General features: G+C 52.7%; 47 protein-coding genes, 1 pseudogene and 1 riboswitch (2 of these 49 only partly in view). Of the genes and pseudogenes, 20 read left to right on the forward strand and 28 right to left on the reverse strand.

From position 1 onward, the window contains the following. Window positions 1-457 carry the 3' end of a SusD/RagB family nutrient-binding outer membrane lipoprotein gene (locus B5D63_RS05365; RefSeq protein WP_078667697.1) on the forward strand. 956 nt of this gene lie to the left of the window's left edge, so the window shows 457 of its 1,413 coding nt (coding positions 957-1,413); the start codon falls outside the window, past its left edge; it ends in the stop codon at window positions 455-457. Between the two features lie 51 nt (window positions 458-508). Here B5D63_RS05365 and B5D63_RS05370 read toward each other — a convergent pair whose 3' ends face one another. Both B5D63_RS05370 and B5D63_RS05375 read right to left on the reverse strand, forming a co-directional pair. After that, a complete protein-coding gene (locus tag B5D63_RS05370) occupies window positions 509-3,196 on the reverse strand; it encodes a cation-translocating P-type ATPase (protein WP_143312769.1) in 2,688 nt (895 codons plus the stop codon). A 144-nt stretch (window positions 3,197-3,340) separates the two neighbouring features. Next, entirely contained in the window at window positions 3,341-3,724 is a 384-nt protein-coding gene (locus B5D63_RS05375; protein ID WP_078667699.1) for a 5-carboxymethyl-2-hydroxymuconate Delta-isomerase, read from the reverse strand. Between the two features lie 105 nt (window positions 3,725-3,829). On the opposite strand from B5D63_RS05375, the gene B5D63_RS05380 reads away from it, so the two are divergent. Further along, the gene (locus B5D63_RS05380) at window positions 3,830-5,104 is read left to right on the forward strand and encodes an outer membrane protein assembly factor BamB family protein (protein ID WP_143312770.1); all 1,275 of its coding nucleotides are present in this window, start codon (window positions 3,830-3,832) and stop codon (window positions 5,102-5,104) included. 33 nt (window positions 5,105-5,137) lie between these two features. On the opposite strand, the gene B5D63_RS05385 is transcribed toward B5D63_RS05380, so the two are convergent. Further along, window positions 5,138-6,616 (reverse strand): T9SS type A sorting domain-containing protein, encoded by a 1,479-nt coding sequence (locus tag B5D63_RS05385; protein ID WP_078667701.1) that lies wholly within the window; start codon window positions 6,614-6,616, stop codon window positions 5,138-5,140. 169 nt (window positions 6,617-6,785) lie between these two features. On the opposite strand from B5D63_RS05385, the gene B5D63_RS05390 reads away from it, so the two are divergent. The 5 genes and pseudogenes from B5D63_RS05390 to B5D63_RS35690 all read left to right on the forward strand — a co-directional run. Further along, complete coding sequence (locus tag B5D63_RS05390; protein WP_078667702.1) at window positions 6,786-8,996, forward strand: peptidase domain-containing ABC transporter; 2,211 nt, start codon at window positions 6,786-6,788, stop codon at window positions 8,994-8,996. 7 nt (window positions 8,997-9,003) lie between these two features. Then, window positions 9,004-11,532: a lantibiotic dehydratase gene (locus B5D63_RS05395; protein ID WP_078667703.1), complete on the forward strand. Its 2,529-nt coding sequence runs from the start codon at window positions 9,004-9,006 to the stop codon at window positions 11,530-11,532. A gap of 3 nt (window positions 11,533-11,535) precedes the next feature. Continuing rightward, window positions 11,536-12,393, forward strand: a complete 858-nt coding sequence (locus B5D63_RS05400) for a thiopeptide-type bacteriocin biosynthesis protein (RefSeq protein ID WP_078667704.1) — start codon at window positions 11,536-11,538, stop codon at window positions 12,391-12,393. Next, window positions 12,380-14,209 carry a lanthionine synthetase LanC family protein gene (locus B5D63_RS05405; RefSeq protein ID WP_159455900.1) on the forward strand — a complete coding sequence of 610 codons (1,830 nt, stop codon included), beginning with the start codon at window positions 12,380-12,382 and terminating at the stop codon, window positions 14,207-14,209. The genes B5D63_RS05400 and B5D63_RS05405 overlap by 14 nt, the downstream gene beginning before the upstream one ends. Window positions 14,210-14,248: 39 nt before the next feature. Next, window positions 14,249-14,449: pseudogene (locus B5D63_RS35690) on the forward strand (SusD/RagB family nutrient-binding outer membrane lipoprotein); the annotation flags it as partial. 76 nt (window positions 14,450-14,525) lie between these two features. Here B5D63_RS35690 and B5D63_RS05415 read toward each other — a convergent pair. The 7 genes from B5D63_RS05415 to B5D63_RS05445 all read right to left on the reverse strand — a co-directional run bounded on the left by B5D63_RS05415 (window position 14,526) and on the right by B5D63_RS05445 (window position 21,318). After that, window positions 14,526-14,708 (reverse strand): pinensin family lanthipeptide, encoded by a 183-nt coding sequence (locus B5D63_RS05415; RefSeq protein ID WP_078667707.1) that lies wholly within the window; start codon window positions 14,706-14,708, stop codon window positions 14,526-14,528. An 81-nt stretch (window positions 14,709-14,789) separates the two neighbouring features. Next, on the reverse strand, window positions 14,790-16,919 hold the full coding sequence (locus B5D63_RS05420) for a TonB-dependent siderophore receptor (RefSeq protein ID WP_159455901.1): 2,130 nt from the start codon (window positions 16,917-16,919) through the stop codon (window positions 14,790-14,792). 2 nt (window positions 16,920-16,921) lie between these two features. Continuing rightward, complete coding sequence (locus B5D63_RS05425; protein WP_078667709.1) at window positions 16,922-18,367, reverse strand: DUF3526 domain-containing protein; 1,446 nt, start codon at window positions 18,365-18,367, stop codon at window positions 16,922-16,924. After that, entirely contained in the window at window positions 18,354-19,730 is a 1,377-nt protein-coding gene (locus tag B5D63_RS05430; protein ID WP_078667710.1) for a DUF3526 domain-containing protein, read from the reverse strand. The genes B5D63_RS05425 and B5D63_RS05430 overlap by 14 nt, the downstream gene beginning before the upstream one ends. 13 nt (window positions 19,731-19,743) lie before the next feature. Then, on the reverse strand, window positions 19,744-20,454 hold the full coding sequence (locus B5D63_RS05435) for an ABC transporter ATP-binding protein (protein ID WP_078667711.1): 711 nt from the start codon (window positions 20,452-20,454) through the stop codon (window positions 19,744-19,746). A gap of 57 nt (window positions 20,455-20,511) precedes the next feature. After that, window positions 20,512-20,838 carry a hypothetical protein gene (locus tag B5D63_RS05440; protein ID WP_078667712.1) on the reverse strand — a complete coding sequence of 109 codons (327 nt, stop codon included), beginning with the start codon at window positions 20,836-20,838 and terminating at the stop codon, window positions 20,512-20,514. Between the two features lie 54 nt (window positions 20,839-20,892). Next, window positions 20,893-21,318: a hypothetical protein gene (locus tag B5D63_RS05445; RefSeq protein ID WP_143312771.1), complete on the reverse strand. Its 426-nt coding sequence runs from the start codon at window positions 21,316-21,318 to the stop codon at window positions 20,893-20,895. Between the two features lie 76 nt (window positions 21,319-21,394). Between B5D63_RS05445 and B5D63_RS05450 the strand changes: the two genes are divergently transcribed. Then, window positions 21,395-22,090, forward strand: a complete 696-nt coding sequence (locus tag B5D63_RS05450) for a DUF4304 domain-containing protein (protein ID WP_143312772.1) — start codon at window positions 21,395-21,397, stop codon at window positions 22,088-22,090. A gap of 2 nt (window positions 22,091-22,092) precedes the next feature. On the opposite strand, the gene B5D63_RS05455 is transcribed toward B5D63_RS05450, so the two are convergent. The 5 genes from B5D63_RS05455 to B5D63_RS05475 form a co-directional block, all read right to left on the reverse strand. Further along, window positions 22,093-22,929, reverse strand: a complete 837-nt coding sequence (locus B5D63_RS05455; RefSeq protein WP_078667715.1) for an SDR family oxidoreductase — start codon at window positions 22,927-22,929, stop codon at window positions 22,093-22,095. An 11-nt stretch (window positions 22,930-22,940) separates the two neighbouring features. Next, a complete protein-coding gene (locus tag B5D63_RS05460; protein ID WP_078667716.1) occupies window positions 22,941-24,035 on the reverse strand; it encodes an NAD(P)H-dependent flavin oxidoreductase in 1,095 nt (364 codons plus the stop codon). 10 nt (window positions 24,036-24,045) lie between these two features. Beyond that, window positions 24,046-24,498, reverse strand: coding sequence for a nuclear transport factor 2 family protein (locus B5D63_RS05465; RefSeq protein WP_078667717.1), 453 nt, complete (start codon window positions 24,496-24,498; stop codon window positions 24,046-24,048). Then, window positions 24,495-25,016: a YceI family protein gene (locus tag B5D63_RS05470; protein ID WP_078667718.1), complete on the reverse strand. Its 522-nt coding sequence runs from the start codon at window positions 25,014-25,016 to the stop codon at window positions 24,495-24,497. The genes B5D63_RS05465 and B5D63_RS05470 overlap by 4 nt, the downstream gene beginning before the upstream one ends. 64 nt (window positions 25,017-25,080) lie before the next feature. Then, entirely contained in the window at window positions 25,081-25,662 is a 582-nt protein-coding gene (locus B5D63_RS05475) for a Crp/Fnr family transcriptional regulator (protein ID WP_078667719.1), read from the reverse strand. An 88-nt stretch (window positions 25,663-25,750) separates the two neighbouring features. On the opposite strand from B5D63_RS05475, the gene B5D63_RS05480 reads away from it, so the two are divergent. Further along, window positions 25,751-27,085, forward strand: a complete 1,335-nt coding sequence (locus B5D63_RS05480) for a hypothetical protein (protein ID WP_078667720.1) — start codon at window positions 25,751-25,753, stop codon at window positions 27,083-27,085. Window positions 27,086-27,141: 56 nt separating this feature from the next. Continuing rightward, the gene (locus B5D63_RS05485) at window positions 27,142-28,662 is read left to right on the forward strand and encodes an FAD-dependent oxidoreductase (protein ID WP_078667721.1); all 1,521 of its coding nucleotides are present in this window, start codon (window positions 27,142-27,144) and stop codon (window positions 28,660-28,662) included. Here the strand turns inward: B5D63_RS05485 and B5D63_RS05490 are convergent. Continuing rightward, window positions 28,655-29,506 (reverse strand): alpha/beta fold hydrolase, encoded by an 852-nt coding sequence (locus B5D63_RS05490; protein ID WP_078667722.1) that lies wholly within the window; start codon window positions 29,504-29,506, stop codon window positions 28,655-28,657. The two genes, B5D63_RS05485 and B5D63_RS05490, sit on opposite strands and share 8 nt — an antisense overlap. 117 nt (window positions 29,507-29,623) lie before the next feature. On the opposite strand from B5D63_RS05490, the gene B5D63_RS05495 reads away from it, so the two are divergent. From B5D63_RS05495 to B5D63_RS05520, 6 genes are all read left to right on the forward strand, one after another. Then, the gene (locus B5D63_RS05495) at window positions 29,624-30,214 is read left to right on the forward strand and encodes an RNA polymerase sigma-70 factor (RefSeq protein WP_078667723.1); all 591 of its coding nucleotides are present in this window, start codon (window positions 29,624-29,626) and stop codon (window positions 30,212-30,214) included. A gap of 78 nt (window positions 30,215-30,292) precedes the next feature. After that, on the forward strand, window positions 30,293-31,435 hold the full coding sequence (locus B5D63_RS05500) for a FecR family protein (protein ID WP_078667724.1): 1,143 nt from the start codon (window positions 30,293-30,295) through the stop codon (window positions 31,433-31,435). Between the two features lie 93 nt (window positions 31,436-31,528). After that, window positions 31,529-34,861, forward strand: coding sequence for a TonB-dependent receptor (locus B5D63_RS05505; RefSeq protein ID WP_078667725.1), 3,333 nt, complete (start codon window positions 31,529-31,531; stop codon window positions 34,859-34,861). A gap of 12 nt (window positions 34,862-34,873) precedes the next feature. After that, a complete protein-coding gene (locus tag B5D63_RS05510; RefSeq protein ID WP_159455902.1) occupies window positions 34,874-36,307 on the forward strand; it encodes a RagB/SusD family nutrient uptake outer membrane protein in 1,434 nt (477 codons plus the stop codon). Window positions 36,308-36,328: 21 nt separating this feature from the next. Next, a complete protein-coding gene (locus B5D63_RS05515; protein WP_078667727.1) occupies window positions 36,329-37,789 on the forward strand; it encodes a redoxin domain-containing protein in 1,461 nt (486 codons plus the stop codon). 144 nt (window positions 37,790-37,933) lie between these two features. After that, window positions 37,934-38,368, forward strand: coding sequence for an SRPBCC family protein (locus B5D63_RS05520; RefSeq protein ID WP_200816919.1), 435 nt, complete (start codon window positions 37,934-37,936; stop codon window positions 38,366-38,368). A gap of 119 nt (window positions 38,369-38,487) precedes the next feature. Here B5D63_RS05520 and B5D63_RS05525 read toward each other — a convergent pair whose 3' ends face one another. The 5 genes from B5D63_RS05525 to B5D63_RS05545 all read right to left on the reverse strand — a co-directional run bounded on the left by B5D63_RS05525 (window position 38,488) and on the right by B5D63_RS05545 (window position 46,404). Next, on the reverse strand, window positions 38,488-39,720 hold the full coding sequence (locus tag B5D63_RS05525; RefSeq protein ID WP_078667728.1) for an alkaline phosphatase family protein: 1,233 nt from the start codon (window positions 39,718-39,720) through the stop codon (window positions 38,488-38,490). Between the two features lie 11 nt (window positions 39,721-39,731). Next, window positions 39,732-41,192 (reverse strand): SusD/RagB family nutrient-binding outer membrane lipoprotein, encoded by a 1,461-nt coding sequence (locus B5D63_RS05530; protein ID WP_078667729.1) that lies wholly within the window; start codon window positions 41,190-41,192, stop codon window positions 39,732-39,734. Window positions 41,193-41,202: 10 nt separating this feature from the next. Beyond that, on the reverse strand, window positions 41,203-44,625 hold the full coding sequence (locus B5D63_RS05535; protein WP_200816920.1) for a SusC/RagA family TonB-linked outer membrane protein: 3,423 nt from the start codon (window positions 44,623-44,625) through the stop codon (window positions 41,203-41,205). A 46-nt stretch (window positions 44,626-44,671) separates the two neighbouring features. Further along, window positions 44,672-45,649 carry a FecR family protein gene (locus tag B5D63_RS05540; RefSeq protein ID WP_078667730.1) on the reverse strand — a complete coding sequence of 326 codons (978 nt, stop codon included), beginning with the start codon at window positions 45,647-45,649 and terminating at the stop codon, window positions 44,672-44,674. Between the two features lie 185 nt (window positions 45,650-45,834). Continuing rightward, on the reverse strand, window positions 45,835-46,404 hold the full coding sequence (locus B5D63_RS05545; RefSeq protein ID WP_078667731.1) for an RNA polymerase sigma-70 factor: 570 nt from the start codon (window positions 46,402-46,404) through the stop codon (window positions 45,835-45,837). Between the two features lie 278 nt (window positions 46,405-46,682). Between B5D63_RS05545 and B5D63_RS05550 the strand changes: the two genes are divergently transcribed. Beyond that, window positions 46,683-47,582: a Nif3-like dinuclear metal center hexameric protein gene (locus tag B5D63_RS05550; RefSeq protein WP_235021464.1), complete on the forward strand. Its 900-nt coding sequence runs from the start codon at window positions 46,683-46,685 to the stop codon at window positions 47,580-47,582. A 67-nt stretch (window positions 47,583-47,649) separates the two neighbouring features. On the opposite strand, the gene B5D63_RS05555 is transcribed toward B5D63_RS05550, so the two are convergent. The 3 genes from B5D63_RS05555 to metE all read right to left on the reverse strand — a co-directional run bounded on the left by B5D63_RS05555 (window position 47,650) and on the right by metE (window position 52,834). Then, complete coding sequence (locus tag B5D63_RS05555) at window positions 47,650-50,103, reverse strand: TonB-dependent receptor (protein ID WP_078667733.1); 2,454 nt, start codon at window positions 50,101-50,103, stop codon at window positions 47,650-47,652. 82 nt (window positions 50,104-50,185) lie between these two features. Then, the gene (locus tag B5D63_RS35695; RefSeq protein ID WP_078667734.1) at window positions 50,186-50,461 is read right to left on the reverse strand and encodes a helix-turn-helix domain-containing protein; all 276 of its coding nucleotides are present in this window, start codon (window positions 50,459-50,461) and stop codon (window positions 50,186-50,188) included. Window positions 50,462-50,506: 45 nt separating this feature from the next. Next, the gene (gene metE / locus B5D63_RS05565) at window positions 50,507-52,834 is read right to left on the reverse strand and encodes a 5-methyltetrahydropteroyltriglutamate--homocysteine S-methyltransferase (RefSeq protein WP_078667735.1); all 2,328 of its coding nucleotides are present in this window, start codon (window positions 52,832-52,834) and stop codon (window positions 50,507-50,509) included. A 168-nt stretch (window positions 52,835-53,002) separates the two neighbouring features. Continuing rightward, window positions 53,003-53,183, reverse strand: a riboswitch (cobalamin riboswitch). Between the two features lie 120 nt (window positions 53,184-53,303). On the opposite strand from metE, the gene B5D63_RS05570 reads away from it, so the two are divergent. Both B5D63_RS05570 and B5D63_RS05575 read left to right on the forward strand, forming a co-directional pair. Further along, window positions 53,304-53,729: a BrxA/BrxB family bacilliredoxin gene (locus B5D63_RS05570; protein ID WP_078667736.1), complete on the forward strand. Its 426-nt coding sequence runs from the start codon at window positions 53,304-53,306 to the stop codon at window positions 53,727-53,729. 138 nt (window positions 53,730-53,867) lie between these two features. Further along, a complete protein-coding gene (locus B5D63_RS05575) occupies window positions 53,868-54,752 on the forward strand; it encodes an NAD(P)-dependent oxidoreductase (protein WP_078667737.1) in 885 nt (294 codons plus the stop codon). On the opposite strand, the gene B5D63_RS05580 is transcribed toward B5D63_RS05575, so the two are convergent. The 4 genes from B5D63_RS05580 to B5D63_RS05595 all read right to left on the reverse strand — a co-directional run bounded on the left by B5D63_RS05580 (window position 54,747) and on the right by B5D63_RS05595 (window position 57,046). Then, window positions 54,747-55,133 (reverse strand): winged helix-turn-helix transcriptional regulator, encoded by a 387-nt coding sequence (locus B5D63_RS05580; RefSeq protein WP_078667738.1) that lies wholly within the window; start codon window positions 55,131-55,133, stop codon window positions 54,747-54,749. The genes B5D63_RS05575 and B5D63_RS05580 overlap by 6 nt on opposite strands. 21 nt (window positions 55,134-55,154) lie before the next feature. Beyond that, window positions 55,155-55,568, reverse strand: a complete 414-nt coding sequence (locus tag B5D63_RS05585; protein ID WP_078667739.1) for a hypothetical protein — start codon at window positions 55,566-55,568, stop codon at window positions 55,155-55,157. 71 nt (window positions 55,569-55,639) lie between these two features. Continuing rightward, window positions 55,640-56,134, reverse strand: a complete 495-nt coding sequence (locus B5D63_RS05590; protein WP_078668555.1) for a YbhB/YbcL family Raf kinase inhibitor-like protein — start codon at window positions 56,132-56,134, stop codon at window positions 55,640-55,642. 93 nt (window positions 56,135-56,227) lie between these two features. Next, window positions 56,228-57,046, reverse strand: a complete 819-nt coding sequence (locus tag B5D63_RS05595) for a helix-turn-helix domain-containing protein (RefSeq protein ID WP_078667740.1) — start codon at window positions 57,044-57,046, stop codon at window positions 56,228-56,230. A 171-nt stretch (window positions 57,047-57,217) separates the two neighbouring features. On the opposite strand from B5D63_RS05595, the gene B5D63_RS05600 reads away from it, so the two are divergent. Continuing rightward, a protein-coding gene (locus tag B5D63_RS05600) for a WG repeat-containing protein (protein WP_078667741.1) crosses the window boundary here: on the forward strand, window positions 57,218-57,671 show its 5' end (the start). The gene runs 1,412 nt beyond the window's last position; 454 of the gene's 1,866 nt are visible here — the first part of the coding sequence; its start codon is at window positions 57,218-57,220; its stop codon lies off the right edge, out of view.

Raw genomic sequence — 57,671 nt, forward strand, 5'->3', positions numbered from 1 at the left:
GTTGTCTTTTGTAAACACTTTCTATGCGGGTGCAGGGTCCAAACTGTATCTGCTGACCTATAGTGAAGCTCTTTTCCTGAAGGCGGAAGCTACGTTTATCAAGCAGGGCGCTGCCGCAGCGGAACCCATCTACAAAGCGGCCATTGCCGCGCATATGTCGGTGCTGGGCGTTCTGCCGGGAGCGCAACAGGCGTACATCGCAGCACGGCCCGCCCTTACAGCGGCTAATGCCCTGGAGCAAATTATCAGCGAAAAGTACATCGCCAACTTCCTGTCGCCGGAGGCTTACAATGACTGGCGGCGTACCGGATATCCGCAGCTGAAGCCATACACCGGCAGTACGGCGAAGGGTATCCCCAGACGGTGGCTGTACCCCGCTACGGAAGAACTGACAAACCCACAGCCAGATCAAAAGGCAACCATCAACGATCGTGTCTGGTGGGATACGAATAACTAGAAGGAAAAATGACAAGGCTGGCTGTTTAGCCGGCCTTTTTTATGTAGATGACTATAATATCCAACGCATCCTTTTCGCCCATTGTATCAGCACCAAAGAACACAGCGCTGCAATAACAGCCACCGTCCAATATTTCCAGTCCATAAAAGAGATGTTCAATGCTTTTCTGAATATGGGCACCCACCAGGAAGCCAGTGTAAGCGAAATGCAGCAAATAATAGCATACCATACGTATTTGTTGGTGAACACTGAAGATTTAAAAAATCCGCTATGAAGGTCAAAAGACATATTCAGTACATGGACCACCTGAGAGAAGGCCAATGTGTAAAAAAGCATATTGTTGGCGTGCCCGGCTGGAGGAGTGATGTCTGAAGACAACAGGTAACAGGCGATATAGACAGCGCTGATAGTTGTCAGGGTCATAATAGATGCATACGTAAAAATGGCAATCCATCTTTTCCTGTCTACAATAGGTGTTTGGGAGGCATAAGGTTTGCGCTGCATAATAAATGGGGGGGCTTTTGTCATGCCGAGGGCAAGCGCAGGCAAAACATCTGTGATCAGGTTAATATAGAGTATTTGCAGTGGAAACAATTGGAACGGTAGATTTAAAAGGGAGGCGGTGGCAATGATCACCAGTTCACTCAGGTTGCCTGACAGCAAATAGACTACAAAGCGGCGAATGTTGGAGAAGATGGTCCTCCCTTGTTTTATGGCAGATACAATGGAAGAGAAAGCATCGTCCGTCAGGATCATATCTGCTACTTCCTGGGCGACCTGGGTGCCTCGCCGGCCCATAGCGATACCTATGTCAGCTTTTGTCAGTGCCGGGGCATCGTTGACGCCATCGCCGGTCATGCCGACGATCATTTTTTGTTCCTGATAGAGACGGACCAGGTCCAGTTTCTGCTCCGGCGTTACTCTGGCGAAGACAGTTGCAGACAACCATTTCTGTTTCTCGTCGATGGTGAGCCCGGCGTAGGGCTTCATAGCATCGCCATGGATGATGTCATGTTCGTGGCTGGGTAATCCCACTTGCCGTGCAATCTCACGCGCCGTGGCGGGGTGGTCGCCGGTAACCATCACCACCCTGATACCCGCAGACTGGCATTCGCCGATGGCGGAAATAACCTCCGGCCGTACCGGGTCTGAAAATCCGGCAATACCGGCTAAGGTCAGGCCAGAGAGTAGATCTGTAGAGGGATCGGGGCTTTCCTTAAACGCAAATGCCAATGTCCGCAGTCCGGAAGCGGCCATTTTTTCAGCTATCTTGAGCCAGTTGTTTTTTCTTCCGGGAATGAGTGCTTCGGTGGTCCCATTTTTCAGCACTGTGTCGCAACTATTGAGCAACGCTTCCATTGCTCCCTTCACAGCCACATAATAGCCGTTTTCTTTTTTGTGCAGCGTAGCCATCACCCGGAGATCGGAAGAAAAAGGGATTTCGTCGATTTTCGGATATTGATTGCGAAGTTTCCTGAAATCCGTAGTGAAGGAAGCCATTTTTAGTAAGCTGATCTCAAGCGGATCACCGGTTGGCGTTCCCGGAGAACTGCCATCGCCGGTATCCAGCGACGCCGTATTGCACAGTACAGCAATTTGTTGCAGATGCGCAAATGCCGGATCGGCGGACAGCAGGGAATGATGCTGAATACCGGCAGGGACCTCCATGCCCGGCAATTGCACACAGGCGACCTCCATTTGGTTCTCGGTGAGCGTCCCGGTCTTGTCGGTACAGATAATATTGGTGCTTCCCAATGTTTCTACCAGCGAAAGCCTTTTTGCCAGTATATGTTGCCTTGCCATACGCATCATCCCCAGTGCGAGTGCCATAGTAGCTACCACGGGCAAGCCCTCAGGGATGGCCGCAACAGATAACGCAATGGATGTTTGCAGGATGTTAAACAGCGGTTTTCCCTGAAGCCAGCCAGCCAAAAAAATAAAAGCCATCAATATCAGTGTTATCAGTACCAGTTTTTTGCTGAAAACCTGTAGTTTTTTTTCCAGGGGAGACGCTTCCGGTTGAACCTGGTGGATCATGCCTGCAATTTTACCTAGCTCAGTTGACATTCCGGTATAGACTGCCAGTCCATACCCGTTCCCCCTGGTTACAAAGCTGCCTTTAAAAAGCATATTGGTCCGATCGGGAACGATGGTATGGGACGGTAGCACAGCAGTATTTTTTTCTACCGGCAAAGACTCTCCGGTCAAGGACGATTCATCGCTCTGTAATTGAAAACAGCTGATCAGTCGTAAGTCTGCACTCACCAGGTCGCCTCCTTCTACAAACAGTATATCACCCGGCACTACCTGTTCTGCCGGGATGGAAATGAGGCTGCCATTTCTGAGAACGCGGGCGTGTATCGCAGTCATTTTTTTCAAAGCGTGTATGGCCCGTGCCGCCTGAAATTCCATGACAAATCCTACGGTGGTGTTGAGTACCAGTACCAGCAAAATGGCGATTCCGTCCAGCCATTCCTCAAAGAAAAAAGAAAAGGAGGCGGCCAGCATCAGCAGTAAAGCAAAAGGACTAACAAACTGCCGCAGGAAGATGGTCAGCGGACTGACGGATTGGCCGGTATGAATGGTGTTATACCCGCAGGAGGTAAGACGGCTGGCTGCTTCCGCAGAGGAAAGGCCGCTGTCAGCGTTGCTTTGTAACTGGTCAAGCAACTCTGCGGCCGAATATGCCCATGGTTTTTTTATGTCGTCGTTGGTCACCATCCGGACAAGGCTTTTCAAATAAACAGATAAGTGCTATACTATGTTTACAGGCACCAATGTCAGTTCATGGGACAGGCGTTTATACGCTGGTTGCAGCGGGGAGCTATTTCGGATACCGCTTTTCAGGCCCGGAGGCGACTTTAGAATAAAACAGGGGGATTGTTACTTCAGAAAGAACCGGTCACCCGTCGTATTACGGGGGTCTATCAGCGACCTGTTGGCGTAAGTGGCTTTCTCAAATTGATCAATGTTGATGGACAGGAAAGAAACATTTGGCAGGAGCGGTGCCAGTTGGCGGGTGATCACCTTCGCGAGATTGGCTTCTTCCGCGGTGGTACGTCCGCTCATAATGCTTCCAAAGATGTGAAGGAAGCTGTCTTTTCCTGTTCCCAGCCGGTACAGTTCGTAGGGGTGTAACCGTACCTTGATATCGTTTTCTGCGAAAAGGCCGGTCGACTCTGCCGCCCGGTAAACAGTCTCCATGATAACTTCCGCCGGTTGCATGTCCAGTACGTTTTTGGAACATTCTATCACAAAATGAGGCATATGCAGATGGGTTAAGTGGTCATCAAATTTAATGATAACCTATTAATTGCCGGATTTTATTATTTTAAGACCGATATCCTGTACTTACTACAATCTACTAACCTCATGAAATACTATTTAACAATCCTGCTGCCGGCGATGATCTGTCATACCCTGTGTGCCCAGCATCGGTTTGGCGATGCCCGCCAGCTCTCGCACAAAGAGGAGCAGGTTTTTTCCACACCGGTGATTTATAAAGACAATATCCTGTTTGCCGGGATGAGTGGCCGCGTATATGCGGTGGATAAAAAGACAGGCGCCGCCAAATGGTCTGGTGCCCTCTCCGGCGGTATTGCCACGCACCTCGTCATCTCCGGTGACCTGCTGTTGATGGGCAGTTACGACGGCCATTATTACGCCCTTGACGCGCGTAACGGAAAACAGCTTTGGAAATTCCGCACCGGCGGCGAAAAACGGATCGGCGCTAAAGGCTTATGGACCATGAAGCCGGATACGATGTATATGGAAGACCAGTATGATCTGTACCTGTCTTCTCCAGCAACAGACGGAGCCTCCGTATATTTTGGCAGCAGCGACAGCTGTATCTACGCGCTGGATAAGAACAACGGGAAGCTGCGCTGGAAATTTAATACCGGCGGACCGGTACACGCGGGGGTAACCTGTGCGCAGGGAATCGTGCTGGCCGGTAGCTGGGACACCTATGTATATGCCTTGGATGCCGCTACCGGCAAACAGTTATGGAAGTTCAAAACCAAAGAAGATACGGTATATCATCATGTGCTGGAAGGAATACAGGCGCAGCCGGTCGTAGCCGGCAACACGGTGTACATCGGCGCAAGGGATGCCCGCCTGTATGCCCTGGACCTCCATACCGGCAACAAACGATGGGAGTACAGCGCCGGTGACGCATGGATCGTGGGCGCCGCTGTGGTGACTAACGGACACGTATATGTGGGAACATCCGACAGTTACCTGATGCTGGATATCGATGCTGCCACCGGGAAGGAGCTGCATCGTCATAAAGGAGGAGGGTATGTCTTTGGAGCGCCGGCATTGTCTGGTACTGCACTCTGCTACGGAGATTTCACCGGCCGGCTTTACCTGTTGAACACCAATGACTGGAACCAGGTGGATACCTTCGATACGCCCGGGCGGAAACAGTTGGCAGCACAACTGCTCGACGGGGATGGGCGGATTAACTTTAAACACCTGGCCGCCGGTGCTGACGGCGCATTGTTCTCCACGACCTTGGCGGTGATGGAGAAACTATATCAGCTGGCGCCTTTTGCCACAACGCCGGTGACTGAAGAAAATACCGTATATGCAGTGACGGCCGCCGGAACGCTGTACAGGATTGCATTGACGGCAAACGGAAAATAAAACAGCAGGAGCCTCTTCGGAGGCTCTTGTTATCTATCTTGAAAGCACTATTTTATAAGTATGAACCTTGTGGTCCTTTGTTGTTAATGTAATCATATATATGCCGTTGGCCAACGATGACGGCAATTCGAACGTTTTCGTGCTGATCCGTGTCCGGTATACCTCCATGCCAGCAGCATTTTTAACGGCCATCTCAACATCGTTTACCGTCGCATCACCGCCAATAGTAACCCTGCCGGTAGTCGGATTGGGGTACAATCCGGGCGTGGCGGCCGATGGTTGCAGGCTGGCTTTATGTGTGGCCGCGAGCAGGGGGGACACCTGGCATTGCAGGCAATTATCCGTATACCAGCTCCTGATAGTACGGAACGACTGTACCTTCTTATAAACGATCATTTCATCAATTTGCGCCTGGTTGAGCGAGACTTTAAGATGACCATCCAGCGGGGGCGTGTTACGTGCTTCCAGGGGAACGGGCGCCTCTATTCCATTGATAAATAAGCGTATGGGGTTGGTGGCTGCCGGTATGGTGGTGACGACAAACAGGTTTAATCCACCGGGGTTGTCCACATGGGACGTTTTGCAGCCCAACCCTGTTTTACAGGCGGTGACGGAGTCAGCGGTGAGTGTAATCGACAATGGCGGCACCTCTACACGAAGCTTCGGTGTTTCATTGCAGAAAGCCTGGCGGTCAATACGTGCCCAGAACCCTACGGTGCCGGTGTCCCCCAGGCTCCAGGGAGCAAGTGTATGCTGCAGCGTATTTTCAAGGCAAGGTATAACGCTGAGGCCTTGTCGTCCGCAAAGCATATGATCCTGGTAGGTGGGTAGCAGTGTGCTGGTCAGATCCTTCCCGGAAATAAAGTCTTTGCTATCGCCGTCAAATGAGTAATAAAGTGTTTCGCCCGCAAAATGGGGCCCATAACAAAGGGAGAAGTCGCCGTAAGTCTGATCGGCAAAATACACCCGCAATTCATCATTGATGTCCGCCAGTCCCCCGTTCAACGTTATTCTGACACGGTCGTAAGGTTTTGAAGTAATAAACTCCAGCTCTCCTTTGGTGGAGTCTTCGTAGATTTTCAACATGCGGACATCTACCGGCCTGGAATCATTGTTGGACGTATCACCGGAAAAAGTTTCCACAGATACCTGGCCCAACAGCCGGACTGACAGGCGCGTATGCCCGGTGCCGATACCGATGCTCAGTTTGGTGAACCGGTCGATGGTCCTGTGTTTAAAAATCAGCGTTTGCCGGATGCTGCCTAATACTGCCAGGCCCATTTTGAAGACGGAACAATCCTGCGTGTTGTTGCCTACGGCTTTCTCCGGGCTTTCGACTGCGCAACCAAGGCAGATGCCCGATATCTCATGTGTTTCGCCAATCGCAAATTCCCTGTAGACGGGGATGGGCCGTTGTGCATATGCGTCATTTGCCGCAACATGGTTAAAGAGAAATATTAATACGGAAAGCCACGCCCATGAGCGCTGACGGGAGGGTGAAGGATTGTCCATGGTGCTTATTTTGAGGGTAAAGCAGATCGATTGTTCCCTGAATATACAAATTAACGGAGACACTATCCGGCAGCGACTTGCCGGACATTTCTGTATACGATCGGTACCTTTTTAATTTCTTTGTTTTTGAAACGTTGTTGCAATTATTAATTATCTTTAAATTGCAACAATGTTTCAAAAAGTGTTCAGGAAAAAAGTCTTCCCTTTTTACCGGCAGTCAGACGCCATGGACTGTGGCCCTACCTGCCTGAAAATGATAGCGGCGCATCATGGCCGCGTATATCCGTTGCAGCACCTACGCAACGCCTGCCGCATATCGCGGCAGGGCGTCACCTTTGCAGACATGATGGGGGCGGCGGAGCAGCTGGGGTTTAAGACATTGCCGGCGGAGCTGCCATTCACCGTACTGGCGAAAAAAGCGCCGTTGCCCTGTATACTTCACTGGAACAAACAACATTTTGTGGTGTTGTACCGTATCACAGAAACAGCAGCATACATCGCCGATCCGGCATTGGGGCGGCAAAGCCGGTATTCCCTGCCGGAATTTATGGCCGCCTGGCAGCTGGACCCTGCTTCGGGAGATGGCCGCGCGCTCTTCCTCGAGCCTACCCCAGCCTTTTATGCGGCACCGGAAGTTCCGGAGACAAAAGCCTCGCTGCACACGCTGTGGCCTTATCTGCGTACACACCGTAAAAGCCTCTCGCCCGTGCTGATGACACTGCTGCTGGCCAGCGGCTTCGCCCTGCTAACGCCGCTACTGACGCAGGCTATTGTCGATAAAGGCATTCAGAACAGGCAGCTCTCCTTGATACTGTTGATTGGCGCCGGCCAGCTGGCGCTGTTCCTCGGTCGCATGTTGTCGGAGTTTGTCCGCGCGCGGCTGCTGCTGCGCGTAGGCGCCCGCGTTAGCACGGCCATGCTGAAAGCTTTTCTTCATAAGCTCCTGCGGCTGCCGCTTTCTTTTTTCGATAACCGTCAGGCGGGGGATAATATGCAGCGGGTGACAGACAATCAGCGGGTGGAAGACTTCCTCACCGTTTCGCTGGTGAGCTTCGCGTTGTCTGTCGTTACCATACTGGTACTGGGTGTTCTGCTGCTGTATTACCACTGGCAGGTGTTTGCATTGTTTATGCTGGGTGGCGCTGCGGGCATATGGTGGAACCATGCTTTCCGGGAGCGGCGTGGCCGGCTGGACCAGAAACGTTTCGGCGTACTGTCAGCCAACCAGGACATGCTGCTGGAGATGTTCGGCGCCATGCAGGAAATAAAGCTGACCGGCAGCGAGGCCCGCAAGACACACCAGTGGGAAGATATACAGGAGCAGGCGATCTCGGTGAAGCTGGAAAGCCTCCGGCTGGACCAGCTGGTGCAGGGGGTATCGTCGTTCATCAACGAAACCCGTAACGTATTGGTGACCTGTTTTGCCGCCGTACTGGTGGTCAACGGTCAGCTGACGCTGGGCGCTATGCTGGCGGTGACTTACACCTGTGGCCAGTTGAGTGCGCCGGTGGCGCAGCTGTCGGATTTTATCCGCGCCATGCAAAATACCCGCTTCAGTCTGCGACGGATGGCGGAGGTGCACCAGGAGTCGGATGAAGATACGCCTCACCTGCGGCAACTCACAGCCGGCGCAGTCACCGGAAAGGATATACGCTTACAGAACGTCTCTTTCCGTTATGGCCACCGGCATTCTCCCCAGGTACTACGCAATGTCAACCTGCTGATCCCTGCCGGTAAAGTAACGGCCATCGTAGGGATGAGCGGTAGCGGCAAAACCACCCTGTTGAAATTACTGCTGAAGTTTTATCCGCCGCAGGAAGGGGAGATATTACTGGAAGATATGCCTCTGCAGGATTTTTCCGCCCAATCATGGCGCCGGTATTGCGGCGTGGTGATGCAGGATGGCTACGTGTTCCGCGATACGATCGCCGGCAATGTGTTTGCCGGTGATACCGCGAAGAACTACGATCGCCTCTATGAAGCCTGCAGGATGGCCTGCATACACGATTTTTTTATATCACTGCCTTTCGGCTATGAAACCCTGATCGGGAAAGACGGCTACGGCCTCAGCGAAGGCCAGGTGCAACGGCTGCTGCTGGCACGCCTTATTTACCGCAACCCTTCCATCGTGTTTCTCGATGAAGCTACTAATTCTCTCGACGCCCACAACGAACGCGCTATCCTCCGTAACCTTGAACAGTTTTTTACCGGCAAGACCGTCGTGGTGGTGGCGCATCGCCTGAGTACCGTGAAACATGCCGATCAGATACTGGTGATGGACAAAGGCGCTATCGTGGAAAGCGGTACCCATGACGGGTTGTCCGCCAGCAGGGGCGCTTACTATCAATTGGTAAAAAACCAGCTGGAGCTGGGTAAATAATCGCTACATGACATTGAAAGTTTTCCCTTATGCACTGGTCCGCTATGCGGCTATGCCTTTCCCGGCGCTTAAAGCGCTGGAGATAACAGAGACGGATGCATGCCTTGCCGCTGCGGACATAGCGGCGCAGGATTTCCGGCAACAACAGGAGCGGCTCTGTGAACTCTTGTTTCAGGCAATACAGTCCGCCGCTGATGACGATACCCGGCAACTGCTGCTGCGTTGGAAACGGGCGGTGTACAATGGCCGGAAACCGCCGGAAGAGACGGTGGAATATCTGTCAGGGCCAATGCTGCGTTACCGGGAATCGCTTATGCAGCAACAAAAGGACCGTGAGGCATGGCAGGTATTTTACAACCGGCAGCTGCAGCAGCACCGGCGCCAATTGCAGGCCTGGTCGGGAGAGGAAGCCCTGCGCAAAGGTATCCTGCTTTCCAGTCCTGTGCTCTACGGGCAATTGGACCATTTCGCGGAGGCAGATCCGGCCGCTTTCAAGGCGCGGGAGCTGAAAAATGAGTATAGCCTGCTCCGTTATATTACCCGGATGGCGGCGAAAACATCGCCTTTCAGCACATTTACCTATACGGGCGTCAGCACCATGCAAACGGCCACAGACACCGCACCGGCCATCATCAGTAACGTCCGGCTGAACAACAGTTTGTTTACTTATCTCCGCAGCCTGCTGGTCCACCATCCGGTGTTGAATGAACTGATGACGGTCACCCTGAATGATACCGTCACTATGGATGAAACGCACCTGCATTTTCTGGTCAACTATTTTAACGTAGAGGCGTTTCAGCGCCTGCCGGCGCGGAGCGTGGCGTTGTGGTTGTATCAGCGGCTGACGGCGCCGGGCACGCTGGCCGCTCTCATTGATACGCTGGCAGGAGAAATGCCGGGCGTTCCGCGGGAACAGATCAAGGCGTTTTTGCTGAAGTTGTCTGCCAGCGGCCTGCTGGAACTGGGTATCGGTTGCTCAGGTATTGACCCGGAATGGGACAGGGCGCTCACTGATTTTCTTTCCGGAAGCACGCAGCATATGGCGGCGAAGGCGCTGCGGGAGCTGCTGCTCGTGCTGCAGGTGAACCGCGGCTTTTATGCCGTCGCAGATGTGGCCACCCGTGCGCGACTGCTGGAAACATGCGCCGCGGCGCTCAATGCCGTGCTGCATCAGTTGAAAACAGAAGCGGCGTTGCCCGATAGTGTCACCACCTCTGCGGCGGATGCGGCCTTTGAGGTGCATCATTTTGCGCCGAGGAGCTTTCAGCCGGCTGATATTTTTTATGAAGATACCAGCACATCTACCGTAGATACGTTGCCGGAAGAGGTGCAGGCACTGACAGAAAAGGCGGAGCGCTTTTGCGCCTTGCTGGCAGGGTCCGATCTGTTGCAGGAAGAGCGTGACCGTATGCGCGACTTTTTCCTCCGGCAGTATGATGTTGCGCAACGGCCGGCAGTGACAGATTTTTATCACGCTTATTATCTCCACGTCAAAAAACAACAACACGATACAGGAGGGATAACGGTCATGGATATACCGGAAACGATACAGCTCGTCGTAAAGCCTGATGTGGTGGATGTCTTCGGTCAGGCTACCATGCCGGCAGCGCCGCTCTCCCGTGGTATGTTCGTGCAGCTTTTCTATCCGGAAACCACCGCGCCGCTCATGGGCGTCGTCAATGCTTTCCTGCCCGGTATGGGCAAAGTGGCCGGCAGGTTCCTGCATCTCTTCGATCCTGCGGTGACCGACACCTTCCGGTCGTGGAATACGGCGCTGCAGCCTGGGCACCTGATGATAGAACTGAACGACGGCTCTGTCTTTAACGCGAACATACACCCGCCGCTGCTGGCGCATGAAATTACCATACCAGGCGGCAGCAACAATTATCCCCCGGAAAAGCGTATATCCCTGAAGGATATTGTGGTGCAGTATGATCCGGTCTCCCGCCGGTTGGAGTTATGGCATACGGTGCGTGACAAGCCGGTGTATACCTTCGATCTTTGTCTCGAGTCTTTTTACAACCGTTCTCATTTTTACCGGCTGCTGGCGCATTTTAACCCGGAAACAAGAGTGCCGCTGCGGAGCTTTATTGCCGCTGCGGACCACCGGTACGCATTGCATTATGCTGCAGCCGGACCGGTACAACCGTTGCCCCGCATCGTTTTTGAAGACCGTCTTGTATTGAGAAGGAGGGGCTGGCTGGTCAGCACAGCAGCTGTTCCTGTACCAGCCGGTGCAGAAACTGATGCGGAATATTTTCTGCGGTTACAGCGATGGAGAATCGCGGAGAAGCTGCCGCAGCACGTGTTCGTTTTCCTGAAATCACCTTACCTGCAGGTAGCGGCAAAGAAAGGACAATTGCACCGGGATGACTATAAACCGCAGTATATCAGCTTTGTACAGCCGTTGTTGGTAGCCGTTTTCAGGAAGATGCTCAGCCGGGCGGGAGAACAGCTTTACCTTGAGGAGGTATTGCCGGACGTTTCGGAGCACGGCACCGTCACCGAACATATGCTTCACTGGTATCAATACTAACCTATGGAAAGTAACTGGTTATCTGTACACCTGTTTCATGCCGCTGATCTTAACCGGCTACTGCAACTACTGGTCGGCCCTGTGGTACAGCAGACGGGATGTCCGTATTTTTTTATCCGTTACCGGGAAGGCGGACAGCATATTCGTTTACGGTTACACGTAGCACCCGGCAGCCTGACCGAAATAAGACGGCTGCTGCAAGACGCAGCACAGGCCTATTTTACAGCTTATCCTTCCTGCCGGGAGAAAGCCTTTCCCACGCAGCAGCTGCAGCCCAACGACACGTTGCAATATATTCCGTACGTGCGGGAGACCAGTCGTTACGGTAACGAGCAAACGATGCCGCTGGCGGAGCAACAGTTTGGTTTTTCTTCTGCCTACGTGCTGAAGGAAATCAACCGGATTGATCCGTCCTCCGCCCTGATGCACGCCATCAGGTTGAATGTAATAACCCTGCAGGCATTGCGGGAAACGCCGGAACATACGCTGAACATCTGCCGCCGTTTTATACAAGGGTGGCTGCCGCGGCTGTATGCTCCGCAGGAGGACAGGGCCCAACAGGAGGCTTATTTCCTGCAACGCATGGAGGAGCGCTTTGCCTTCTATGCCCCGGCACTGACACGCGCAGCTACGGAGCTGTGGAACGGAAATGTGCCGGAGACGTTGCAGGCTTTTGCCGCCGGCAACAGCCACGTCTTTGCGCAGTACAAGCAGCTCGGTATTCAGCAGGAGCAGCTGGGCGTCATCGCCCGCAGTTTTCTGCATATGGGACACAATCGCCTCGGCGTAGCGAACCACGATGAAGCCTATATCATGTATTTCACTTGCAAATGCCTGGAACATATCTATGGAATCCGCTGACAAACTGATCATAGACACGGAAGTGAGGCGGATAGCCGCAGCGGTGCTGCCAGCCCTGCAGCCGGATGTCATTGCTGTAAAGACGGACCTGTTTAACGGCAGCGCCGGCGTCATCCTGTTTTATTTAAGATTGTATGAGCACTACGGCGGGCAGCATTACCTGGAGGTGTGTATAACGACCGCGGATACCCTGTTATACCATCCGGAGATCGTACAGCAGCAGTATTACACTTTCTGTACCGGCGCCACCGGTTTGTTGTACCTGTGTATTAAGCTGTACGAGGTTACCGGGCAGTCGCGTTACCTGGACCGCGCCGTTGTGCTGACGGCGCATTTCAAAGAGGGGATACAACAGCGGGTGGTACAGGACGATTGGTTAAGCGGTCATGCCGGGAATCTTTTTGTGCTGACTTACCTGTATGTACATACGCAGGAGGAGCATCTTCTGCCGCTGATCCGCTCGTTGACGGATACGTTGATAGAACAGGCGCGGGCGGCGCCGAAAGGCTTGCGATGGGGGCATGTGAAGATGAGCTACGACTGTCTGACAGGATTCTCCCACGGCGCTTCGGGCATGGCCTATGCCTGGATGCAGGTAGCTGCCTGCTTCCGCGATGAAGGGCTGCAATACCTGGCGGAGCAGGCGCTGGATTATGAAATGCAGTATTATGATCCGGCAGCGCGTAACTGGCTGGACCTGCGGTTGACCAACACCAGTATCGAACGGGAAAATTTTTTTCATTGGGATATCCGCCGTTTCCGGGAAGATGCCGCCGCTACTAATACATGGGCGCATGGCGCGGCTGGCGTGGGGATAGCCCGGTTGTTTGCCTATAGAAAGGAACCGCGTGCTGAATGGTTGGCACAGCTGCAAGACGCCGTTCAGCGTTCGCTGGACGATGCACAGCAGCTGAAGCGGGGCGACTTTACCCTGTGCAGTGGTTACGGCGGTATCGTTTTTTTTCTGCTGCAGGCGGCAGCAGCTTTGCGGCAACCAGCATTACGCCAAAAAGCAGAGACACTGGCGTTGCAGGCGGTCCGTTATTACGAGGAACAGGGGACGTATAACAGCTACGTACCTACGATGATGCAGGATGCTGGTTTGTTTTCCGGGTTGTCCGGTGTGGGATATATGCTGGTATCGGTGCTGATGCCCTTCCGGGAGGATACGGTATTACATCCGGTAATCCGTACAAACAGCCATGTGTCGCCTTTGTACGCCACCGGGGAAGTGAAGCACCGGTTGTTTTCAAAATATTATCCGCATACCCTCCGGCTGCTGATAGCCACCGGATGGGCATTGCCGGATGCGCAGGACATTGGTATGCTGGAGACGGTGCTCTGCAAGGCGGTGACCGCACTGCCGGAAGAAAGCCGGCCGCAGGTGGCGGACGCTTTTGCTTTTGAGCAGCAGTGTACCGCCCTCTGGAAAGAACACAGGGGATGGTTATACTATACCAGGAGAAAAGAAATTGCAGGACACCTCCCGGAGATGGCAACGGAAGTGCTGTTACAGTTGAAGTGGACTGTGACAGCGCAGGTGCGGTTGTGCCGCACGCATTGGCAGTGGGACCAACAGGAGGTGGATTCAACAGCAGGTGAATATTATTATTTATTACAAAACCACGAATACGGCGTGGCGGTTTTCCCCGTAGGAAAGCTAACAGCCGCGATCTTTGATCATTTGCAGGGCGGATATACCCTGGAAGAAACACTGGTGCGCTGCTTTAACGCGGCGGACCGGGAACAGGCCGTCACTACCCTTGTGGCGCAAACGCTTTCTCTGTCAAGGCAATATTTCATCCGACCGGCATGAAAGAGGCGCCCTTTTATTTAGGGGGCGGCCTGGTCCGAATTCAGGCGTACCGGTTATCCCAAAGTGTTTCCGGTGGTAGTGAACTACAGTAATGGATTAATCGATACCAAAAAAACAAATCAGACGGTTGCCTTTCTCATTGAGTATAATACCAACGCAACGGAAGTGCAAAAGGCCATAGTCCTGTTGGGCGGAGCAGACCATGGCGGCACGTGGTTATGGTGGGATAGAAAACCCTGATCCGTTACATCGCATTTAAACCAAGAGGCCGTCCCCAGGGGAGACGGCCTTTTGGTTGTTTTCCGTTCGTATACCATTAGCAGATGATGGTAGTGCACAGGTGGTGCTCATCGTCTGTCTGCAGGGTATGCGTAGGGTGGCTCTGGCCTGCCAGCCCGCCGGCGAGGCGCATGTTCATTTCGTTGTCGAGGCTGGTAACGAAGCTGTCAATTTTCAGATCGTCGATGCTCAGCTGGAGATTGTTGGATTGCTCTTTCATAAAATAGTGTTTTTGATAGTTAATGCCTACTGTTATGGGGTTTCGGCTTATCCCCTTCTTGCGCGCAAATAGTTTTCAGGGCTACAGTCTTATGCCGGCAAAAGCTTTGAATGAAAGCGGCGCTCCTTCTATGTAGTAGTAGCTTTTTACGCCCTCATGGATGGAGCCGACGAGAATGTCGCCACTGGAGAAATATCTTTTGTTGGTGAGATTATCTGCGATCACCCGCAGGTACCAGCGGCCGGCATCCCAGGCTACGCCGGCATCCAGTTTCGTATAGCCTTTCAGGTACACGTCGGGTGTATAGGTGGCGGTGCGGGTAACGGTACTTTGTCCTGCGCTGATACGCAGCCTGGCCTGTTTCACAGGGATGCTGTATTGCACCCAGGTATTGATCATCTGCTCGGGGGTGAAGGCGAGGCGGGTACCTTCGTTTTCCGGGCGACTGTCTTTGCTGGTGATGGCATACGTATAGGCGTAGTTGGCAGACACGGTAAAGCGGTCGGACAGTCTTCCGATGATGTCCGCTTCCACGCCTGTACTGGTGGCCTGTCCTATCTGCCGGCTGAAGCCGGGGTGCTGCAGATCAGACACCAGCAGGTTGTTTTTGATGATGTGATAACCGGCCAGTGTGGTGATCAGCTTACGCTGGAACCATTCGCGTTTGGCGCCTGCTTCGAAGCTGTTGCCCCGTAACGGTTTGAAGTTGTTGCCCGCAAAGTCGGCGCCCGACTGGGGAATGAATGACTGGTCGTAGATGGCGTATACGCTGGTGTTTTCGCCGAACAGGCGGGTAATGCCCAGCCGGGGAGAGAAAGCGGTTTCATTCCGTAACGGTGTCTTTGCATTGGTCGTAACGGGCATGTTAAACGTAAAACGGCCGCCATAGTTAAAGAGCCAGTTTTGATGTACGCGGGTAGTGTTGTATACAAAGGCAGACCACCAGTTGTTTTCGCGGAGAATCAGCCTTGGTTTGCCCAACGTTTTTACGCTGTCTGTCGGAAGACCATACTGCGGATGGTTGCGGTCAAAAGCAAAGGAATATTGTCCGTAAGCCACGGAGAATTCGTCTTTACTGTAGTTGTAATCGATGCCGGCTACCAGCTGATGGCTTACGGCGCGGCCTGTGTTAAAAGTGCCGTTGATGTATGCCTGCGCTGCCATCACGCGGCCGGTGATTTCGCTGTATTGGGGTAAGCGCCGGGTGACGTTGGTGCCGTCGAAATTGACGGGAGAGTAATTGTCCGACAGCAGCGACCACGCAACACTGGGCGTAACGGTATACTTCGACTGTACCGTCATTTTCCAGCGGTGGTTGAACCGGTGGGAAAACAGCAGCCTGGCGCTTTGCGACATGGTGTAAGACTGCGGTAAATTGGGATCGCCGGCGTAGTTGTTGCCGATGCGGTGTTTCAGTACATCTTCATCTGTGCCCACCTGGGTAACACTGCTGCCGCCATTAGCGGTCATGCGGATAAGATTATATTCTGCCAGCAGGAAAGTACCGGGCTTAAAATTATATTGTATAGATGGTGAAGCGATGTATTTACGCGTTTTGATGAAATCCTGAAAGCTTTGCTGCTGTTGATAGGCAGCATTGATCCGATAGGAGAGCCCTTTTGCCTGCACAGCGCTGCCCACGTCGGCGGATACACGTAGCAGGCCGAAGCTGCCGCCCGCCACTTCTATTTGCCGGGTACGCAAGGACCCGGGTGTTTTGGTAGTGATGTTGATGCTGCCGCCCGGTTCTCCGGAGGAGAGCAGGAAACCGGCAGGGCCTTTGATGAAATCCACTCTTTCTATCATGGCGGCATCGTCCATCAGCGCGCCCATGGTGCTGCGCTGGGGCATACCGTTCACATAGGTGACCGCGCCGAAACCTCTTACCATAATTGTGGTGGATGCGTCGAAGACGGAACTGTTGTAGCCCATCTTGATGCCGCTGGCATTGCGGGCGATGTCTTTCATTTCCAGGCCGCCTTGTTCGCGGATCAGTTCTCCGGGCACACTGGTGATATTTTGCGGCGTCTCCAGCAACCGGCCTTCCATCCGTAAGGTGGGCGCCATGCTGTCTGCTTTCATGTTTTTCTTTTTATCCAGCACAATGACTTCCTGCAGCCGTTGTTTACGGAGGCTGTCGGTTTGGTGCTGGCCATAGCTGTACAGGGTGATGGCACTAAAACCTATCAATGCCGGTAATGTTTTATACATGTTCATATTTTATGGAGATCATTCAATTTTCTTTTGAGTACCAGTGTCCCGGCGCAAAGCAGGGTGATGGTCAGCAACAGCAGGTATCCGATGCCGCTTCGCCATCGGGCGGGGCTGTCCGGGTTGTACGACGGATGGTAAACGGGCAATGACTGGTAGTCGTTGTCCGCCAGCAGCTGGTCGTGGAAATGACGCTCATAGAAAAATGTTTTCCATTCGTCGCGGAAGCGGCGTGTCTCTTCCCGGAAATGATCATAATCGGAGATGTCTGTCCGCGCGATGCTGTTGAGCAACCATTGCGTGTATACGGCCGGGTTATATTTTAACGAGGCGTCCAGTTGTTGCTGTGCTGTACGTTTGCCGGTTTCCTGTGCCTCCGTTAGGCGCTGCATGCGCTGATCTACCAGCGAATAGTAAGCCATCGCATGGCGGGAACTGGTCATGCCGGTATCGTAGGCCTTTGCGTTGCGGTATTGCGGATACGCCTGATAAAAGCTGTCGAGCAGCTGCCGTTTGGGGAGGTCCCAGGTGTCCCATTCCAGTTCCCGCTGCACGGAGGCGTTGGTGGCGGTATCATCGATCTGTGGCCGATGGGTCATCAACCTGTAAGTGGCTGGTAATACAATCAGCAGCAACAGCCAGAGGCTGAACAGCGATACGAGGTTGGTGGTGGTATGCTGGTTCCATGCGATGACAAACCAGATCAGCCCCATCCAGAAAGACAGCCAGACGGCGGCTACGCCGGTCCAGGCGGCCCATGCCAGCCAGGGGAACCCCTGTCCGGCGGAAGCCCATACCATACCGATGGTGCAGATAAGTACCATGGCGGTCAGCAGGAGCAGATAACGTATCAATAGCCGTAACAGCAGCAGGCCCGTGAGCGCACCGTGCTGTACCAGCAACAGGGAGAGCGTGCCTTGTTCTTTCTCCTGTGCCAGCAGGTGATAGCTCATACAGATAGCCAGCAGGGGAAGCAGATAGATGAGCAGGAAGGCCGTGTCGAAGTTGCCGGTAGCCAGTTGCAGCGGGTTGCTGATTTTTTCTTCCGCAGGCGCATAGCTGCTTTTAACAGCGATGGGGTAGTAATATTTGGCGAGATCGCTCATGCCGACAGACAATACCGCTGCAGGCGCCGGGGGATACCAGGTGTGGGCATGTAGCCGGTGATCGGCAACGATGGGCCAGGCGGCCGCGATGTAGGCGGCTTTTCCCTGCGGGATGGTGGTGTCGGCCTGCAACTGGTGGCGCAGGGTGATCAGCTGTTGTTGGTAGTGCTGTTGCAGACTGTCGACCGCCGTTTGTTGTTTTACAGATACCGCGTGGCCATAGTACAAGGCTACTGCCGCGGCGGGCAACAGGATGGCGGCGATGACCGGTAACAGCCTGGTACGCCATAGTAAGCGCCACTCCTGCAGCGCTACGGACCGGTATTTATTAAATCGATGCATGTCTGGCAGCGCGGTTTAAAAGTGAAATACTGATCAATAGCCACAGCAGCAGCGAAAGTGCCGGTAGCCATAGCCTGCGGAGCACCTGTGCCGTGGCAGGTGGTTTATATTGGAATGTTTCTGCGTGCTGATACAGCTGTTGGCCCTGCTCATCGCCATAAGCCATGGCCTGGTTCAGCCGGCGGATAAACCGGTTGCGGTAAGCGCCCGCTGCCTGGTAAAAATGATACTGGTGTTCGTAATCGGTGCCGCAGAGCGCCATGGAGATACTTCTGATGGCAAGATAGGGGTCGGCAGCTGCGAGGTAATGCTGCACGCTGTTCTGCCGCCGTATCAGGCTGTCAGTCATGGCCGCATATTTTTCGTATACCCGTTGTGTATAGTTTTCGTCCGCCTGCAGGCGGAGAGCGTCGAAATTCACAGGCAACTGATCGGGGGAGCTGACTTTATATTGTTGTAAGATGGATTTTTCAAGACGTGCGGTGCGTGCATCTCTCGGATCGTTGCCGTCGATACCTGTTTTGATGGCCTGATCAATTTTTTCCTGCAGGTAAGGTTGGGAGGGCAGCGGATAGAGCGCTTCACCGGTGGCCGCCGCCAGGCGGGGCAGCAGTATATGCCAGCATAGCCAGATACTGCACAACAGTAACAGCGACTGGCCGGCGTTACGGGCTACAGCGGAGAGCCAGAGGCCGAGCAGGACGAAGATGGCGGCATAACAGCCGTAGCCGAGCACGAGGAAGAATATACGTGGCAGGTTGTGGATGGTGGCCATGGCCGGGAAATACAAAAGCATCGAGAGCAGTAGTAACGCGGTCATAAAGCCGAGGTATACTGCCGCTTTGCCGCGGAGAATATGGCGGGGAGTGGCGCCCTGTATTAGCAGTAGCCGCAGGGTGCCGCTGGTTTTTTCCTGCGTATAACTGTTAAAGCACAGGAAAAAAAGTAACAATGGAAAAAACAGTTGCAGTACTGTTGCGGGGGTGAGGGCGCCAAAGCGGAGGTATACATCGCCGGGGCCCAGGGGTGGCGTGGCCATCTGGTGCTGCACATGCGCTTCTACACGCAGAGAATTACCCGTAAAAGATTCCAGTCCGTTATCGAACCGGCTCAGCGATGTGAGCGGTTTGAAGATATAGGTGCCGAAATGGGCCGCGCTGTGCGGATCATCTGCACGCAGTTGCTCCCATTGCTGGCGGAACTGCCGGTTGGCGGTGTCCCGTTGTTGTTGCTCCTGCCGGTACAGCAGGCGGGAGCCGGCTGCGGCGATGCCGGACAGGATCAGGGCAGACAACAGGGTGACGGCCATGGTGCGGTTACGCAGCACCATGTGCCATTCTTTGATGGCAATTGTTCTGAACATAGCAGGATGTTGATTACCAGGTAGATGTTTCCATGTACTCCATATAGCTGTTTTCCAGCGTGTAGTGATCTGTAGCGGCGGCGTCCATAACTGTCAGCAAATGCCCGTCCCGCATGATACCGATGCGGGTGGCCACTTCTTTGGCGCGGTAGATATCATGGGTGGCCATCAGTACGGCACGGCCTTCCTGGCTGAAACGCCGCAGTAATGCGGAGAACTCATTGCTGGCGCTGGGGTCCAGCCCGGAGGTGGGCTCGTCCAGCAGCAGGGCGCCTGCGTTTTTGGCGGTAGCGATGGCGATGCCTACTTTCTGCCGCATCCCTTTGGAGTAACCTTGTACCGGCCGGTGAACGGCGGATTCCTGTAAACCGGCATCCAATAATAGGCGGATGGCCGTTTTTGGGGATAGCTGTTCTCCGGTGAGCGAATGGAAAAAGACCAGGTTCTCCAGCCCGCTCAGATATGGGTACAAGGTAACGGTCTCGGGTATGTACGCTAGATGCCGCCGCGCTTCCTGCGGCTGACGGAACACGGGGATACCGTTTACCAACGCCTCCCCGGAGGTGGGCGCCTGGAAGCCGAGAAAACAACTGATAGTGGTGGTTTTACCGGCGCCGTTAGGCCCCAGCAGGCAGAAAATTTCACCTTTGGCGACAGACAGGTCCAGCGCATGCAGCGCGGTATGCCCGCCAAATGTTTTGGTCAACGCAATAGCTTGCAGCATAAGTTACAGCGATGTGGGTACAATGAAACAGAAAAGGAAGTGTGTCGTGAGAGGGTATCACGCGGAAGGAGGCCCCCTGCCGGTCTGCACGGATTGTACGCCCGGATGCCCGTCAGCTGTGAAAAGAGAAGGTGTAATGTATGGAGTGGATAGTAGCTGCGGAGTGGAGAGGAAGTCGGGAACGGTAGCATCTTTGGCCAACTGGAAGTCACAGATGTCGCAGGCATGCGATGTCTGCACCTGCAGCCCGTGATGCAGCGTCATATAACCCTGGCCGTTAGCCGGATGATGGTGAAACAGTTTTACCATCTGCACAAACACCAGCAGGGCCATCAGCAAGAAGGCCAGTAGTCTGCGGGTAATGTCAAATGGTTTTGGGTGCATACAGCAAATATAGGGGATGTATTTTAAAAATGAAACAGAGTTGCAAAAAATATATTAGTATGGCCAGTCAAAGAAATCGGCCTGCTGCCAGTTGGCAGCGGCGGACTTTTCTTCTGGCTGCCGGAAGAACTGCATAACAATTTCCAGTGCTACAGGCAGGCTTACAAAAGAAACGAGCGGCACATATTGCTCGTCGCCGGCATCGATAACGGTGCGGGTATGCGCGTCCGTTACACTGTACCACGCCGTTCCGTTGCGGGCGTCGGGCACGTTATAGTCATATCTGAAAGAAAACTGATCAGGCGTACGGGCAACGAAAAACAGGATAATCGCTGCGCCGTCCTTCATCCTGTATTCAAAGTAACCGCCGTTAGCATATTCCAGCTCTTCCGGACGAAGGCGACTGATCATTTCCGTTACCACCTCCGGAGAAAGAAACGTATGATCGGTCTGGTCAAGGAATGTTGTGTAGATACGCATGGTGTCAATATAGTTTTTTATGCTGATAATTGCGGAGCGTACATTATTTTTATAGGAGCTGATATTATTGATATAGATGGAGACAAAAACCAGAGACATATTCCTGGCCGCCTGTACGAAAATCTCGGAACAGCTGGCAGTACACGGCTTTAAGCCTATGCAGAAAGCACAGACGATCAGGAAGACCACCCGCAATAAAAAAGTATATCTCGATATCCATTTTCAGTCGAGCGTAAAAAACTGGAACGGCGGGGTTATGCTATGGCCCTATCTGAGCGTCGCTTCCGGTGAATTGAAAAAATGGCAGCTACAACGGCATCAGGAGGAGAATGCCACGGGGACCATCTTTGCGACAAGGCTGGAAAACCTGACACCGCTGAAGAATAAAGCGCAGGACTGGAATATGGCTGCCAGCAACCAGGATAATGTGATCCCGAAATTGTGTGAACTGATTGTTGCCTATGCGCTGCCGCTGGTTGATCTGTTTGAAGACACGGATCAGGCGGTACAGTTCATGGTGGCCAACGGTGTCGCATTTAACGAACATTTCGATACCCGTCATCAGAACCTGCCCATAGACTTTCTTTGCTGCTTTGGTTCCACTGCACTGGCACAGAAAGCCTTCGACAACTATCTCCTGCAACAAAAGTTAACGGGTAGCGCTAAACGTTTTTATGAAGAGATGGCTGCCAAAGGCGAGGCGGCAAACCGGGTGGTGACGGACAACACGATGCGGGCTGCCTATAGGAATCAACTAACCATCAATGGCTGAGATTAAAAATCCGCTGAAATAGTGGTTTGTTTCCATTGTTCCAGTTCTGCGGACATATCGTTTATTTTTTGGGCGGCCCGGAGGTACGCATCTTCGCCCAGGAATAAGTGCAGCGGCGGATCGGGGCGTTCTGCCAGCGCTATAAAAATAGCCGCCGCTTTTTCCGGATCGCCGGGCTGCCGTCCATTCATGGCGAGATATCTTTCCTGTGTCTTTCTTACCGCTTCATACCCGGCTATCCGCGGCGCTGTATAGCTGAGTGAATTTTCTGTCAGGAATCCCGTACGGAATCCTGCCGGTTCTATTACCGTGACACGGATACCAAATTCAGCGACATCAAGGGCCAGCACTTCTGAGAAAGCGGCCAGCGCTGCTTTGGTAGCGGAATAGACGGCCCACCCTGGAGCGCCGGCGAATCCTGCCACGGAACCGATGTTGATAATATAACCATCTCTTTGTTCCCGCAGCAGTGGCAATATCCGTTTGGTCACTTCTATCGCGGCCACCACATTGATATTGATGATATCCCTGATGTCCTGCTCCCGGGCCTCTTCCACGGTGCCGGCCATACCGTAACCGGCATTGTTCACCACTACATCTATTCTTCCGAAGGCGGCAATGGTTTGCCTGATGGAATCGTCAATGCTGTCGGGGTTGGTCAGGTTTACGGTCAACGGCAGGAAACGGGTTTTGTCGATAATACCTGTAGCCTCCTGTAACAGTCCCGCATTGCGGGAAGTGGCTGCTACGCGGTAACCGGCGTGCAGCAGTTGTTTGACAAGGCTCAGGCCCAGCCCTTGTGAGGCGCCGGTGATATACCATACTTTGGATGTTTGCATGACGAAGGATTTTAAGCGAGCGTCGTTGCCGGCCGTTCAAAGAAGGCGGCGGTATCGCTGATGAGCGACTGCATCAGCGCCTTTGCTTTCCGGTGCCGGAGCAATGGGGCTATTTGTCCGCTCCAGAAGAAGACTTTGTCCCACTGTTGCTGGTCGATAGCCGCCTTACGGAGGGAAGACATCAGTGTGGATTGTAACGGGAACGGTAATACGGCATTTTCTTTCCCTGTGAGGTCTTCGCTGATGCTGTTGACGAGGCCACGTCCCAGCCGGCCGGTGAAGGCGCGGGTAAGCGTAGTCTGTTTGGCAGCAGGGGAAAACAGCTGTTGCTTATGCATGGGCATGGCATTGGATTCATCGCAGGCCAGGAAAGCGGTGCCTATCTGTACGGCTTCTGCGCCTAACAGTAACGCCGCTGCTGCTCCCCGGCCGTCAGCAATGCCTCCCGCGGCAATGACAGGCACCTTCACTTTTTCCCGTACCAGCTGCAATAACACGGAAGTTCCCATGAGGGAGCGCTCTGCGGGCGCCAGGAAAGACGGTCGGTGACCACCTGCTTCAAACCCGGAAGCGATGATCATGTCTACACCGGAATCTTCGAGCGCCACCGCCTCGTCGGGCGTAGTGGCGGCGCCGATAGTGATGATGCCGGCCCTGCGGCATTGTTCCATGACATCGGCAGACAGAACGCCGAAGACAAAACTGAATACTTTAGGCCGGATATCCAGTACGGCTTGCAGCTGATTCTGAAACCGTGATTCAAAAGGCGCCGGCTTCTCCGGAAAAGGCAGTCCCAGCGCCTCGAAATAAGGTTTAAATGCCGCCTGCGCCACCGCATAGTCCGCATCGCTGACAGGGCTGCCCGGTGCGTCGGCGTCGGATACCCACAAGTTGAGATTATAGGGCCGGGGGGTGAGCGCCCTGATTTGTTGGTCTGTCTCCCTGATTTCCTGCGGGCTGAGGGTGTAAGCGCCGTAGCCGCCCAGTCCCCCTGCATTGGACACCGTGGCCACCAGTTCGGGAGAAGAGAACCGGCCGCCGAAAGGTCCCTGGAAGATGGGATAGTCAATTTGCAGTAATTGTGTTACGCGGGTGTTGTTCCACATGATGATAAATTTATTCCGGGATATCGCTGATCATCTTGCTGACGATCAGCCATTGTCCGTCGATCTTATGAAAAGAGAGAAATTCGTGGTAATGGAAGTCATACATCTTTACGCGGACTTCCGCCACGGCAATGGAGCGGACAGCCCGTACCTCCAGTATTTCAGCTTTGAAAGGCTTGCCGGAGTCTTTGGGTGACTGGCGGTGCTGTACGCCATCCAGGTACTGCGCCAGCGTTTTGGCGTACGGCTGTCCTTTTACATCCCCGAAAAGTAGCGTGCCGGGATGATAAATCTTTTTCAGTTGCGGCACGTCTCCCGTATAGATGCCTTTAAAGTAATACTCCTCCAGTATCTGTGAGATAACAAGGGAGTCTTCCTGCGCTGTGGTCATGGTCATCGTTTTTTTCGCCTGCGCATCCCACCACCAGCAGGACAATAAGGCGGTTATGACAAAAGTTTTCATGAGACGGCCTTTGCCGTCAGGCTTACGTTTAATTCGAAATCGTTATAGATCAGGGTATCTCCCAGGTCTTTGAAAAAATTTCCGGAGCGGTATTTTATGTTGTATAATGTCCGGTCGATGATGATTTTTCCGGTGGCGGTCAGCGTGTCCCCGGCTACCTGCAACTGGCTGGTGAAGCCCACCGGGTGCGTGATCCCTTTGATGGTCAGGTTTCCTTCGATGTTATTTCCACTGGCGGCAGTGATCTCGAAGAAAGCCTCGGGATAATGCTGAATGGCAAAAAAATCATCGGATGCCAGGTGCTCTGCAAACTGCGCGTTGGTAGCCGGGTCTGCGATATCCAGAATTTTGATGGAAGTGGTGTCGATGGTGAATTTTCCGCCTGTCAGCTGACCGTCGGTCAACTGGAGCGCTCCCTCTTTCAGGTCGATGGTACCGTTATGGGCGCCGGTCACTTTTTTACCCAGCCAGTCAATATTGCTCTGTGTAACAGCGATGTCGAATTGTTGTGTTTTCATTTTCAGGTGTGTTTGTTTTGATGCAAAGTAACACCGGATTCCGGGGTGAATGATGTGACCTACATCACTTTTTAACGGTATTATACAATCGGCTCAGGGTTTCCCGGGATACGCCGAGGTAGGCGGCGATCAGGTGTTTGGGGACCAGGTGGTGCAGCTGTGGATAGAGTTGCAGCAGTTCTTCATAACGTGTTTTGGCGTCGTTGTTCATAAAGGAAAGCAGCCGTTGTTGTGCGGCCACATAACCCTTGTTGGTACGCCAGCGAAAAAAATGTTCCACCTGGTGTATCTCCCGGCAAAGCTTCTCCCTGTCTGTGTTGGAGAGCATCAGCAGTGCTGCGTCGGTAATACAGTCTACGTTGATAGTAGCCCTGGTCTGATTATATAAAGCGTGATAGTCGGAGGTCCACCAGGTAGGCATGGCAAACTGCAGGATATGCATTTTGACCTGGTCATTGATATAGAAGGCTTTCAGGCAACCGGAAAGCACGAAGTACTCATGCTCCACCTTGTCGCCCTCGCGGATCACGGTCTGCCCTTTTTTAAAGGCGGCCGGTTGAAAATGCGAAAAGACATAGGCATGCTCTTCCGGTGTCAGGGTAGCAGTTTGGGCGATGTGCTTTTGTAATATTTCAGCGGGTTGCATAAAGTGAAGATAGTTATTTCTCTTCAACAGCCGGAAGCATAACAAATACCGGGGCATTGTTATTGTGCAATGCTTAAAAATACCTGTTATGAAAATCCTGTTGTTGTCGATCACCTGTGTTTGCCTGATCTTTCAGCCGGCGATAGCCCAGCACGAACATCACAAGGGGATGAAGATGGATACCACCCGGTCTCCGGAAAAGATGGGCGCTATGCAGATGCCCATGAACCATTCCTTTTCGCTGAACCTGCCGATGAACAGAAACGGCTCAGGCACCTCCTGGTTGCCTGATGCATCTCCCATGTATGGTTATATGTTCCACTCCCGTAAATGGATGTATATGGTACATGGCAATCTCTTTCTGCGGTACACGAACCAGGACATTGGCCGTAAAGGCGTCAGGGGAGGGGATAAGTTTGACGCGCCGAACTGGTTTATGCTCATGGCGCAGCGGAAGGTGGGCAGGAGGGGGCTGTTCCATTATGAAGTAATGCTCTCCTTTGACCGGCTGACAGAAGGCGGGGCAGGTTACCCGCTGTTGTTTCAGTCGGGCGAAAGCTGGAAAGGGCAGCCGCTGGTGGACCGGCAGCATCCGCATGACCTGTTCTCCGGGCTCTCTGTGGGTTATTCCCATGCACTCTCCAAAAACGCGGACATTTACGCCAGCTTCGGTTATCCGGGAGAGCCTGCGCTGGGCTCCGTAGCTTTTATGCACCGGCCATCGGCCATGAACAACCCCGACGCGCCGATCAGTCATCACTGGAACGATGGCACGCACATTACGTTCGGCGTGGCCACGCTGGGGGTGCGACTGCATGATTTTAAGCTGGAAGGGAGCGTATTCACCGGCAGGGAACCGGATGAAAACCGCTATAACTTTGACAAAATGCGGTTCGATTCCTGGAGCGGCCGGTTGTCGTATAACCCTTCCCGTAACTGGGCCTTACAGGTATCGCATGGGCATATTAAAAGTCCGGAGCTGCTGCATCCCGACGAAAATATTAACCGCACTACTGCGTCCGCTATTTTTAGCCTGCCATTACAGCAAAACAGTCACCTGAACATTACCGGCCTCTGGGGGTTGAACAAGAGCAAAGGCCATACAGGTGAAAACGCGCTGCTGCTGGAAGGTGCGTTAAATATAAAACGCGTGGCTGTTTATACCCGGTATGAATGGGTACAAAAATCAACAGAAGAGCTGGACCTTGATGCGGCACAGTATGGCGCAGATAATTTATTCGGCGTCCATGCACTGACCGGCGGCGTTAGCTATGACCTGCTGAAAGTAATGCGGACGAGGCTGGCGGTAGGCGTGCAGGGAAGCATGTTCTTCAATGAAAAAGCTTTGCACGGGTTGTACGGAAAAAATCCATTCGCAGGAGAACTATACCTGCGACTTTATCCCGATCTCATGAGGCCATAAATACTTAGTGGCATGGCATAAAATTTAGTTCGCATTTTATAAAAACAACTACGGCCATGATACAACGCGATGCACATACAATCAGTCTCTGGCAGGACCACGCAGGCGGTTACAATACCATCAATAAAGCAGACCGGGGGAAAACATACGACGTGATTATTGCCGGTGGCGGCATTACCGGTATCACTACCGCTTTTTTGCTTCAGAACGCAGGCAGGAACTGCCTGGTGGTGGAAGCGGCTAACCTGGGTTACGGTGCCACCGGCGGCACTACGGCGCACCTCAATACACTGCTGGACGTACCTTATGATACCATACAAAGGAACTTCGGTAAAGAGGGGGCACGACAGATAAGAGAGGCTACGGCAGAGGCTATTCAGCTCATCAAACATCATATTGACCGGTTCGATATCCGGTGTGGATTTGAATACGCAGATGCGTACATGTTTGCCCAAACGGAGCGGGAAGCGGCAGCCCTGAAAGATATTGCGGAAGCCACCCTGATGGCTGGTGCGGATGTGTCCGGGGTGGACAAGGTACCGCTGCCGCTGGGGGCTAAAAAAGCCATTAAAGTAACGGGACAGGCTAAATTCAGTCCGCTGCCGTATGTACAGCGCCTCGCCACTGCCTTTGAACATATCGGCGGAACTATCCTGCAACAAAGCCGTGTGACGGCTGTACAGGACAAAGAGACGATACTGGTCATCACCACGCAGGGTCCTTTCCATTGCCGGCAGTTTGTGTATGCCACACATATTCCGCCAGGTGTCAACCTGCTGCACCTGCGCTGTGTGCCTTATCGCAGTTATGTGGTAGCCGCTACGCTGGCAGATAATAATTACCCGGAAGATCTCAGCTACGATATGCAGCAGCCTTTCCATTACTACAGAACACAGATGGTGGAAGGGCAACGTTACCTGATCGTCGGTGGAGAAGATCATCAAACAGGGCACCAGGAAAATACAGAAAACTGCTTCCGTAAATTAGAGGCGCATGTACGCGAATTATTCAACGTAGAAGACATTCGTTACCGCTGGTCGGCGCAATATTATGAACCGGCCGATGGCATCCCTTATATTGGACGGCTGCCGGGGCAAACCGGCGAAATATACGTCGCCACCGGGTTTAGTGGCAACGGTATGGTATATGGTACGGTATCGGCGTTACTGCTGAAGCGGCTGTTGCTCGGACTTCACAGCGACTATATCAAACTGTTCGACCCCAGCCGGATCAAGCCGGTAGCAGGCTTTAATACCTTTGTGCCGCATAATGCCGATGTTGTGAAACAACTGGCCAGCAGGCTGTTCCCGGCGGAGAAGCTGGAGCAACTGGCAGGGCTGGCGCCGGGTGAAGGTAAACTGGTGAATTACGAAGGTTCGAAAGTAGCGTTGTATAAAGACGAACAGGGCGGTTTACACGCAGTGGACCCCGTTTGTACGCATCTGGGTTGTGAAGTACACTGGAACCAGGCTGAAAAATCGTGGGACTGTCCCTGTCACGGGGCCCGTTACAGCGTGGATGGGCAGGTGCTGAATGCCCCGGCAGGCAAAGGGCTGGACCCGCACGATATCAAATAGGTTTGTTTTTTCCCAGGAAAGTATGAATAGCATGGGCTACGCCGGCGGGATTTTCTTCCGGCGTAAAGTGCCCGCTCTTGCTGATCTGTACGCCGGTGACATGCGTACACCCACTGTTTTTCAGTCCCTCTGTGTAAGTAGAAAGGTCGCCAGGTTCCTGGTCACCCCGGAGATATAGTACCGGCAAGGCTACCGTCGGTTCCGGCGCCGGCTCTTTTTCATCTCCGGCGAATGCCCGGTACCATCCGAGGCTGGCGTTCAGGGCGTTTGTGTTTGAATACACCCTGGTGTAATGTTGTCTTTTTTCATCATCCACCGCGTATTTATTAAATGCCAGCGTGTCATAGAAATAGTTGCATAAGAGCTGTTCATGGCCCGGTATCATGGCCTCCGGTAGGGCCGGCGTTGCGAAGTAGGCAAAATGCCAGATGTAAGGATTCCGTTTTATTTCCTCCCACGGTTCCACGCCGGGGATGGCAGTGCTCATGATGATGGCGGCGTCGAGCAGGTGCGGGAACTGCCGCAGCATGGCATAGGCTATCATGCCGCCAATATCGTGGCCGGCCACTGTTACGCGGGACAACCCCAATGATATGATCAATGCCGCCAGGTGGGTGGCCAGTGTTTTTTTGTCGTACTGGCCGATGTCTTCCGAACCACCGATCCCGGGCAGGTCTGCAGCCAGCACGTAATAATCTTTTGACAGCAGTTTCATCAGGTCTTCAAATGCCAGCCATGATTGCGGGTAGCCATGCAGCAATAAGATGGCCGGTGCCGGCTGTTTTCCGGCCGTTACCACATGCAGATGCCGGTCATGTACCGTGATGTCCAGGTGTTTAAACATAGGAGCGCTTTAGCCATGAACAGCGGCAAAAATGAAGCCGTGGCGATAATCGTTGTTTAACAGTCACTGGATAATTAACGCGCTTTTTTTTATTTTAGCGTCAGAAAAGGAAACAATTTGATAAGAAGTGATGCCTATAGTGATCTGGAGCTGATAAGCCTGCTAAAGCGGGGAGATGTGGAGGCATTTGACCTGCTGTATTCCCGCCACTGGCCGGGCATGTATCAGGCCGCTTTTTACCTGCTGCGCGATCAGAACGCCTGTATGGACATTGTGCAGGATATTTTCGCCTGGCTTTGGGAGAAGCGGGAGCAGCTGGACATACAGGCGGTACCTTCCTATCTGCGGAGCGCCGTTCGTTTTAAAGTGGCCAACTATATCCGTTCCGGTAAAATACGGGATGAATTTTATACAACGCTGTCCGGCCTTTCGTTACCGGAAACACCCGGCCCGCAGGACTTCCTGGAGCTGAATGATCTGAAGGCCATCATCACGCAGGTGGTGAACAGCCTGCCGGAAAAATGCCGGGAAATTTTTCTCCTGAGCAGGGACGGCCAGCTGACCAACCAACAGATAGCTGATTTATTGAATATTTCTATTAAAACTGTCGAAGCGCAAAAGACTATCGCGCTGAAGCGCATCCGGGCAGCCGTGGACCCTCACCTGCTCGCCTTGTTACTACTTCCCATCGTGACCAGTTATCATTGATCTGCCCTTCTAAAAAAAAATGAGATGTTTTTAAGGGTGTGTGTTTTTGCAAGTGCCTATGTATAGGACAGGCTACATATGAGAAAAGAGGAGGCCATATTATTAGCGGAAAAAATTGTGTCCGGTACCGCCACAGATGCGGAGCTGATACAATACAACCGGTTGTTCAACGCCTTTCAGGCGGACAGCAGCTGGGATGAGGAGGTATTGGGCAACAAACTGCAGCTGGAGGAGATGATCCGCCAGCGGCTACAGCCTGTGCTCCATCGTCAGCGTTCCGGGAAACTGGCCAGCTGGCCACGATGGGTAGCGGCAGCAGCTGCTATTGTATTACTGTTGGGCGGCGGGTATTATTTTTTGCAAAAGCCGCAGCCGCCGCAACAACTGCAGCCGCAGGCCGTTCGCTTCCGCAATGATATCCCGGCCCCTGCGGGGAACCACGCGGTGCTGACATTGGCCAACGGCCGGCAGATTCAGCTGGACAGCGCCGGCAACGGCACACTCGCCGTGCAGGGACAGGTACAGGTTTCCAAAACCGCCGGCGGACAAATTGTGTATGCCGGCACAGCGGAAGCAGCCAGTTTCAATACGCTGCAGCTGCCGCCGGGAAGCAAACCGCTTGCCGTTGTCCTCGCCGACGGCACCAAAGTATGGATGGACGCAGGCGCTGCGCTCACCTATCCCACCGCCTTTCAGGGCGGCAAACGGGAAGTGTTTGTGTCCGGACAGGCATGGTTTGACGTGGCGCCAAACAGCCGACAGCCCTTCCGCGTCACCACCACCACCAACAACGCTACCATCGATGTGCTGGGAACCTCCTTTACTGTTCGTGCTTTCCGCGATGGCAGCAATATGCAGGTGACGCTCCTCAGCGGCGCCGTGAAATTGAACACCAGCGCGGCATCGCAACTACTGCATCCTGGCGAGCAGGCGGCCGTGGACAGCAACGGAGCGGTGCAACTGGCCACCGGCGTGGACCTGCAGCAGGCCACCGCCTTTAAAGACGGACTGTTTTATTTCAATGGCGCTGATATCACCACCATTATGTCAGAATTACAACGATATTATGATATCGATGTCGTCTACCAGGCAGATGTCAAAGACCTTTTTGTCGCTAAAATTCCGAGGGATGTTCCGGTATCCCAGCTACTGAACCTGCTGGAGATGACTAATCTCGTGCACTTTAAAATTGAGGGACGGAAAATTACCGTCATAAAATAGATCGTACACCAGCCTTTTGTTACTGCCCTGTAAGACCGGCCATCTTACAGGGTGGGGAGTATTTTATTGTTTACCAAAAATCAACCAAACGATATGCTTGTCAGTAAGCTATTCAGCGCGCTATGCCTTTTAAAAACGGGAGATGCAACATCGGGAGTCAACTACGGCAGGATAGGCCTGCTGGCCATCTGCCTGCTGATGACAACACAGACCTTCGCACAGAAAGTCACCATCAGCATCAAATCAGGGTCTCTGGAGAAAACATTCCGGGAAATCGAAAAACAAACAGGCTACAGTTTTATCTACGGTAAAAATCAGCTCAGCCAGGCTGCGCCTGTCAACATTGCCGTAGAGAAACAGGAGCTGAACGACGTGCTGAAAATGCTCTTCAGCAATCAGCCGTTCACCTATTCCCTGTCGGGCAAGTTCATCGCCATACGGCTGAAGAATGCGCCTGCCAACGAAGCCCGCGCCGCGGAAGAGGGACTGACCATCCGCGGCAGGGTCACGGATGCCAAAGGAAACCCGCTTCCGGCGGTATCCGTGGTGGTGCCCGGTACGCCCTTTGGCGCTATGACCAACGGCAACGGCGATTACCTGATAAGCCGCGTACCGGCACAGGCCGTATTGACCGTATCTTATCTCTCTTATGAAGCACAGCAGGTCCCTGTCAACGGACGCACCACGTTGAATGTAGTGCTGCGGGAACAACTGAAGTCATTGGACGAAGCCGTGGTCATCGGCTATGGTACCACCACCCGCAGGATGAACACCGGTTCCGTCAGCAGCATCACTGCAAAGGAAATAGAAAGCCAGCCGGTGTCTAACCCGCTGGCAGCGCTGCCGGGACGTATCCCCGGTGTACAGATCACGCAACAGAACGGCCTGCCGGGTAGCGCGGCGGTGGTGCAGATCCGCGGACAAGGCTCTATGAACTCAGGCACCTTGCCGCTCTACGTGATAGACGGCGTACCGTTTACGAATTTCAACGGTTCCTATCCGCCGACGGATAACCTTAACTCCCTCGGCCTTACCGCCGCCAACGGCGGTATCAGCCCGTTCAGCATGATCAACCCGGATGATATTGAAAGAATGGACATCCTCAAAGATGCGGATGCCACGGCTATCTACGGCGCCAGAGGGGCCAACGGCGTTATCCTCATCACCACCAAAAAAGGAAAGTCCGGAAAAACACGCGCTAACGTCAACGTATCTACGGGAGCGGGAAAAATAGGCCGCTTCATTCCTATGATGAACACACAGCAGTACCTCGATCTGAGAAGGGAAGCGTTTAAAAATGACGGCGTCGCACCAAATACTGTCAACGCGCCGGAACTGACCGTGTGGGACCCCAACGCCTACACCGACTGGCAGCGTTTCCTCGCAGGCGGTACCGCCAACTACACGGATGCGCAGGCGGCTGTTTCCGGAGGAGAGGGTAAAACACACTTCCTGTTCAGCGGCGGCTATCACAAAGAAACAACGGTATATCCCGGAGACTTCAACAGTCAGCGTTTTACCAGCCGTCTCTCTGTGGACCATCGTTCTGCCAATGATAAATTCTATGCAGCCATCACTGCTAATTATTCGAACGATAAAACAGCGTTGCCAGGATCGGACCTGCTGTCGATGTACAACCTGCCTCCGAACATGCCCTTGTATGACAGCACCGGAAAATTGGCGTGGTCCAGCGGTTTCAGCAACCCTGTCGCGCTGCTGCAACGCCGTTATACCAGCACAACGGGCAACCTGATGACGAATGCCAGTCTGCGTTATTCCATCATCAAAGATCTGAATTTTAAAGTCAGCCTTGGCTATACGAATACTACGCTGGACCAGGTAAGCCCGCAGCCGGCATCGGCGCAGAACCCGGTCAACAATCCACAGTCGTCCGCCACTTTCGCCAACACCCGTTCACAGAACTACATAGTGGAGCCCACGCTCGATTATACGCTCGACGGAAAGAGAGGACACCTGAACGTGATGCTGGGCGGTACTTACCAGCGCAGCCTTTCCACCGGCCAGAGCATCGACGGCCGTAACTACAGCAGTGAAGCGTTGTTAGGTTCCCTCGTAGGCGCCGGTACGCTGTTGCTGAATTCCAGTTCCTATTTCGATTATCGTTTTGCCTCTGCCTTTGGCCGTATCAACTACGACTATCAACGGAAATACCTGCTGAACATCACCTTCCGCCGCGATGCCTCCTCCCGCTTCGGCCCTGAATATGCAATGGGCAACTTCGGAGCGGTAGGCGCTGCCTGGCTGTTTTCCGAAGCATCATTTGTACAGGATAACCTGCCCTGGCTGAACTTTGGTAAACTGCGTGCCAGCTTCGGTACCACCGGTAACGATCAGATCTCCAACTATATTTATTTACCGCTGCTGTCTTCTGCAGGCACCTATCAGGGAAGCGCCGCGTTGGCCCGGGGCACCTTGCCCAACCCGGGTATTAAGTGGGAAACCACCCGTAAGCTGGAATTCGGGCTGGAACTGGGCATCCTGCAAGACAGGATCAAGTTTACCGGCGACTATTACCGCAACCGCTCTACAGACCAGCTGTTGTCTGCCGCCCTGCCTACACAATCGGGCTACAACAGCTACACGGTGAACATGCCGGCATTGGTGCAGAACAGCGGCGTGGAACTGGAGCTGACCACGCTCAACCTGAAGTCCGCTAAATTCGGATGGACCACAGCTTTCAACGTGACGTTTTACCGTAATAAGCTGATTGACTTCCCGGGGATTGAAAAATCTTTTTATGCGAGCAGTTACCTGATCGGTCAACCGATAGACCTCGTCCGGAAATATCTCTACACGGGCTACGATCCTAAAACCGGTATCCCGCAATATGCAGACCTGAACAATGACGGAAGTATCGACTTTGGTAATGACAGAGAAATTATCCGCCCGGGAACGCCCTGCTTCGGTGGTATGAACAATACCATTTCGTACAAAAACTGGTACTTTAGTTTCTTCTTACAGTTTCACCACCGGAAAGGCAGTACCAACAACATCAGCACGCCCGTTGGCAGCAGCAGGAGCAACCAGAATACTTCCCTGCTCGACAGATGGCGGCAACCCGGCGATGTTGCTGCATACCCCGCAGCGACCACCACGCCCGGCACACCTGCCTACCTTGGTTATACGCAGTACTGGGCCTCTACCGCCTTGTGGGGAGACGCCAGTTACCTGAAGCTGCGCTCCGCTTCCCTCAGTTACACTTTCCCAAAAGCGTGGCTGACGAAAGCGAATATCGCCAACCTGAAGGTATATGCAGAGGGACAGAATCTTTTCACTTTCATGAAGAATAAATACATCTACGATCCTGAAACAAGCGTCCCTGGTGGCCCTCCCGGCCTGGGTACCGGCATGATCGCCATGCCGCCGTTGAGAACAATTGTATTCGGTGTAAACTGTTCATTCTAAAATCTGATGGTTATGTTGTATTTCAATAGTCATAAAAAAGTGATGTTGTCGTTGTTGCTGGCAGGCAGTGTTTTTTCTTCCTGCAAAAAACTGGTGGAGATCGGTCCGCCTACCACACAGGTAGGGCTGGACCAGGCTTTCGCCTCTGATGCTACGGCTACCAGCGCCGTGCTGGGCGTTTATAATGCTTCCGCCACACGGGACCTCCTGTTTCCCCTGAGCGAGATGCCCGGCCTTTCTGCCAATGAGCTGCAGAATAATGTTTCCAGTCCCTCCTTTGATGAATTTAAAACCAATAGTATTACTGTGACCAACAGTGTGGTGGCCGTTAACCTGTGGGCCTACAGCTACACTACGCTGGCACAGGCCAACGCCATGATGGAAGGGATCAATCGCAGTAAAGGACTTTCGCCCGCAGTAAGGAACCAGTTGCTGGGAGAAACAAAAGTCTGGAGAGCTTTTATCAACAGTTACCTGGTGAATATGTTCGGAGATGTGCCGTTGCCGGTGAAGGATGATCCGTTGAGTAATGCTACGCTGGCCCGTACGCCGGCAGCGCAGGTATGGTCACAAATCATCACGGACCTCGCCGAGGCGCAGTCGCTGCTGACAGATGCCTACCCTTCCACGTTGAGAACGAGGGTCAACCGGCAAGTTGCCAACGCTTTGCTGGCAAGGGTTTACCTGTATCAGAAAGAGTGGGCTAAAGCGGAAACGGCCGCCAATGCCGTGATCAATTCCGGGATTTACACGCTGAATAAAGACCTGAACACCACTTTCAGCAATACGAGCAACGAAGTGATCTGGCAGCTGGCTACGCTCACCGGTATTTCTACCTACACCACCAACCGGGATGCCAACGGTGGTAGTTATGCCGCCGCTCCCGGTACCATTCCGGCAGTAACGCTGACGGATACACTGTATAACTCGCTGGAGCCGGCCGACCGGCGCAAAACCAGCTGGGTAGCCGCGACAGACATCGGCGGACAGAATTATAAAATCATCACCAAATATAAGCTACGGGTGCTGGCAACCGGTACCACCACAGGCAATGAGTTCAACGTGATGCTGCGGCTGGCGGAACAATACCTGATCAGGGCCGAGGCGCGGGCACAGTTAGGCAACCTCGCCGGCGCGGTGGCAGATGTGGACAGCATCCGCTCCAAAGCCGGGCTGCCGCAGCTTGACAACAGCATTACGCAACCGGCATTGCTGCTGGCCATCGAAAAGGAAAGAAAAGCGGAGCTGTTTGGGGAATGGGGCCATCGCTGGTTTGACCTGAAACGCACACCGGCTGTTGCCGGTGGCGGTAAAACCCGTGCCGATGAAGTGATTGGGGGGATGCGGCCAGCTACCTGGACCAGCACCGATGCGCTCTATCCCATACCCGACGCGCAACGGGTGGCCAACCCGGCGCTGACACAAAATCCCGGATATAATCGTTAAACATAAAACCAACCCTGTTATATGAAGAAAATATTCCCCATCCTGCTGGGCGGCTGCCTGCTGGCAGCAGGACAGTCAAGCGGCCAGGCGAAGATCAGCCAGGACTCGCTGACGCGCTATTATAGCCGTCTCGCCAAAGGCAATGATGCAGATCAGCAACTGCTGACCCAAAAAATGTATGCATTGACCAAAAGCAAAAAAGAAGCTGACTGGCTCACCGCTGCCCGCTTCTTCTATCAGCTGAAGAAAAATAATGTAGGTGATTCCATACAGAAAGCGGCAGCAGTACACTTTCCCACCGGCTTCGCCGCCCGCAATAACGCAGTACAGGTTATCTACGACGAAACTGATCCGGTGAAAAAGGAAGCGCTCTACAAAGCATGGATTAAAAAGTTCCCGCAGGATAAACAGAACAAGGATGTGATCATCTATGATTATGCCCGGAACAACGTAGGCATGGCCTATGCGGAGGCGGACAATCTGCCTAAAGCGCTGGAATATGCCCACAGCATCGTGTCACTTTTCTGGAAAGGACAAGGCTGGGTAGGTACAGCGAATCGTATTCTGAAACATGGTCATACCGCAGAAGCAAAGGCATTACTAAAAATGGCTATCGAAGACGCCTATACGTTCAGGACTACCCGAAAGCATGAAGAAGGTGCGGGGTTTGCAGCGGTAGGATATCCGGGTTATCTCAGCAGTTATGCGCAGCTGTTGTTCAATGACAAGGAGTACGATTCCGCATTGGTATACCTGAAACGCGCAGAAGAAGCAGAAACACCTGTGCGCCCGGAAGTAAACCAGATGTACGCCAAAATACTGCTGGCAAAAGGGGACTATCCGCAGGCATTTACACGCCTTAGCGAAGTAGCTGCCGCAGGTAAACTGAACCCCGGCAGCAAGGCAATGCTGGCAGAAGCCTACGCCAAAGTGCGCGGCGACAATCACCTCGAAAAATACATCGACTCCCTGAAAGGCGGTCTGGATGATAAGATGAAAGCGGAATTCGCCAAACAGATCATCAAAGAGCCGGCACCTGGGTTCACACTGAAAGATGTGGACGGTAATACCGTATCGCTGGCTGATTACAAAGGGAAGACGGTGGTGCTCGATTTCTGGGCTACCTGGTGCGGCCCCTGCAAAGCTTCTTTCCCGGCCATGAAAAAAGCCATGGAAAAATATAAGAACGACCCCAACGTGAAGTTCCTCTTTGTACACACGTGGGAGAAAGAAGAGAATGCTACCGCCAGTGCGAAGAAGTTTATCACCGGTAACAACTATCCTTTCCAGGTATTGATGGACCTCAAAGACCCGGCAACCGGTGTCAATAAAGTGGTGGACAGCTATAAAGTGCGAGGTATTCCCACCAAGTTTGTGATTGACGGCAAGGGGAATATCCGCTTCCGGTTCACCGGCTTCAGCGGCGGCGATGATGCGGCCGTAGCGGAAGTGTCTGCAATGGTGACGCTGGCCAATCAATAACGAGAAGTGTCCTATAGTTTGAGGGAAGAAGGTCCGGGAAACCGGTCCTTTTTTATTTGTCCCAATTACCCCGCAGGAATGTCTTTTTTACGCCCCTTGTGTTCAATATAGAGCCAGTACATTTGTTGTTCAACAAAACCAATAATGATGAACAATATTTGGCACAGATTGGTTATTAAAGCCTCGCCTGAGGACGTGTATAAGGCCCTCTCTACCCAGGAAGGACTGGCCGGCTGGTGGACCCCCGACACCATAGCGAAACCTGAAACGGGCAGCATCGCCCGCTTTACTTTTAACGACTATTTTAAAGAGATGAAAGTGCTTGCGCTGGAACCTTCCAAACAGGTGAAATGGGAAGTGCTGAAGGCGATCGACGAATGGATCGGCACTACGATCACTTTCGACCTGGAATCGCATAAGAACGGCACCACCTTGTTCTTTCATCATGATGGATGGAAAGAGTATACGCCTACCTACGCGGTGTGTACCTACGACTGGGCCATGTTTTTAAGAAGTCTGCGGCGGTTGTGTGAAACCGGGAAGGGACAGGCCTATCCGGATCAGTATAAGTACGAGTAGGTGCGGCTGGAATAAATCCAACATGCAGCGGGTCGCACAACATTTTTCATCCTCGTAGACTGTGGCGATAAAACAACAACGGGCATCTTTGAGACGCCCGTTGTTGAAAAAATAATGTATCAGGGTTTTCCCACCCATCTGTTGACCGTATTGTCCGGTCCTTCCATGACTACTTTATAGAACCCCGAAGGAATGTCTTTTACATTGATGTCCGCCTGCTCCTGTTGCAGCGGCACTTCGCCGAGTAGTTTGTAACTATCATGTCCACCGGTGTTGAAGTGATTGGTGGTGGTCACCCATATTTTCACTTTGCCTTTCTTTTCGCGGGCTTTCCAGGTGAGGTGCAGCGAGCCGTTGTTCAGTGTGGCGCCGGGCTGTGTCAGCGATACTTTGCCTGTCAGCGGTGCGCCGTCCAGCTCGCGGGTATCTTCCTGCGGGATATTGATCTGCAGGAAACGCGCCATTGTCGGCAGGATGTCCACGATGCCGGGCTGACCGGTTTTGAAGTAGTCGTTCAGGCCTTTGGCGTTGGTGACCATCCAGGTGGTGCGTTCACGGTCTGACTGGCCGCCGTGGCCTTTGCCGTTACTGGCGGTGCGGCCGTGATCTGTGGTGATGAACAGCTGCCAGTCTTCCCCGAAGTTTTTACGGCGGTATTCAATGGCGTCCCAGATGCGGCCTACCTGTGCATCCATCATGTTGATAGCGGCATAGAATTTTTCGCTGTCGCCGTAGCGGTGACCCATATCGTCGGTGTATTCGAGGTATACCCAGGTGAGGTCCGGCGCTACGTTGCGGACATAAGCAGCGGCGCTGTCCACCACGGCTTCATCGATCAGGTGCATGTACCAGCTGTCGTTATCGTGCGGGAAGCGGGCGGTATCTTTTTCGAGTCCGTCCACATGGTAATCGATTTGCAGATGACCGGTCTGTGGCAGCCCGTCGCCCACCAGTTTGGTGCGGTTATCGAGCCAGGAGGAGAAGACGGCTGTTTTCTTTTGCGGGTACGCCTGTTTGAAAAAGCGGAAGATACTGCCGTAGCTGTAGTTCTGGGCGGCGATATCGTTGTCCCATACATTGTGTTTGTTGACCCAGGTGCCCGTTAGCAGGCTGTTATAGCCTACGGCGGAAATAGTGGGTGTTTCGGAATAACCGCCTTTTTCGCCGCCTACATGGGCGCGGGTGTAGCCGCCCACTTTGGCGACGTTACGCAGGTTGGGCGTCGGCTGTTTTTCGATGACGTCCGCAGGGATGCCATCCACGATGATAAACAGGGCTTTCTTTTTCTGCGCCTGTACCATCAGGGAGGTACAGGAGAAAGTAAGCGCGGAAAGGATAAGTGTCTTTAACATGGGTCACATTTTTATTCTTTTACCAGCAGCCACATAACGCCATTGATGTTATCGCCCTGCGGATACTGCCGGGTAATGGCATCGCTCACGTGCTGCCTGTTGAGATTCAGCTCACTTTCAGGATACATCCAGCGCCTGGGCACTTTTTTGTTGTTCAGCACCCCGTTGCCGGAAACATCGAATACCGGCAGACCAGTACGGCGTTGTTCATAAAACACCTGCCAGCCGGAGTTCATAAAGAAGCCGATGTACTTCTGGTTAAAAATACCTTCCAGCTCTTTGCCTGTTGTCAGTTGCACGGAGGGCTGTGAGAGGTAGGCTGTAATATCAGCAGGTGCTATTTTACAAAATTCCATCGATGCCTGTATCCCTTTTTTGTAAAAATCTGCGGCATTACCGCTGATCCAGCCACGTACCACGGCTTCCGCCAGTATAAATTGCAGCTCTGCGTATCCCAGCACGATACTGGGCTCATTCACCGGATCATTGTAATAGCGTTTGGCGATCTTGGAAACTTCGCCGTTTACCACACGGCTGTTGTTTTCGTCGATGGTGGCGCTGCCTTTGGCGCCGCCGTAGGCGCTAAAATCATTGTCCGGCAGTGAAGCAAATTTGGTGGCTTTCTGCGCAAAACGGAACAACCGCGGATCTTTATACTGTTTCAACAGGTTCACAAAATTCTCTTCCAGGTAGAAGGCGGTCTGCATACTATTGTTGTTATAATAAGGGTAACGGTTGTCCTGCAGGTCGGCAAACACCAGCTGGCCGTTATCCGTGGTACCGTTCATCAGCGGGTATTTGGCGGGATTGTTCACGATCTCGGCGAAACGTTCCTTCACTTTTAGTTTGGCGTTGCCTTCTTTTTGTGACAGGCTGATTAATACCCGCAGGGAGAAGCTGTTGATCAGGCGTTTCCACTGTTCTTTTTTACCGCCGTAGATAACATCGCCCCGGATCTCGCCATCGGCCGCTGCCAGTTGGTCACTGGCGGATTTGAGTTCGTTGAGGATATTCAGGAAGATGTCTTCCTGTTTATCATATATCGGTGTGAAGTTCTCAGCGGCCCCTTTCAGTGCTTCGCTGTAGGGGATATCGCCGAAGGTCAGCGTCAGCCGCATAAAAAACCAGGCGCGGAAGAATTTGCCCAATGCCAGGTACACGGGTTGGTTGGTACGGGTGGCTTCTTCTTCCATCTTTACAACCAGGCGTAGCCTGTTGAAGTCGTCGAAGCTGGAACGCTGCCAGTTGTAATACTGGTTAGCGTCAATCCCGTCGGTATTGACAAGGTACCGCGATGCGAACGCGCCGGAGGTGCTGATGTCATTGAATGCTTTGGTTTCAATATTGGTCAGCAACAGCTCAGGAGTAGACTGCGTGGGTTTATTCGGGTCTGTCTGGAAGTGCTCAAACTTCTTGCAACTGCTGAAAGCGGTTGCCAGCAAACAAAATATGACAATTGATAGTTTTCGCATGATGCTGTAATTAGAACTTTAAATTCAGGTTGAAACCCATACTGCGGGAAGATGGCGTTTGCAGGTCATCTTTTCCTGTATCCGGATCAACGTTCGGTAACTTGGAGAACAACAGCAGGTTACGACCCACCAGTGACAAGGAGGCGTCCCTGATAAAGGTGCTGCGCATCCATTTTCCGGGCAACTGCCAGGTGAAGTTCACTTCGCGCAGCTTCAGGAAAGTCTGTGAGTAATAGTTGTTATTGGTGTTGGCGTTGTTGCTGGTGTTGATCATATAGTCGATGTAGTTCACCGCTTTGGCATTGGGGGCGAACTTACGGCTGTCGGAGGTGATGTTACCGTCAGCGTCGTATTGAATATCGCCGGAGGTGACGATCACGCCGGGACCCACATAGGTGTTTTTACCGGCATTGGCGTCGTCCCTGAAGGGATTCACAGTGCCGGGATGGGTACCGCCCCACCACATTTTAGCGTTGGTAGTGGAGTAGATCAGTCCGCCGATACGGCCGTCCACCAGGAAACGCAGGGTGAACTGTTTGTACCGGAAAGTGTTTTCCATGCCGTACGTCCAGTCAGGATCGGCGTTGCCGATAAAACGCCGATAAGGATCGCTTTTAGGAAAACCGTTGTTTTCATATACGATATTACCGGAAGGATCTTTTTCATAGACATAATCGAAGATCCTGTCCATACGCTCGCCTACCCTGATTTTATTCAGTTCGGCGGCGCCGCCGTAGATCTCTTTCAGTACACGTTTGTATTTGCTGAAGTTCACCATCACGTCCCAACGGAAATCGCTGCTGCGTACAGGTGTTCCTGTGAGCATAAATTCCCAGCCGGTGCGCATAAAGACGTTGCCATTCAGCAGGTAGGAACCGTAGCCGCTGCTGCTTGCTACCGGTAGCTTTACAATGTTGTTATAATCACGGGCTCTGTAGTAGGTCACATCCAGGCCTATACGATTATCGAGCAGCTTGGTTTCCAGGCCGGCCTCCCATGCACCGGTGGTCTGCGGGTGTATATTCGGATTGCGCAACATATCGCTGAAAGTCAGGGAGGGGATGCCATTCCATTTAATACCTTTATCGTAGGTGGACAGGTGAGAGTAGGTGTAGTCATTGTTCACCGTAGCGAGTACGCCGCTGGAAACCTGTGACCATGAGCCTCTGGCTTTCAGGTAGGACAGCCACTTCGGCATCTTTACCAGTTCGGACACCACCACCGATCCGGAAACGGAAGGATAGAAGAAGGAATTATTGGAGATGGGCAGGGTGGAGATTTTGTCGTTACGCCCGGTAAGCGACAGATAAAAAGCCCCCATAAATTCCATGTCCACAAAACCATAAATACTGCTGGTCCTTCTTTCTTCGATGAAGTTGTAGCCCTGGATGGGGTTGGCTGAATTATCGAGGTTATAAAAGCCGGGGATGGTAAGGCCGTCTGTATTGCTTCTCTGGTATTTATCGTTACGGTAATAGTTGGAACCGCCCACTTCCGCATGTACGGAAAAGTTTTTGCTGAACGTATGCTGGTAGCGGCCGATCAGGTCTGTTACGATGTCGAAGTAGTTTTGGGAGCGGACAATATAGTTGCCTCTGGACTTGCTGCTGTAGCCGATGTAACTGGCAGGTTCCTTGGTATCCTCATTCAGTCCGAAGGCATTGACACCGGAACGCAGCTTCACGCTGAAATCGCGGTTGATCTTATAATCCAGCGTCATGGAACCAAAGGTGTTATTCTTGTAATATCCCGTCAGCAGTTCATACGCCTGAAAATAAGGGTTGTTATACCACGAAGTGTTGTAGTTGCGTTGTTGCAGGTTTTGTTTTCCGGGCTCCCAGTAGTTGCGCAGGTCGCGGATATCCACATCGGAGCCGGTCCACAATACCAGGTTATAGAGGTAGTTGGTAGGTCCGTAGCCCACGGTGGGATAGTTATCGGAATATTGCCGGTTGTAGGTGATACGGGCATCTACGTTCAGCCTGTCGGTCAGGTTGTAGTTGCCGGCGATGCTGAAGGAGCTGTTGTTAAGTTGTGTGTTGGGTACTACGCCCAGCTGATAGATGTGCGAGGCGGAAGCGCGGAAGTTGCCTTTGTCGCCGGACTGGGTAATACTCAGGCTGTTGGTGGAAATCATGCCGGTGCGGAAGAAGTTACGCACGTTGTTTTTTCCGCGGGATATGAAAGGCAGCGGAACAGGTTTACCGGTGGCAGGATCTATGGGACTGTTATACTGGGGTGTTTCCCAGTAGCCGCTGGGGGTGGAAGGATCTTTCTGGTCCAGCTTGGGGCCCCATATCCAGCCGGAGCCTTCGGTACCGCCGCCGGAGCCGTCCACATAGGCGTATTTGCCCTTAGCGCCGTTACCGTAGGTGGTTTGCACATCGGGGATGCGGATGAAGGAAGGTTGGAACATGGTAGAGGAGTTGAAGTCTACCGACAGATCTTTTCCTTTTCCTCTTTTGGTGGTGATCATCAGTGCGCCAAACTGGCCGATGGAGCCGTAGAGGGCGGAGGCGGAGGTGCCTTTAAGCACGTTGATGCTTTCCACGTCGTCGGGATTGACTTTCCACATATCGGCCGTCTGATCGGGGATACCGTCTATTACGATCAGGGGTTTCTGTCCACGCAGCTGGATGGCGGCGTCACGGAACATGTCGGTGGAATTGCGTATCACGAGGCCGGCTACACGACCGGTGAGGGAGCCTATTAGGTTGGGTTCCCTGGCTTTGGTCATGTTGTCGCCCTTAACCGTTTGTACGGCGTATCCCAGCGATTTCTTTTCTTTCTGGATGCCGAGGGCGGTCACCACCACTTCGCTGAGACCGGCCACGTCCTGCTGGAGGGCTACGTCTATCTGCGTGCGGCCGTTTACCGTTATTTCCTGCGGTTTGTAGCCCACGAGGGAAAAGCGCAGTACGTCACCGTCTTCCACGCCGGAGAGGGTATAACGTCCTGTTTCGTTGGTATTGGTGCCTTTTGTTTTTCCTTTGACGGAGATGATGGCGCCGGGCAGGGGACTGTTGTCTTTTGCGTCGGTAACAGTACCTTTAACGGTGATCTGCGCTACAGCGTGACCTGCATTGGGCAGGGTTTTCACTGCATAGTAGTCACCTTGTATCGACTCACAGGTAAGGCCGTAAGGGCGTAACAGCGCCGGCAGTTCCGTGGCCACGTCGGCTTGCTGCATTCTCTTAAGGAGCTGCGGGCTGACTGACTTGCCGTTAAGGATGGCGCTATTGTAGCTGAATTTAACGTGCTGTGTATTTTCCAGTACAGGGAGTACCTCGGACAACGAATAAGTTTCGCGTGTATGTTGTCTGATGGTTCCTTTGGCGATGACATCCTGTGCCTGCGTAGTAAGCGGCACGGCGGGTATCAGGCACAATAAGATCCCTACTACCTTATGATGTATAAGTAGTTTTCGTTGCATAAAATGCGTTTTAATAAAAATCCCGGGTTCGTTTAGGCGGTAACGATCACCTGGCCAGCATAATCATTACCTGGTTGTTGTGTTTATCGATCCTGATATCAAGAGATTTGGTAAGAATATTCAGCAGCACGTCCAGATCGTTGGCAGGCGTGGTGCCGGTGAATTGTAATTGCGACAGTTGTGGTGCATCGAAAGTGACTTCGGCCCCGAATTGTTCTTCAATAAAATCGGCTATCTCTTTCAGCGGCACGTCCCGGAATACTTTCTGGTTGTCTTTCCAGGAGGTGAGCTGCAGCGTATCGGCGTTTTGGCGCGACAGTTCACCGTCGCCGGGCCGGTAGCTGGCCATTTCTCCTGGCTGAAGCACCAGCGTTTGTGCGTTACTATTGATTTTCACCTTTCCGCTGTTAAGCACCACCTGTATGCCTTTGGGGCGGGCGGCCACATGAAAGCGGGTACCCAGCACCTGTACGGTGAGCTGGTCACCGGCGTGCACCATGAATTTTCCCGCGGCATCGGGTGCTACATCAAAAAAAGCTTGGCCGTTGACCCATACCTCCCGTGCGCCAGGCTGCCACCCCGCGCTATCGTATTGCAGCATGGAATTGGCATTGAGGGTGACGACGGTACCGTCTGGCAGCGTGACCGTTTTCATACTGCCGTAACCTGTAGACACGGCTGCCAATAGCGGTTTAGGCTGCGCAGGATGGTACAGTAATATCACTGCTGCGGCCACCGCGGCGGCTGCGGCGGAAACGGCCGCTATCCTGCGTATCAATGTACGACGCCGTACCGGTGAAGGGGCCGGGGCCGTTATCACGGAAAGCTGTTGGAACACCCTTGCAGTGGCAGCGGTGTCCATCGCCGGAGCCGGTAGGTCTTCCAGTTCGTCGGGCAGCGGTAACAGCGCTTCCTGGTCTCCCTGCTGAAGAAACGCGATCAGCTCGGCAGTTTCTCCGGGAGTAATGGAACCATTCGCATGCTTCTTAAACAACGCTTTTATATAGGCCGGGTCCGGGTACATCGGTGTGCTTTATTATATGATACAATTGAAAAAAAGAAAAGGACGATCCAGGGGGGAATTTTTTTATTTTTTTATTTTTTTATTTGGGTATTTGATTTACGGATTTTGAGATTTTTTGATGTTGGAATTTGTGGGATGATCCCCGTTATATTATCCCGAAATCAAAAAATCTCAAAATCCGTAAATCAAATAATAAAATAAAAAAATAACCAAATAGCCAGATATTCCAGTTGCTGGCGGAGGAAACGGCTGGCTTTTACGATCTGGTCTTTGACAGTATTGCGGGAGATGCCCAGGCGGAGGGCTATTTCTTCATGGGAGAGCCCTTCGACGCGACTAAGGCAGAATATCAGCTTTCGTTGCGGCGGTAACATGTCCAGCACCCGGCTTTTGGCCCGCTGAAGGTCTGCGGCGTTCACCGCTTCTTCGGTGGTGTTGACGGAAACAGGCTGGTGGCGGAACACGGATTGCCGGAGATTTTCATCCAGGGCGGCTTTCTTTAAGATATTAAAAACACAGTGCCGGACAGCGGTATGCAGATAAGCCCGGATGGAAAGGGTAGGATCGAGCTGCTGCCGGTTGATCCATACCTTCATGAATACCTCCTGGACAGCCTCTTCTGCCATTTCTGTTGAACGGCATAATTTACAGGCATATCCGAAGAGCGCGTCCTTGTAGGCATAGAACAGCTCCTGAAACGCAGTAGCATCCCCCTCTCTTATTTTAGATATACATTCCACTCCTAATTGACTCATGACGATATGAGGTACAAAATTCAGAACTAATTATTACCTGAATATTAAGGATCAAATAAAAATACACAAAACGTTCACTGAGATTCTGGTGACTTTTGGCGCTTCCTGGCTTTTGGAGAACTAACCGGGGATTAAGTTAGTATAAAAAAGAATAACCCGCCCGGAAAAATTTCCGGTAACCTATTTATCTTGTCCACCCGCTGTATGGATATATACCGGGCCGGCGAGGCTTTGTTTGGAGCTGTTTTTTGGCTATTTTTCATACAAACATGCCATTTATGAAATCAACTGGAATCAGCCGGAGAATGTTCCTTTCTTCCGGCGCTGTCCTTGCCGGATCGGCGGTGCTGGCTGCAAGCCCCCTGAAAAACTGGTCCTTCAGGGAGGAAACACCGTCTGTCGGCGAGATCATCGATGCCTTTATTGCCCAGGTCCCCTCCGGCGCCATCCCCCATACGGTGGACACCCTGAAGGCCGGCTCCCGTGATACAAAGGTCACCGGGGTGGTCACCACCATGTTCGCCACCATAGAAGTGGTCCGGAAAGCCATCGACCTGAAGGCCAATTTTATCATCGCCCACGAGCCCACTTTTTACAATCACCTCGATGATGTAGCCTGGCTGCAGCAGGACGATGTTTATCAATATAAAAAAGCACTACTGGAAAAACATGGGATCGCGGTATGGCGCAACCATGATTATATCCACGCTCATCATCCCGATGGGGTCAATAAAGGGGTGGAAGATATGCTGGGCTGGCGGCAGTGGGCGGTAAAGGATCAGCCGGTGTACGAATTGCCTGCCCCACAGCCCCTGAGCGGACTGATAGCCGAGCTGAAGAAAAAGCTGGGCATCGCCTCCCTGCGCTATGTCGGTGACCTGCAACAGCGCTGCCGGAAAATCCTGCTGCTGCCGGGCGCCTACGGTGGCAAAGCACAGATAGAAGCCATCGGTAAATACAAGCCGGACGTGATCTGCTGCGGCGAAATTGCGGAATGGGAAACGGCCGAATATGTCCGCGACGCACGCGCCAAAGGCGATCAGCTTTCGCTGGTAGTACTGGGACATATTGCCAGCGAAGAACCTGGTTCCATTTTCATGATCGATTGGTTGAAACAACATTTCCCCAAAGTGAAGGCCTTCCACGTGCATCCGGGCAATTCCCTGTCTTTCGCCTAAAAAGAAATTTGCCTTCAGCGACATAAGATATGTTGCTGAAGGCAAATAAAGGTTAAACGGTATTGCGTCAGAATTTAAACGCGATGCTTCCGGTGAAGTTTCTTGTCTTCTGCGGATTCACGGTAGAATAACCGATCCAGTATTCTTTATTGGTGATGTTGTTTAATTTGAAGCCCAGGCGGAAACGGCTGTTCTCATAGAAGATACTGCCGTTGAGAATGGTATACGCCGGCAGATAGAAAGCGCCCAGCTCCCGGTCGTTCACTACTTTGTTGTCGCTGGCGTAATTACCGCCTACGCCGAAGCCCAGTCCTTTTACAGCACCCTGCTGGACCCGATAGCTCACCCACAGGTTGGCCACGGTAGGAGCGCCTGCTGTAGCCGGCCGTAAGCCTTCCAGTTTGGCTTCCGTCTTCTCGAATTTAGAATCGTTATAGGCGTACCCTGCCACCACGTCCAGCCCGCGCGCGGGATGGGCGATCACTTCTACTTCCACGCCCTTGCTGTATTGCGTACCGTCCTGTACAGACACGTTCGGCACATTGGTCGGACGGATAATGTCTTTCACCCGGATATCATAGTAACTAACCGTACCGGTGATCCTATCATTGAGCAGCGATACTTTCACACCGCCTTCCATCTGGTTGGCCTGTTCCGGTTTGAACGGCTTGCCGTTCGGGTTGGCAGTAGCCTTGTTGGTAAACCCGTTCTGGTAGTTGGCAAACAGCGACACCTTGTCTTTTATCGGCTGATATACGATCCCGAATTTGGGGGACAGGGCTGTCTGCGTGTATCCGTTCCCGTATTTACCGCTTACATCGTTGTAGCTTCCTTTGTTGTCGAAGTAATCGATGCGTAAACCGGCTTGTACCAGCAGGTTATCGGTAATGTTCAGCACATCGGAAACATAGGCGCTATAGGTATTGGTGATAAGATTGATAGGATAGGTAAAGGCCAGCCCTTTTGCGTCATATACTTTGTCGAGGTTCCTGCGGTTGAAGTCGCGGTAAGTAGGAATGTCTCCCTTTGCATAAATGGTATCGTACGTGTTCCCACCGAAGAACTGGTTGGACTTGTGATGGAAGAAATCGATGCCGCCTACGAAGCGGTTTCTCAGGCGGCCGATGTTGAAGTCGCCGTTGAAATTGTGTTGCAGCTCGATGACGTTGTCGTGGCTGTTGTTGGTAAACTGGTCATTACGGGAGATGTAACCGTTGCCGATGGCATTCGGATCACCTTTTACTTCCGCATCTGTCAACAGGTAGAAGTAAGGCGAAGGGCCGTCAGAGTAGCTGTTGGTGCTGGTGATGTTCGTCTGCATGCTCCATTGGGAAGACAGGCGGTAGGTCATCTGCCCGAATAAGTTGGTGGAACGGGAGGTCTGATACAGGTCGTTCATCGCGTAGGCGCGCTTGTAGTCGATGTTCAGTCCGTCGGCCCGGTCGGTGCCCAGTTGGGCGATCGGCTGTCCGTAAGAAAAGAAGAACGCGCTGAGACCGGTATTCTGTCCGGCCATATATTCTGCATCGAAATTAAAGGAGAGGCGGTCATTGACGCGGTAGCTGAGGCTGGGGGCGAGGGCTACGCTTCTGTTGAAACCGTAGTCCTGGAAAGAGTTTTCGTAGTTATAGGCGGCGTTGACGCGCATCAGTACGTCCCGGTTTTTATCCAGCGGGGTGTTGATATCGGCGCTGAAACGGTTGAAACCGAAGCTGCCGACGGCAAAACCGGCTTCGCCGCCGAAGTGGTCATACGGTTTTTTGGTGACGCGGTTGATCAACCCGCCATAGCTGGTAAGGTTGCTGCCAAACAGGGTGGCGGAAGGTCCTTTCATGACTTCTATTCTTTCCAGGTTAGAGGCGTCGATACGGGAGGTAACGTTGCCGGCTATACCGTTGCGCAGCTGGCTCTGTACCACGAAGCCGCGCATGCTGTAATAGCCGCCGCCATCGCCGCCGCGGCCGGTGGCGTCCCACATTTTGGTGACACCGGTGGCGTTCTGCATGGCGTCGTCCACGGAAAAGACCTGCTGTTGCTGCAGCAACTCTTTGGTGATGGTGGTATATACCTGCGGGTTCTCAATGTTTTTCAGTGGTATTTTAGCCACTTCGTAAGTGCTTTTACGGGTAATCCCGCTATGGTTGCCTTTTACGACCACTTCCTGCAACGCTTTGCTGGAAGCTTCCAGTGTGAAGGAAACGGTGGCGGTTTGGCCCTGTTCTACAGTGACTTCTTCAGTGATAGTGCTGTAGCCGGCAAGGGTAATCAGCAGATGGTATTTACCCGGTGATACATGACGGAACACAAAAGAGCCGTCTGCTTCGGTGGTGGTGGTGACATTAGGCTCTGCCAGCACAATCATGACGTCTGCTGCCGGTCTGGCGTCGGAGGTGAGTACCTTCCCGCGGATAACGCCTGCTTTTTCCGTCTCCGGATCATTGGCGGATGCATTCAAAACAAATAATAACAGTAATCCCAGTGTGACAATCTTAGATATTACAATGCCAAAGCGGCGTTCCATATTGAAAATTTTTCACAAAATTGGGGCGTAGTGGCCGCTGGAGTGTATCGGATCAGGAAAAATTATTTACGCAATCCGGAAATTAATCTTGTGCGTCTTTGGAAAAGAGGCCGGGAGAAAAGCCGAACTTCTTCTTAAACATCTTACTGAAATATTGTATGGATGAATAACCGAGTTCTTCAGCTATATGCTTGATGGGGACATTGGAGCATCCCGTTAATACATTGCAGCATAGCCGCGTTGGTTGGAACGCCCATATTGGCCGGCTGTATATTTTCCCGGCGATAACGCTGTCGCAGAAAGGCTGAAGGGAAGGTCTGCCGGCGGCTGGAAACTGAATAAGGTTGCTTATGAACAATCCTCCGGCGGCAGTGTCGCCGCCGGATAATTAAAGAAGGGTAGCTTACACGGCTGTAGCAGCGACTGCTTCCCGCAATTCGCGGGCGGCGGCTACCATGGCGATGAGCGCTTTCCGCGTTTCTTCCCAGTGGCGTGTTTTCAGGCCGCAGTCAGGGTTTACCCACAGCTGGTCTGCCGGGATAACTGCTTTGGCTTTTTCCATGAGCGCCGTCATCTCTGCTACGGAAGGTACGCGCGGCGAGTGGATGTCATACACGCCCGGCCCGATCTCGTTCGGATAGCGGAACGCTGCGAATGCGTCCAGCAGCTCCATCTGGGAGCGGGAACATTCGATGGTGATCACGTCGGCGTCCATGTCCGCAATATGCTGGATGATATCATTGAACTCCGAATAACACATATGCGTGTGCACCTGTGTTTCGTCTTTTACACCGCTGGCGGCTATACGAAAAGCGCGTACCGCCCATTGCAAATAGGCTTGCCAGTTTTCTTTCCTTAACGGAAGTCCTTCGCGGATAGCTGGTTCATCTATCTGGATGACTTTGATGCCTGCCTGTTCCAGGTCGGTCACCTCATCCCGGATGGCCAGCGCTATCTGCGTGCAGGTCTCGCTGCGGGGCTGATCGTTCCGTACAAAGCTCCACTGAAGGATGGTCACGGGTCCTGTCAGCATACCTTTTACCAGTTTGCTGGTCAGGGACTGTGCGTAGGCCGACCAGTAAACGGTCATGGGTGTTTCGCGGTGTACATCGCCGTAAATGATGGGCGGCTTCACGCAACGGGAGCCATAACTCTGTACCCAGCCGTTGTCGGTGAAAACGAAACCGGACAATTGTTCTCCGAAATATTCCACCATATCGTTGCGCTCAAACTCGCCGTGCACCAGCACATCGATGCCTATTTCTTCCTGCCAGCGGATCGCCTTCTCCGTTTCTGTTTTCAGCAACGTATCATATTGTTCCGGCGTGATCTCTTGTTTTTTAAGACCGGCGCGCCAGGTGCGTACTTCTTTGGTCTGCGGGAAAGAGCCGATGGTGGTAGTGGGAAACAGCGGCAGTTGCAGTGCAGCGCGCTGTTGTATCCTGCGTTGCGCGAATGGGTGCTGCCGTTGTGCATCCGCATCGGTTATTTGTGCTGTACGTTGTTTTACTTTTTCGTTGTGGATCAGGGGAGATGTTTTCCTGCTGTCTATCGCTTTGATGTTTTCGTCCAGCCGGGCTTTCGCGGCGGGAGAGGGTGCGTCGCAGGACAGTTGTTGCAGGGTAACTACCTCGTCTGTCTTCTGCCTGGCGAATGCCATCCACTGTTTGATGGCCGGTGTCAGCGTGCTTTCGTTGGTTTCCAGGCTGAGATCACAGGGGGAGTGCAGCAGGGAACACGATGGCGCTATCCATACCCTGTCTGCCCCGATTTTATTACTGGCTTCCCATATCAGTGAAAGCGAATGCCGGTAATCGTTGATCCAGATATTCCTTCCGTCTACCAGTCCCAGCGAAAGCTGCAGCGTATCGGACAGCAGCGGGGACGCAAGGATGTCCCCCAGCTGGCTTGGGCATCTCACCAGGTCCAGGTGAAGGGTATCGACGGGCAGCTGCAGGACTGCCGGCAGGTTATCACCATAACATTCAAAGTAACTGGCGAGCATAATATGCAGGTCAGGGAAGGTGCTCCTGATGGCCTGGTAAGTAGTGGCGTACACGTGTCTTTCTTGATCCGTGAGGTTGAGTGACAGGAAGGGTTCATCCAGCTGGATACAACGTGCGCCCGCGTCGTACAGTTTACCGATGAGCTGCATGTACACCGGCAATAAGCGGTCTGTCAGATCAATACGGGAGAAATGCGCTTCTTTTTCTTTGCCCAGCAACAGGTAGGAAACAGGGCCTATCAGCACTGGTTTGGCGTTGATCTGCAGCTGACGGGCTTCTTTAAATTCATCGACCGCTTTTTCGGAGAACAGCGAGAACTGCTGCGTGGCAGTGAATTCCGGCACTATGTAATGGTAGTTGGTGTCAAACCATTTGGTCATCTCCATGGCGGTGATATCGTAGCCGTCCTGCTGGTAACCTCTTGCCATAGCAAACATCAGGTCGGTAACGGATAGCTGTCGGTCTGTGATCAGCGGGGCATAACGTTGGGGAATGGCGCCCATCATCAGGCTCATGTCGAGCACCTGGTCGTAGTAGGAGAAATCATTGCAGGGGATAAGCTCGATACCGGCCTGCTGTTGCAGTTGCCAGTGCTGATGGCGGATATCGCGCCCTGTCGTTAATAAGTCAGCCAATGACTGTTTACCTGCCCAATAAGCTTCGCAGGCTTTTTTGAGTTCACGCCGGCTGCCTATCCTCGGGTAGCCAAGATTGTGTGTACGCATCTGAAACTTTTAAAATGATAAAATCAATTAAAAGTTCTTCGCTGAATTTCACGATGTTTCGAAGAGAAAAGGAGGGTAGAAGAGCATAGACGATCTCCCTGCAGGGCACAGGATGCCCATAGGTATACAGAGAGGAATCACTCGACGATCGCTTCAATCCACGAAAGCACTGTCAAATCCGGTAAGGCAGGTCTCCTGGCTTGTAACATTTTGCCGTCCTTCCCACCTTGCGGCAGTGGACATTGATTGGCAAAACCTTTTAGTTACTTACAGTTGCGGGACAGCTTGTGATTTACACACAATTCCCTATTAATTTACGTGCAGTAAAACCTTATCCGGCTGATAAGAAATAAAGTAAGAACTGATTGTGTGCGAAAGTAGGGAATTTGACAGAAAAAACATTTTTAAATGTTTCGTTGTTATAGAGGCGATATGATGACCCTTTTACTCACCCTCAAAATGTTCGAGTATGCCTTACTCCCCTTTGTTAATCAAACCTTTCAGAGATGAACTGATGGACGTCGGTGTAAAGGAGTTGCTGACTCCTGAAGAAGTGGACAAGATCATGGCCCAGGACGGTACCACGCTGGTGGTGATCAACAGTGTCTGCGGTTGTGCGGCAGGCATGGCCCGCCCCGCTATCAGGATGGTCATGGAAAATGCCGGTGTAAAGAAACCGGACCGGGTAGTGTCTGTGTTTGCAGGACAGGACCTGGAGGCTACCGCGCGCTTCCGCAACTACATCGCCGATATTCCTCCTTCTTCCCCGTCCATTGCTATGTTTAAAGACAGGGAGCTGATTTATTTCCTTCCGAAGCACCGGATTGAAGGCCGCGATGCCCATGCCCTCGCGGAGGAGCTGACGGGAGTCTTTGAAGAGTTTCTTGCAGTGTAAAAAGCCGGCCGGGTCATCACGATCCGGCCTTTTATTTTTACAGGGATAAATTTTTCCCTCCCGGGAATCTTTTCTCCCGTATTGCCAGAAGTAGCCATGGTTGCTAATTTGCTGTATCGTTCAGTAAATAGTTGTACCATGACAGGAACAGGTAAAATCACCGTAATCGGTTTGGGCGCCATGGGCGCCGCTATCGCCGGCGCTTTGCTGGCAAAAGGATTTCATGTCACCGTATGGAACCGTACGCCGGAGAAAGCTGCACTGCTGGTGCAGCGAGGCGCCGTTCTCGCCTCGGAGCCTGCGGCTGCCATCGTCGCCAGCCCGGTGACCATCGTATGTGTATCAGATTATGACACAGCCACAAAAATATTGGACATGACAGGGGTGCCTGCCACCCTGAAAGGCCGTACGCTGATACTGCTGAGTGCCGGCACGCCTAACGATGCCCGTTCCCTGGATGCATGGGTACATGCGGAGGAAGGGCATTGCCTGCATGGCGGTATCGCCGCCTGGCCGCGGCAGATAGGTACAGCGGAAGCCATGATCACCGCTTCCGGCGATAAGGCTGTTTTTGACCAGCAGCGCAGCGTACTGGAAGCGCTGGCCGGTACCGTGCACTTCGCCGGTGAAGGACCCGGTACTGCAGCGACCTTAACCACTGCGGCCATGGCCTACCTGGCGGGCAACTGGATAGGCTTCTGCTACGGTGCGCTCATCTGCGAAAAAGAAGGACTGAAAGTGGATGAATTCGGGCAACTCATGGAAGGTTTTACACCCATGCTGGCAGCGGAAGTACGGCATATGGGCGAGGTGATCCAACACAACCGTTTCAGTGATCCGGAAAGTACGATCAATACTACCGGTCTGGACCTTCGGCTGCTGCTGCAGCATACCCGGGAGGCCGGTCTCCATACGGCCCTGCCCGAACTGGCGGCCGATATTTTCAACAAAGCCATCGCTGCGGGTTACGGCAAAGAAGAACACGCTGCTATTATTAAAATACTGCGTAAGCAGGACTCATGACCGCTCCTGTAACAAGGTGCAGGAACCTTCTTCGTAGGAGGCATTATGGCGGTGGATATAAGCTTTGTGCCGGTTGCCCCAGTCCTCCAGCGTCTGAATCACTGGCAGTACACTTTCGCCAGCTTCGGTGAGCCAGTATTCCACCCTGGCCGGGGTTTCTGCATATATTTTTTTGTAGATAATGCCATACGCTTCCAGTTCTCTCAGGTGCGCGTTAATAATACGCGGGCTGACGGCGTGCATTACCCGGTGAATGGCGCTGGGCCGCCGGACACCGTCCATGATGCAGGTCATGATCCAGGCTTTCCATTTGCCGCCTATCACCTTGAGGGTTACGGCGAGGCCGCAATCCAGCAGTTCCGGTATTTTCTTTTCGTACATAAAGGAAAGGTTTCCGTAAAGTTAAGGTATCGGCGGCAGGGTATCGGCAGGGAAAAATTTGTCCCTGTGATCTTCGCTGGTCTTAAACAACTGTGGACATAGCCGGGATAGCCCCAGCTGCTGCTCCAGCTTCCCGGAAATCTGCTGCTGTGTCAGCACGCCCTGCGGTAGTAGGAATATCCCTTTAAACAGGCAACAGGCATCGGTGACGGTCAGGGCAAATAAATAATAGCCGTGCGGTGCACCATCCCTTTCAGGATAGTAGCGGTTTTCATACACGACGATCTCCGGATGCAGTAAGGGGAAGTTATATTCACCGCAAACAAGCGATCCCCCTTCGAGGAAGAAATGATGGTGGAAGCCCCGGGCCTCGTATTGACGAATGAGGTAGCACAATTCCCGCTCTATATTGTCATATACATTTGTGGTGTGCATCGTAGATGATGTTGTGATCATAATAGTTTGTCCCGGTGCGTTATCGCACCGGGACAACTCGTTTTAAGCAATTAATGTTGCTGGCCGTACACCACCAGCGAAGCCTTCGCCAGTGTGGCGAAGTGCATGTTAAAGCCTACCAGTGCCGGTGAAGTCTCTTTGTCCAGTGCCAGTTTTTCACGGAGGGCGTGCACCGTGATCAGGTAACGATGCGCCGGTCCGTCATTGGGCGCTGCGCCGATATAACCGGGCAGGCCCGCGTCCGTATTGCTTTGTACCGCTCCTGCCGGCAGCAGGTTTTTCGCCGGATCGCCGGCGCCGGCCGCCAGCTCTTGAATGTGGGAAGGGATATTAAACACCACCCAGTGCCAGAAGCCGCTGCCGGTGGGAGCGTCCAGGTCGTAGATGGTAACGGCGAAACTTTGGGTGGCTTCGGGTGCATGCTCCCAGTACAGTTGAGGGGACTGGTTGTCGCCGTTATAACCCATACCGTTTGCGTAATGTTTATTGGCCAGCTGGCCGCCCAGTTCGTTGCTCTTTAAAGTAAATGTTGTTGCTGTTGCCATGATCTTTTCTTTTTGTTTGAATGATAAGGCAAAGGTAGCTGCGGGGGCAGGCAGCAAAGGATAGGTAACCGGTCAAAAACTATCGCTAAACGTTCAATTTGATAATTGATATTGTTTGGGAGTGATACCGTAGATCTGTTTGAATGACTGGATAAAGCTGGAGAGGTTTTCATAGCCCAGTTCATAATAAATTTCGCTGGCCTTGCGGTTGTCCTGCCGCAGCATAGTCGCCGCCCGCTCCATCTTTTTTTCCAGCAGCCACCGGTTAGGGCTGTTGCCATAGATACGGGCAAATTTACGCTTGAAGGAAGACAGGCTCATATTACATAAGAATGCCAGCTCCTCCACCGTGATATGGTTGTCCATATGGGAGGTGACCGCCTGCCGGAGCATCAGGTCATCGTTGGCAGCGGTATGCATATGCCGGATCTGCTGCATCTGTTCGGGGTAATGGATAGCGAGATATAAAAACAGCTCTTCCAGTTTCACCCGCTGAAGGTCGGGGTGGATGGGCGCTGCGCCTTGCAGCATATAGTCGAGGGAGTGAATGAAATTGACCAGGAAAGCGTCTTTTTCAAACAATACAAACGGCCGGGCGCCGGTTGCCGGTGCGGATGTTGTTGTCAGCGAAGGATGACGGTCAAAAAAATCCGTCGCCATGCTGCTATCGAACAGCAACAGGATACTGTGATACGGCGCATCGGGAGCGGCCAGCTTTTCGCTCATCAGGCAGTTGCCTGCAGCTAACATGATAAACTGGTGCGGCCTCACCGTTACCTGTGTGCCGGCAAAATGAACGGTTTTTTCGCCCTCCAGCAAAAAGGTAAACAGATGTTGCTGCAGGGTTATCTTAGCCCTGACAGCAGGCTGGTGAGTGCGGTGGCGGAGGATGGATAAAGCATGTTCATTCATGACCGAAAGTATGATAATGATACCGGCAACGGCATAAAGTTAGTGTATTCCTGCATTTATTGCGGCTGGTAAAGACGACGGTGGTTTTGAGGTTAGGTGTTTTTTTACTAATTTTCGCCTCCGAAAGGGTTTGTTAACCAACTCCCCGATGTTTAATTATTAATAAAAGTCATGAGGAAAATCACCAATCGAGCTAGTGTATGCGTAGCCGTTACACTTGGACTGCTGTCATGCAAAAGTCACCAACCATCCCAGTTTGTAAAAGATTTTGTCAAACAATTAGACGGTAAGAGCCTGGAAGAGGCCAAAGCGCGCCTCGAAGAAGAGAATGCCAACGTCACTGCGTATCTCCGGTTCATGGAAACGTTTAAAGACGAGGATAAACCGGAACATGTTAAACCCGAAGACGAGAGAGAAGGAACACCTTTCGCCATCGCCGGCGCAGCACAGATGGAGGCGGCATATGAACACGCACTCTCAGAAATTGGATTCAACCAGACCTTTAGCCGGACGCACAGCCTGCTGCAACCGGATGGTGTCTCCCTGCGAAGGAGTCATGTGGACGACCCTGACTTCATTGTCAAAGAAGTATATTATCACGATGGTACCAAACAGACCGTGGAAC

Origin of the sequence: Chitinophaga eiseniae (assembly GCF_900167135.1) — a bacterium.
GTDB classification, from domain to species: Bacteria; Bacteroidota; Bacteroidia; order Chitinophagales; family Chitinophagaceae; genus Chitinophaga; species Chitinophaga eiseniae.

Coding starts and splice junctions, on each gene's coding strand:
- B5D63_RS05590 (WP_078668555.1), bottom strand. CDS start 56,134: ATGGCAACAGCAACAACATTTACTTTAAAGAGCAACGAACTGGGCGGC.
- B5D63_RS05395 (WP_078667703.1), top strand. CDS start 9,004: ATGACATTGAAAGTTTTCCCTTATGCACTGGTCCGCTATGCGGCTATG.
- B5D63_RS05545 (WP_078667731.1), bottom strand. CDS start 46,404: ATGAGTCAATTAGGAGTGGAATGTATATCTAAAATAAGAGAGGGGGAT.
- B5D63_RS05555 (WP_078667733.1), bottom strand. CDS start 50,103: ATGGAACGCCGCTTTGGCATTGTAATATCTAAGATTGTCACACTGGGA.
- B5D63_RS05425 (WP_078667709.1), bottom strand. CDS start 18,367: ATGCATCGATTTAATAAATACCGGTCCGTAGCGCTGCAGGAGTGGCGC.
- B5D63_RS05420 (WP_159455901.1), bottom strand. CDS start 16,919: ATGTATAAAACATTACCGGCATTGATAGGTTTTAGTGCCATCACCCTG.
- B5D63_RS05535 (WP_200816920.1), bottom strand. CDS start 44,625: ATGCAACGAAAACTACTTATACATCATAAGGTAGTAGGGATCTTATTG.
- B5D63_RS05575 (WP_078667737.1), top strand. CDS start 53,868: ATGACAGGAACAGGTAAAATCACCGTAATCGGTTTGGGCGCCATGGGC.
- B5D63_RS05550 (WP_235021464.1), top strand. CDS start 46,683: ATGAAATCAACTGGAATCAGCCGGAGAATGTTCCTTTCTTCCGGCGCT.
- B5D63_RS05520 (WP_200816919.1), top strand. CDS start 37,934: ATGATGAACAATATTTGGCACAGATTGGTTATTAAAGCCTCGCCTGAG.
- B5D63_RS05580 (WP_078667738.1), bottom strand. CDS start 55,133: ATGTACGAAAAGAAAATACCGGAACTGCTGGATTGCGGCCTCGCCGTA.
- metE (WP_078667735.1), bottom strand. CDS start 52,834: ATGCGTACACACAATCTTGGCTACCCGAGGATAGGCAGCCGGCGTGAA.
- B5D63_RS05515 (WP_078667727.1), top strand. CDS start 36,329: ATGAAGAAAATATTCCCCATCCTGCTGGGCGGCTGCCTGCTGGCAGCA.
- B5D63_RS05455 (WP_078667715.1), bottom strand. CDS start 22,929: ATGCAAACATCCAAAGTATGGTATATCACCGGCGCCTCACAAGGGCTG.
- B5D63_RS05415 (WP_078667707.1), bottom strand. CDS start 14,708: ATGAAAGAGCAATCCAACAATCTCCAGCTGAGCATCGACGATCTGAAA.
- B5D63_RS05540 (WP_078667730.1), bottom strand. CDS start 45,649: ATGTACCCGGACCCGGCCTATATAAAAGCGTTGTTTAAGAAGCATGCG.
- B5D63_RS05525 (WP_078667728.1), bottom strand. CDS start 39,720: ATGTTAAAGACACTTATCCTTTCCGCGCTTACTTTCTCCTGTACCTCC.
- B5D63_RS05490 (WP_078667722.1), bottom strand. CDS start 29,506: ATGTTTAAACACCTGGACATCACGGTACATGACCGGCATCTGCATGTG.
- B5D63_RS05465 (WP_078667717.1), bottom strand. CDS start 24,498: ATGAAAACTTTTGTCATAACCGCCTTATTGTCCTGCTGGTGGTGGGAT.
- B5D63_RS05460 (WP_078667716.1), bottom strand. CDS start 24,035: ATGTGGAACAACACCCGCGTAACACAATTACTGCAAATTGACTATCCC.
- B5D63_RS05400 (WP_078667704.1), top strand. CDS start 11,536: ATGGAAAGTAACTGGTTATCTGTACACCTGTTTCATGCCGCTGATCTT.
- B5D63_RS05430 (WP_078667710.1), bottom strand. CDS start 19,730: ATGTTCAGAACAATTGCCATCAAAGAATGGCACATGGTGCTGCGTAAC.
- B5D63_RS05595 (WP_078667740.1), bottom strand. CDS start 57,046: ATGAATGAACATGCTTTATCCATCCTCCGCCACCGCACTCACCAGCCT.
- B5D63_RS05570 (WP_078667736.1), top strand. CDS start 53,304: ATGCCTTACTCCCCTTTGTTAATCAAACCTTTCAGAGATGAACTGATG.
- B5D63_RS05475 (WP_078667719.1), bottom strand. CDS start 25,662: ATGCAACCCGCTGAAATATTACAAAAGCACATCGCCCAAACTGCTACC.
- B5D63_RS05385 (WP_078667701.1), bottom strand. CDS start 6,616: ATGGACAATCCTTCACCCTCCCGTCAGCGCTCATGGGCGTGGCTTTCC.
- B5D63_RS05445 (WP_143312771.1), bottom strand. CDS start 21,318: ATGCGTATCTACACAACATTCCTTGACCAGACCGATCATACGTTTCTT.
- B5D63_RS05390 (WP_078667702.1), top strand. CDS start 6,786: ATGTTTCAAAAAGTGTTCAGGAAAAAAGTCTTCCCTTTTTACCGGCAG.
- B5D63_RS05530 (WP_078667729.1), bottom strand. CDS start 41,192: ATGCGAAAACTATCAATTGTCATATTTTGTTTGCTGGCAACCGCTTTC.
- B5D63_RS05405 (WP_159455900.1), top strand. CDS start 12,380: ATGGAATCCGCTGACAAACTGATCATAGACACGGAAGTGAGGCGGATA.
- B5D63_RS05485 (WP_078667721.1), top strand. CDS start 27,142: ATGATACAACGCGATGCACATACAATCAGTCTCTGGCAGGACCACGCA.
- B5D63_RS05480 (WP_078667720.1), top strand. CDS start 25,751: ATGAAAATCCTGTTGTTGTCGATCACCTGTGTTTGCCTGATCTTTCAG.
- B5D63_RS05470 (WP_078667718.1), bottom strand. CDS start 25,016: ATGAAAACACAACAATTCGACATCGCTGTTACACAGAGCAATATTGAC.
- B5D63_RS05440 (WP_078667712.1), bottom strand. CDS start 20,838: ATGCACCCAAAACCATTTGACATTACCCGCAGACTACTGGCCTTCTTG.
- B5D63_RS05380 (WP_143312770.1), top strand. CDS start 3,830: ATGAAATACTATTTAACAATCCTGCTGCCGGCGATGATCTGTCATACC.
- B5D63_RS05510 (WP_159455902.1), top strand. CDS start 34,874: ATGTTGTATTTCAATAGTCATAAAAAAGTGATGTTGTCGTTGTTGCTG.
- B5D63_RS05505 (WP_078667725.1), top strand. CDS start 31,529: ATGCTTGTCAGTAAGCTATTCAGCGCGCTATGCCTTTTAAAAACGGGA.
- B5D63_RS05435 (WP_078667711.1), bottom strand. CDS start 20,454: ATGCTGCAAGCTATTGCGTTGACCAAAACATTTGGCGGGCATACCGCG.
- B5D63_RS05585 (WP_078667739.1), bottom strand. CDS start 55,568: ATGCACACCACAAATGTATATGACAATATAGAGCGGGAATTGTGCTAC.
- B5D63_RS05450 (WP_143312772.1), top strand. CDS start 21,395: ATGGAGACAAAAACCAGAGACATATTCCTGGCCGCCTGTACGAAAATC.
- B5D63_RS05500 (WP_078667724.1), top strand. CDS start 30,293: ATGAGAAAAGAGGAGGCCATATTATTAGCGGAAAAAATTGTGTCCGGT.
- B5D63_RS05375 (WP_078667699.1), bottom strand. CDS start 3,724: ATGCCTCATTTTGTGATAGAATGTTCCAAAAACGTACTGGACATGCAA.